55 protein-coding genes, 3 rRNA genes, 1 riboswitch and 1 other annotated feature (1 of these 60 running past the window's edge) are annotated in these 57,671 nt (G+C 33.3%); of the genes, 43 read left to right on the top strand and 15 right to left on the bottom strand.

Annotation, left to right across the window (positions count from 1 at the left end):
• Together B5D14_RS00285 and B5D14_RS00280 are read right to left on the bottom strand one after the other, a co-directional pair.
• Positions 1-638 carry the 5' portion of a LytR/AlgR family response regulator transcription factor gene (locus tag B5D14_RS00285; protein ID WP_078710590.1) on the bottom strand. It extends 64 nt beyond the left edge of the window, so only the first 638 of its 702 coding nucleotides appear in the window; it begins with the start codon at positions 636-638; its stop codon lies off the left edge, out of view.
• A 204-nt stretch (positions 639-842) separates the two neighbouring features.
• Positions 843-1,214 (bottom strand): accessory gene regulator B family protein, encoded by a 372-nt coding sequence (locus B5D14_RS00280; RefSeq protein WP_159443666.1) that lies wholly within the window; start codon positions 1,212-1,214, stop codon positions 843-845.
• Positions 1,215-1,396: 182 nt separating this feature from the next.
• Between B5D14_RS00280 and B5D14_RS00275 the strand changes: the two genes are divergently transcribed.
• The 15 genes from B5D14_RS00275 to pheT all read left to right on the top strand — a co-directional run bounded on the left by B5D14_RS00275 (position 1,397) and on the right by pheT (position 15,938).
• Positions 1,397-2,125, top strand: coding sequence for a TrmH family RNA methyltransferase (locus B5D14_RS00275; RefSeq protein ID WP_078710588.1), 729 nt, complete (start codon positions 1,397-1,399; stop codon positions 2,123-2,125).
• Positions 2,126-2,129: 4 nt separating this feature from the next.
• Positions 2,130-3,026, top strand: a complete 897-nt coding sequence (locus B5D14_RS00270; protein ID WP_078710587.1) for a helix-turn-helix transcriptional regulator — start codon at positions 2,130-2,132, stop codon at positions 3,024-3,026.
• Between the two features lie 54 nt (positions 3,027-3,080).
• A complete protein-coding gene (locus tag B5D14_RS00265) occupies positions 3,081-3,344 on the top strand; it encodes a DUF3795 domain-containing protein (RefSeq protein ID WP_078710586.1) in 264 nt (87 codons plus the stop codon).
• Entirely contained in the window at positions 3,345-3,668 is a 324-nt protein-coding gene (locus B5D14_RS00260; protein ID WP_078710585.1) for a TfoX/Sxy family protein, read from the top strand.
• A gap of 142 nt (positions 3,669-3,810) precedes the next feature.
• The gene (locus B5D14_RS00255; RefSeq protein ID WP_078710584.1) at positions 3,811-5,076 is read left to right on the top strand and encodes an MFS transporter; all 1,266 of its coding nucleotides are present in this window, start codon (positions 3,811-3,813) and stop codon (positions 5,074-5,076) included.
• A 99-nt stretch (positions 5,077-5,175) separates the two neighbouring features.
• Positions 5,176-5,325, top strand: a complete 150-nt coding sequence (locus B5D14_RS12100; protein ID WP_159443665.1) for a hypothetical protein — start codon at positions 5,176-5,178, stop codon at positions 5,323-5,325.
• A gap of 10 nt (positions 5,326-5,335) precedes the next feature.
• Complete coding sequence (locus B5D14_RS00250; RefSeq protein ID WP_078710583.1) at positions 5,336-5,737, top strand: DUF5411 family protein; 402 nt, start codon at positions 5,336-5,338, stop codon at positions 5,735-5,737.
• The gene (locus tag B5D14_RS00245; RefSeq protein WP_078710582.1) at positions 5,734-6,537 is read left to right on the top strand and encodes an RcpC/CpaB family pilus assembly protein; all 804 of its coding nucleotides are present in this window, start codon (positions 5,734-5,736) and stop codon (positions 6,535-6,537) included. Before B5D14_RS00250 ends, B5D14_RS00245 begins: the two co-directional genes overlap by 4 nt.
• Entirely contained in the window at positions 6,530-7,561 is a 1,032-nt protein-coding gene (locus B5D14_RS00240; protein WP_159443664.1) for a CpaF/VirB11 family protein, read from the top strand. The genes B5D14_RS00245 and B5D14_RS00240 overlap by 8 nt, the downstream gene beginning before the upstream one ends.
• 65 nt (positions 7,562-7,626) lie before the next feature.
• Complete coding sequence (locus B5D14_RS00235; protein WP_143254356.1) at positions 7,627-8,421, top strand: hypothetical protein; 795 nt, start codon at positions 7,627-7,629, stop codon at positions 8,419-8,421.
• Positions 8,422-8,430: 9 nt separating this feature from the next.
• Positions 8,431-9,213 (top strand): hypothetical protein, encoded by a 783-nt coding sequence (locus B5D14_RS00230; RefSeq protein WP_078710579.1) that lies wholly within the window; start codon positions 8,431-8,433, stop codon positions 9,211-9,213.
• A complete protein-coding gene (locus B5D14_RS00225; protein ID WP_078710578.1) occupies positions 9,210-9,560 on the top strand; it encodes a hypothetical protein in 351 nt (116 codons plus the stop codon). The genes B5D14_RS00230 and B5D14_RS00225 overlap by 4 nt, the downstream gene beginning before the upstream one ends.
• Positions 9,561-9,603: 43 nt before the next feature.
• Complete coding sequence (locus B5D14_RS00220) at positions 9,604-12,177, top strand: hypothetical protein (RefSeq protein ID WP_078710577.1); 2,574 nt, start codon at positions 9,604-9,606, stop codon at positions 12,175-12,177.
• Between the two features lie 73 nt (positions 12,178-12,250).
• Positions 12,251-12,458: a binding site (T-box leader), on the top strand.
• A gap of 37 nt (positions 12,459-12,495) precedes the next feature.
• Positions 12,496-13,530 carry a phenylalanine--tRNA ligase subunit alpha gene (gene pheS, locus B5D14_RS00215; protein WP_078710576.1) on the top strand — a complete coding sequence of 345 codons (1,035 nt, stop codon included), beginning with the start codon at positions 12,496-12,498 and terminating at the stop codon, positions 13,528-13,530.
• 17 nt (positions 13,531-13,547) lie between these two features.
• On the top strand, positions 13,548-15,938 hold the full coding sequence (gene pheT, locus B5D14_RS00210) for a phenylalanine--tRNA ligase subunit beta (protein WP_078710575.1): 2,391 nt from the start codon (positions 13,548-13,550) through the stop codon (positions 15,936-15,938).
• 255 nt (positions 15,939-16,193) lie between these two features.
• Here pheT and B5D14_RS00205 read toward each other — a convergent pair whose 3' ends face one another.
• From B5D14_RS00205 to B5D14_RS00185, 5 genes are all read right to left on the bottom strand, one after another.
• Positions 16,194-16,583, bottom strand: a complete 390-nt coding sequence (locus B5D14_RS00205) for a hypothetical protein (RefSeq protein ID WP_078710574.1) — start codon at positions 16,581-16,583, stop codon at positions 16,194-16,196.
• A 146-nt stretch (positions 16,584-16,729) separates the two neighbouring features.
• Positions 16,730-17,341 carry a hypothetical protein gene (locus B5D14_RS00200; RefSeq protein WP_078710573.1) on the bottom strand — a complete coding sequence of 204 codons (612 nt, stop codon included), beginning with the start codon at positions 17,339-17,341 and terminating at the stop codon, positions 16,730-16,732.
• 209 nt (positions 17,342-17,550) lie between these two features.
• Positions 17,551-17,787, bottom strand: a complete 237-nt coding sequence (locus tag B5D14_RS00195; RefSeq protein WP_078710572.1) for a hypothetical protein — start codon at positions 17,785-17,787, stop codon at positions 17,551-17,553.
• A gap of 278 nt (positions 17,788-18,065) precedes the next feature.
• Entirely contained in the window at positions 18,066-19,757 is a 1,692-nt protein-coding gene (locus B5D14_RS00190; RefSeq protein ID WP_078710571.1) for a hypothetical protein, read from the bottom strand.
• A 2-nt stretch (positions 19,758-19,759) separates the two neighbouring features.
• Positions 19,760-21,637, bottom strand: coding sequence for a phospholipid carrier-dependent glycosyltransferase (locus tag B5D14_RS00185; RefSeq protein WP_078710570.1), 1,878 nt, complete (start codon positions 21,635-21,637; stop codon positions 19,760-19,762).
• A gap of 132 nt (positions 21,638-21,769) precedes the next feature.
• On the opposite strand from B5D14_RS00185, the gene B5D14_RS00180 reads away from it, so the two are divergent.
• Complete coding sequence (locus tag B5D14_RS00180) at positions 21,770-22,636, top strand: patatin-like phospholipase family protein (RefSeq protein WP_159443663.1); 867 nt, start codon at positions 21,770-21,772, stop codon at positions 22,634-22,636.
• Positions 22,637-22,646: 10 nt separating this feature from the next.
• On the opposite strand, the gene pcp is transcribed toward B5D14_RS00180, so the two are convergent.
• Positions 22,647-23,288, bottom strand: coding sequence for a pyroglutamyl-peptidase I (pcp, locus tag B5D14_RS00175; RefSeq protein WP_078710568.1), 642 nt, complete (start codon positions 23,286-23,288; stop codon positions 22,647-22,649).
• A 281-nt stretch (positions 23,289-23,569) separates the two neighbouring features.
• Between pcp and B5D14_RS00170 the strand changes: the two genes are divergently transcribed.
• The 3 genes from B5D14_RS00170 to B5D14_RS00160 are packed head-to-tail and all read left to right on the top strand — an operon-like array spanning position 23,570 to position 26,218.
• Entirely contained in the window at positions 23,570-24,253 is a 684-nt protein-coding gene (locus B5D14_RS00170) for a 5-oxoproline transporter, DUF969 family subunit (RefSeq protein ID WP_078710567.1), read from the top strand.
• Positions 24,254-24,255: 2 nt separating this feature from the next.
• On the top strand, positions 24,256-25,221 hold the full coding sequence (locus B5D14_RS00165; RefSeq protein ID WP_078710566.1) for a DUF979 domain-containing protein: 966 nt from the start codon (positions 24,256-24,258) through the stop codon (positions 25,219-25,221).
• Between the two features lie 4 nt (positions 25,222-25,225).
• Complete coding sequence (locus tag B5D14_RS00160) at positions 25,226-26,218, top strand: 2,5-dihydroxypyridine 5,6-dioxygenase NicX family protein (RefSeq protein WP_078710565.1); 993 nt, start codon at positions 25,226-25,228, stop codon at positions 26,216-26,218.
• Positions 26,219-26,252: 34 nt separating this feature from the next.
• On the opposite strand, the gene B5D14_RS00155 is transcribed toward B5D14_RS00160, so the two are convergent.
• From B5D14_RS00155 to B5D14_RS00140, 4 genes are all read right to left on the bottom strand, one after another.
• Positions 26,253-27,053: a pseudouridine synthase gene (locus B5D14_RS00155; RefSeq protein ID WP_078710564.1), complete on the bottom strand. Its 801-nt coding sequence runs from the start codon at positions 27,051-27,053 to the stop codon at positions 26,253-26,255.
• Between the two features lie 85 nt (positions 27,054-27,138).
• Complete coding sequence (locus tag B5D14_RS00150) at positions 27,139-28,383, bottom strand: M15 family metallopeptidase (protein ID WP_078710563.1); 1,245 nt, start codon at positions 28,381-28,383, stop codon at positions 27,139-27,141.
• A 2-nt stretch (positions 28,384-28,385) separates the two neighbouring features.
• Positions 28,386-29,075 (bottom strand): RluA family pseudouridine synthase, encoded by a 690-nt coding sequence (locus B5D14_RS00145; protein WP_078710562.1) that lies wholly within the window; start codon positions 29,073-29,075, stop codon positions 28,386-28,388.
• Positions 29,050-29,928: a class I SAM-dependent methyltransferase gene (locus B5D14_RS00140; protein ID WP_078710561.1), complete on the bottom strand. Its 879-nt coding sequence runs from the start codon at positions 29,926-29,928 to the stop codon at positions 29,050-29,052. The genes B5D14_RS00145 and B5D14_RS00140 overlap by 26 nt, the downstream gene beginning before the upstream one ends.
• 77 nt (positions 29,929-30,005) lie before the next feature.
• Between B5D14_RS00140 and B5D14_RS00135 the strand changes: the two genes are divergently transcribed.
• From B5D14_RS00135 to B5D14_RS00125, 3 genes are all read left to right on the top strand, one after another.
• A complete protein-coding gene (locus B5D14_RS00135) occupies positions 30,006-30,761 on the top strand; it encodes a GNAT family N-acetyltransferase (RefSeq protein ID WP_078710560.1) in 756 nt (251 codons plus the stop codon).
• Complete coding sequence (locus B5D14_RS00130; protein WP_078710559.1) at positions 30,761-32,920, top strand: ATP-dependent helicase; 2,160 nt, start codon at positions 30,761-30,763, stop codon at positions 32,918-32,920. Before B5D14_RS00135 ends, B5D14_RS00130 begins: the two co-directional genes overlap by 1 nt.
• Before the next feature lie 62 nt (positions 32,921-32,982).
• Complete coding sequence (locus B5D14_RS00125; RefSeq protein ID WP_078710558.1) at positions 32,983-33,810, top strand: Cof-type HAD-IIB family hydrolase; 828 nt, start codon at positions 32,983-32,985, stop codon at positions 33,808-33,810.
• 46 nt (positions 33,811-33,856) lie between these two features.
• Here B5D14_RS00125 and B5D14_RS00120 read toward each other — a convergent pair whose 3' ends face one another.
• Positions 33,857-34,555 carry an SDR family oxidoreductase gene (locus tag B5D14_RS00120; RefSeq protein WP_078710557.1) on the bottom strand — a complete coding sequence of 233 codons (699 nt, stop codon included), beginning with the start codon at positions 34,553-34,555 and terminating at the stop codon, positions 33,857-33,859.
• A gap of 108 nt (positions 34,556-34,663) precedes the next feature.
• Between B5D14_RS00120 and ligA the strand changes: the two genes are divergently transcribed.
• The 11 genes from ligA to B5D14_RS00065 all read left to right on the top strand — a co-directional run bounded on the left by ligA (position 34,664) and on the right by B5D14_RS00065 (position 45,867).
• Positions 34,664-36,649, top strand: a complete 1,986-nt coding sequence (gene ligA, locus B5D14_RS00115) for an NAD-dependent DNA ligase LigA (protein WP_078710556.1) — start codon at positions 34,664-34,666, stop codon at positions 36,647-36,649.
• A 1-nt stretch (position 36,650) separates the two neighbouring features.
• On the top strand, positions 36,651-36,947 hold the full coding sequence (gatC, locus tag B5D14_RS00110) for an Asp-tRNA(Asn)/Glu-tRNA(Gln) amidotransferase subunit GatC (protein ID WP_078710555.1): 297 nt from the start codon (positions 36,651-36,653) through the stop codon (positions 36,945-36,947).
• Complete coding sequence (locus tag B5D14_RS00105) at positions 36,947-38,365, top strand: amidase family protein (RefSeq protein ID WP_078710554.1); 1,419 nt, start codon at positions 36,947-36,949, stop codon at positions 38,363-38,365. The genes gatC and B5D14_RS00105 overlap by 1 nt, the downstream gene beginning before the upstream one ends.
• A gap of 1 nt (position 38,366) precedes the next feature.
• A complete protein-coding gene (gene gatB, locus B5D14_RS00100; RefSeq protein WP_078710553.1) occupies positions 38,367-39,797 on the top strand; it encodes an Asp-tRNA(Asn)/Glu-tRNA(Gln) amidotransferase subunit GatB in 1,431 nt (476 codons plus the stop codon).
• A 50-nt stretch (positions 39,798-39,847) separates the two neighbouring features.
• Complete coding sequence (locus tag B5D14_RS00095) at positions 39,848-40,531, top strand: hypothetical protein (RefSeq protein ID WP_078710552.1); 684 nt, start codon at positions 39,848-39,850, stop codon at positions 40,529-40,531.
• Between the two features lie 33 nt (positions 40,532-40,564).
• Complete coding sequence (gene rlmD, locus B5D14_RS00090; protein WP_078710551.1) at positions 40,565-41,887, top strand: 23S rRNA (uracil(1939)-C(5))-methyltransferase RlmD; 1,323 nt, start codon at positions 40,565-40,567, stop codon at positions 41,885-41,887.
• Positions 41,884-42,312: a bis(5'-nucleosyl)-tetraphosphatase gene (locus tag B5D14_RS00085; RefSeq protein ID WP_159443662.1), complete on the top strand. Its 429-nt coding sequence runs from the start codon at positions 41,884-41,886 to the stop codon at positions 42,310-42,312. The genes rlmD and B5D14_RS00085 overlap by 4 nt, the downstream gene beginning before the upstream one ends.
• A 149-nt stretch (positions 42,313-42,461) precedes the next feature.
• Positions 42,462-42,887, top strand: a complete 426-nt coding sequence (locus B5D14_RS00080; RefSeq protein WP_078710549.1) for a DUF6323 family protein — start codon at positions 42,462-42,464, stop codon at positions 42,885-42,887.
• Positions 42,868-44,214 (top strand): DUF6179 domain-containing protein, encoded by a 1,347-nt coding sequence (locus B5D14_RS00075; protein ID WP_078710548.1) that lies wholly within the window; start codon positions 42,868-42,870, stop codon positions 44,212-44,214. The genes B5D14_RS00080 and B5D14_RS00075 overlap by 20 nt, the downstream gene beginning before the upstream one ends.
• Positions 44,215-44,295: 81 nt before the next feature.
• Positions 44,296-44,838 carry a DUF3783 domain-containing protein gene (locus B5D14_RS00070; protein WP_078710547.1) on the top strand — a complete coding sequence of 181 codons (543 nt, stop codon included), beginning with the start codon at positions 44,296-44,298 and terminating at the stop codon, positions 44,836-44,838.
• Positions 44,839-44,913: 75 nt separating this feature from the next.
• A complete protein-coding gene (locus tag B5D14_RS00065) occupies positions 44,914-45,867 on the top strand; it encodes an L-lactate dehydrogenase (protein ID WP_078710546.1) in 954 nt (317 codons plus the stop codon).
• A 15-nt stretch (positions 45,868-45,882) separates the two neighbouring features.
• Here B5D14_RS00065 and B5D14_RS00060 read toward each other — a convergent pair whose 3' ends face one another.
• On the bottom strand, positions 45,883-46,776 hold the full coding sequence (locus B5D14_RS00060; RefSeq protein ID WP_078710545.1) for a carbohydrate kinase family protein: 894 nt from the start codon (positions 46,774-46,776) through the stop codon (positions 45,883-45,885).
• A gap of 93 nt (positions 46,777-46,869) precedes the next feature.
• Here B5D14_RS00060 and B5D14_RS00055 point away from each other — a divergent pair, with 93 nt between their 5' ends.
• The 5 genes from B5D14_RS00055 to B5D14_RS00035 are packed head-to-tail and all read left to right on the top strand — an operon-like array spanning position 46,870 to position 50,547.
• Entirely contained in the window at positions 46,870-47,412 is a 543-nt protein-coding gene (locus B5D14_RS00055) for a DUF1836 domain-containing protein (RefSeq protein WP_078710544.1), read from the top strand.
• Complete coding sequence (locus tag B5D14_RS00050) at positions 47,409-48,344, top strand: carbohydrate kinase family protein (RefSeq protein ID WP_078710543.1); 936 nt, start codon at positions 47,409-47,411, stop codon at positions 48,342-48,344. The genes B5D14_RS00055 and B5D14_RS00050 overlap by 4 nt, the downstream gene beginning before the upstream one ends.
• Positions 48,341-49,255: a pseudouridine-5'-phosphate glycosidase gene (locus B5D14_RS00045; protein WP_078710542.1), complete on the top strand. Its 915-nt coding sequence runs from the start codon at positions 48,341-48,343 to the stop codon at positions 49,253-49,255. The genes B5D14_RS00050 and B5D14_RS00045 overlap by 4 nt, the downstream gene beginning before the upstream one ends.
• A 1-nt stretch (position 49,256) precedes the next feature.
• Positions 49,257-49,745, top strand: coding sequence for a phosphatidylglycerophosphatase A family protein (locus B5D14_RS00040; protein WP_078710541.1), 489 nt, complete (start codon positions 49,257-49,259; stop codon positions 49,743-49,745).
• Positions 49,735-50,547, top strand: coding sequence for an AAC(3) family N-acetyltransferase (locus B5D14_RS00035; protein ID WP_200804719.1), 813 nt, complete (start codon positions 49,735-49,737; stop codon positions 50,545-50,547). Before B5D14_RS00040 ends, B5D14_RS00035 begins: the two co-directional genes overlap by 11 nt.
• An 11-nt stretch (positions 50,548-50,558) precedes the next feature.
• On the opposite strand, the gene B5D14_RS00030 is transcribed toward B5D14_RS00035, so the two are convergent.
• Positions 50,559-51,020 (bottom strand): GAF domain-containing protein, encoded by a 462-nt coding sequence (locus B5D14_RS00030; protein ID WP_078710539.1) that lies wholly within the window; start codon positions 51,018-51,020, stop codon positions 50,559-50,561.
• Positions 51,021-51,076: 56 nt separating this feature from the next.
• Positions 51,077-51,167, top strand: a riboswitch (TPP riboswitch).
• A 33-nt stretch (positions 51,168-51,200) separates the two neighbouring features.
• On the opposite strand from B5D14_RS00030, the gene B5D14_RS00025 reads away from it, so the two are divergent.
• From B5D14_RS00025 to rrf, 5 genes are all read left to right on the top strand, one after another.
• A complete protein-coding gene (locus B5D14_RS00025; protein ID WP_078710538.1) occupies positions 51,201-51,761 on the top strand; it encodes an energy-coupled thiamine transporter ThiT in 561 nt (186 codons plus the stop codon).
• Positions 51,762-51,887: 126 nt separating this feature from the next.
• Positions 51,888-52,418 (top strand): DUF402 domain-containing protein, encoded by a 531-nt coding sequence (locus B5D14_RS00020; protein WP_078710537.1) that lies wholly within the window; start codon positions 51,888-51,890, stop codon positions 52,416-52,418.
• A 322-nt stretch (positions 52,419-52,740) separates the two neighbouring features.
• Positions 52,741-54,265 (top strand): 16S ribosomal RNA (locus B5D14_RS00015).
• A gap of 254 nt (positions 54,266-54,519) precedes the next feature.
• Positions 54,520-57,422 (top strand): 23S ribosomal RNA (locus B5D14_RS00010).
• Between the two features lie 91 nt (positions 57,423-57,513).
• Positions 57,514-57,627: ribosomal RNA gene (gene rrf / locus B5D14_RS00005) — 5S ribosomal RNA — on the top strand.
• The 16S, 23S and 5S rRNA genes sit together here, the layout of an rRNA operon.
• The last annotated feature ends 44 nt before the right edge of the window (positions 57,628-57,671 follow it).

Raw genomic sequence — 57,671 nt, 5'->3', positions numbered from 1 at the left:
CTAATAGGAAGTTTAAGATTAGTTAGCAAAGTAACTTCGAGATTTAAATGATCAAGCTTTTTTATTTGGTTCATATTAACCATAATACCATGATAAATCATTATAAAATTATTAGATGCAAAATCATTTCTTACATCTTTGAGAGATGTTCGAAGTGATATTTTCTTGGAATCGCTAGTATGCAATATTAAATAGTTTCCTTGAGATTCAATATATAAAATCTTATTAAATAATACTTCCACTTGACCCATTGTGAATGATTTTGCCAAGAAATGTAATTTTTTTAAAGATTTCTTTAGTGCAATATCTAAATCAGCTTTCAAATGTGATTTGCGAATGAAATAAATAGAGTTCACAATTAGTGAGTCGAAAACTAAGTCTTCTCTATTTGAGTAAAAAACAAATTGTGCATCAGTATTAATTATTTCTATTCTTTGGGCTAATGAAATTCCATTGATTTCAGGCATATCAATATCAAGAATATAAAGATCATAATTACAATTCAATACTTTATTAATGTCATTGCTAGATAAATAAATACATTCAAAAAAAATATTATCAGGATGTTTTACTAATAATTCTTTGATTTTTCTTATATCTTCGATATTGTCATCAACAATTACAAATTTATATTTCATTTATCCTCCGAAAGTAAATACTGTTTTTATGTATGGAAATCAAAAGGGCATTTATGATAAATATATAGGTAAAAACTTCATTAATAGAATATATTTGTATGAAACATCCCAATGTGATTATCATTAAATATAGTGCACATATGATAAAAGTGATTTTTCGATTTGAAACTCGTTCTTCAATAGTTAGTGGATTGTTTATATGCTCTATTGGACTTCTTTAATTATATATGAAATTGAAAGAGTTGATAGTAAAAATAAGCCGAATGGTTTTAAATTTAAATTCAGAAACATCAATAAGCCTACAAACAGTAGAATATAGTATAAGAAACATTTTAAATGCGTTGTGGCATGATATCCCCCGCTATATTCTCTTAGTAAAGAGAAAAATAAGATGTAAATAAGTGATTCAAAAAACAAGTTAAATAAACTACCGATTAGCAAGGTTATTGAAAAAGTTATAAAATCATAAATGATTAATTCAATGGTTAGTTGAAGTGCTAAATCACAAATAACATTATTATCATTGGATAGATATTTCAAAATTTGCTTACTTAAACAAGAGATTAATATGCCCAAAATATATCCTCCTTCAGTGAATATGACAAATTTCTATGAACATTACTAAATATATTATTAATATAACACAGATAATCTTACATATAAAAATAAATATTCAATCTGTATTCAATGTTACAATAATGAGATAAATTGTTTTCGTGAACAAAATAATGTAAAATGACACTAATGGAGATCACAATATGAGTATACAATCTGTTCAAAATGAAAGAGTAAAACAATGGGTAAAACTTCATGGTAAAAAAGGTAGAGATGAGTCTTTACAATTTTTAGTTGAAGGTGAACATTTAATAAAAGAAGCACTTAAAGTGAATTGTGTGGATTTACTTTTGATTGAAGAAGGAATTAATAATCCCTTTGATTTTAGTGTTGTTGAAGAATGTAGTATAAATGTAATGAATAAGGTGAGTCAAAATGTTTCAGGTGCAAAGTATATTGCAGTGTGTCATTACATTGAACACCATATTGTAGATGCAACAAGGGTATTACTTTTGGATAATGTTCAAGACCCGGGAAATATGGGAACAATTATTCGAACTGCTTACTCATTTAATATCGATGGTATTTACTGTTCAAATGATTGTGTAGATGTTTATAATGATAAAACAATACGTTCAACACAAGGTGCCATTTTTCATTTGCCTGTGATTCGATGTGATTTAAACCAAATCTGTAATGAATTAAAAGGTGAAGGATATCAATTATTTGGGACAGCATTAGAAAATGCGATTCCTTTTAGTGAAGCGAAGGATTTTGATAAAGTAGCATTGGTATTTGGTAATGAGGGACAAGGAATTCGAAAAGACTTATTAGGTTTAATGGATCAAAATTTTAAAATTGAAATCAATGAATTTGATTCTTTGAATGTAGCGATTGCAGCAGGTATCTGTATGTATCGCTATAGAAAGTAGTAAAATGAAAATTGAACGACTTATAGCAATGCTACTCATTTTATTACAAAATAAAAAAGTTACCGCAACTACCTTAGCTGAAAGATTTAATGTATCAAAACGTACAATTTATCGTGATATTACAGATTTGTGTTTAGCAGGTGTACCAATTGTTACAAGTACAGGTACTGATGGTGGCATCATGATGGATGAAGGTTATAAGATAGATAAAACATTTTTTAATGAATCTGAATTGCAAGTGATTTTTGCGGGTTTATTAGGATTAAGTAGTGTTACGCTTGATAACAAAATTGAAATGATAATCGATAAGTTTAAAAGTAAGAATACAACATTTATAAATCATCATATAGTAGTGAATCTATCCTCATTTTATAAAGATACACTTGCTCCTAAAATTGAGTTACTTCAACAATGTATTGAACAAAATCAATCTGTTGAATTTAGCTATTATTCCAAAGCAAAAGAAATGGAAGTAGTTTTAAATCCATATTTAATCGTTTATCAATGGTCAAGTTGGTATGTGTATGGATGTGAGAAAAATACGGAACACTTTAAACTTTATAAACTAAATCGAATTTTAAACCTTAAATCAATTGAGGAATATTTTGAGATAGTCAATTTTCCAAAAGAAGATTTAGATTTTAATCAATTTTATACAGATGAAATTAAATCAGTAATTTTATTTGATGCAAGTGTTAAGTATCGCTTAATTGATGAGTATGGAATCGACTCTTTTCAAATACAAGGAGATAAGCTTCGATTTGAATTTCCCTTTACTAATGATGATTACTTGATATCCTGGGTACTTGGTTTTGGTGAAAATGCGGAGCTAATTGAACCAGTAGAAGTACGTAATAAGATTCAAAAAATGATAACGAAAATGTCAAAAAAATATGAATGATGACATACGGATGTCAATAAACCTCAAGTATGATATGTGCATGGAGGAAGAAAAATGATAGAGTCTAGATGTGGTATACAGTGCAGCAAATGTGAATTCAAGGTAAAGGTTAATTGTCCAGGATGTACTAAAATTGCAAAACCATTTTGGGCAGATAAGTGCCCTGTGAAGAGTTGTTGTGAGGATAAAGGATTAGAAAATTGTGGAAAGTGTGATCAATTTCCATGTAAACGATTAAATGATTTTGCTTATGATGAAAAACAAGGCGATAATGGACAAAGAATAGAGACATGTAGAAAGTGGTGTGAGGTAAAGTAAATGGCAACATCAGTTGATTTTATTGAATATGTCTGTGATCAAATAAAAGGTACAGGTGATATTCGATACAAGAAAATGTTTGGTGAGTATATGGTTTACGTAAATAATAAACCAGTTTTGCTTGTTTGTGATAATACTGTTTATGTAAAGAAACTGGAATGTATTGAAAAGTTAATGTCAGATGCAACTTGTGGAAATCCTTATCAAGGTGCCAAGGAACATTACATATTAAATATTGATAATGGAGACTTTAGTAAAGAAATCATAGATTTAATTGAACCAATAACTCCAATTCCAAAACCGAAAGTAAAGAAAGCGAAGTAATCAATCGCTTTTTTCTTTATTTAGTCATTATTTATTGATAGAATGAGCACATGAAACTAGAAGTTGCGTCATTCAAAGTAGAAATGCTAGAAGTAACTGACTTACTACCGTATGATACAGAGTATAAAAGGAGCTGAATATTATGGAAAAAAAGGGTTATAAAAAAATATTCAAAGAAAAATCCTTTGTTGCTTATATGGTAGCGAATATTATTAATCGATTTGGAGATTCATTGGATAGTATCGCATTTACATGGATTGTCTATGCAATAACGGGAAATGCATTTTGGTCAGCGTTAATATTTGGGGTTAATCGTTTGCCGACAATCTTCCTTCAACCCTTTGTTGGGGTTCTCGCTGATCGATTTAACAAAAAGGCAATATTAATCATAACAGATTGCTTTCGAGGATTCTGTGTGTTATTCATCGCTTTAGGTGTTTTAGGAGGTTGGCTCAATGAATGGCATTTGTTGATTGCGACATTAATCATTTCATCAGCAGAAGCATTTAGATTGCCTGCAGCTGCAACAATGATACCCCAACTAATCGATTCTGAAGATTATGAATATGGTGTTTCATTAAGTCAAGGATTAGGAAGTACAGTTGAACTAATTGGATTAGCAAGTTCAGGATTAATCATAGGTTTATTTGGTGTTGTGAGTGCAGTATTTATTGATATGGTTACTTTCTTTCTATGTGCTTTCATCATTGCTTTTGTTAAATTGAAACCACTGGATAATAAAGTAGAAAAAGAAGAGTCTTACCTAACACAATTGAAGGATGGGTTTAAGTTTGTAAAGAGTCATTCAATTATTATCTATTTTATTATCTTGGCATTATTTTTAAATGGATTAACATCTCCCTTCAATTCCTTACAAGCTCCACTTGTTAGTGAAGTATTAAAATCAAATGAAGTTATGTTATCAGTAATTGGTGCTAGTTTTGCATTTGGAGGTATCTTTGGTTCGCTCATGTTTCCACTTGCGAATAAATATTTAAATGGTCCTCAATTTGTAAAACAGGCAGGTATATCACTAATTATTATGTATATGGCACCTGTACTTATTGGTCAGTTTATTAATGTTGAATGGATGAAATATGTTTTGGTGGCAGTATCGGGAACCGTTGCTGGTGTTGAAATTGGATTAATTAACACATATATAGGCGTAACTGTGATGCAAAAAATAAAACGTGAATATTTAGGACGTGTTAATTCAATCACGATGGCTGTTTCTATGGCGGCGATGCCAGTATCTGCTTTTATTACTAGTGTATTGGTATTGTATTTATCAACACAAATGATATTTATCATATCAGGGTGTTTAGCAATACTAGCATTATTTACGATATGTACAAAAAAATACTACAATAAAATGGTAACTGAAAGAGATTTAAAATCATTAGAATAGTAAAAGATATCTTCTACAAAAAATGTAGAGGATATTTTTTTAGGTGAAATAAAAAAATAAACATATTAATAAATGAGAAATCTAGAAGGGAAGGTAAATATGAAAGAAATATTACAAGAATATGGAGGATTTATATTATCTATTGTTTTAATTGGTGCTCTCATTTTAAATCTAAAGAATGGATTTATCGGTAAAATAAATGAAAACATTACAGCACAACTAGATAAAATAGCAGAAATAGGAGATTAAGTGATAAGCAATGGGTGGAGTAATCAAAATATATGGAATTATCATAACAGGTAGTATTGCTTTATTTCTATTAATGAATTTTAACCAACGTATTTTCTTAGAAGATGACATTTTTGAGAGTACAAGAACAACGCAGTTATCTGTAATTCAGGATAATTTAAATCTAGGTGAGTTATTTGTCAATGGTGATTATTCGATTTCTAGTGAAGAAACAATGCGTAGTTGGATGAAAAAATTCGAAGAAAATAAAAACGATAAATATCATTATGTAATCGATTTTGTTGGTATTCATGAAACTCCACCTGCAATTGCGATTCGAATTCGAGGTTATTCATCTTTGAATATGATGGAGGATGAATTGGAACTTGACTATACCAACCTCGTTTTAATTGAAGAAAGGAGTACTTCATGAAATTTAAGAGCAACAAAAATACTCTATATAAGCATAAAACAACGATTACACTACTTTTAACTATCGTCGTAGGTGTCTTGTGTATGGCTTCTTACCAAAGCGCTATCAATGAAATAAGTGATCTGGTGTTAGTACCTGTAGCAGCAAAGTCAATGGGGTCTAGAACAATTGTAATGGAAGAGGATATCAAATATATTGAAGTACCAAAATGCATTACCTTAGAAAATGTTTCACTAGATAAAGAAGACATTATTGGAAAGTATGTAAAGCCATATCAGTCAATTGCACAGAACTCATTGTTTTATCATGATTTAATAGCAGACAAAGAAAATATGAATGATGCAAACCTATTCTTCTTACAAGAAGGCGAGGTAGCGATATCAATTGATGTCGATATGAAAACATCCTATGCGAATTCCATTTTGGTAGGTCATTTAATTGATTTGTATTTTTTAGGTAAAGTCAATATGAATCAAGGCGCTGCAAATCAAGCAATTGTTCATGGTGAAATTGTAAAGAATGCAAGAGTTATTGCAGTTAAAGATAAAGAGGGAAATTCGATTGAAAGTGATACTGAGCTAGAATCAAATGTATTGGTTGTTGCGTTATCTAAAGAAGATGCTCATCTAGTTGGTGTAGCAAAAGCGATGGGAAGTGTCACCCCTGTAATTTCATATGACAACATTAGTCAAAGTGAGGCAACAGATTACTATGACTATTACAAGATCAGAAATATTATTCTTGGTAATTCACTTGATGTAACTTTAATATCAATGAATGAGGAAGAACAAAATGAGTGATGGAAACTTCAATGAAATCGATTTTGGTTTACTTCAAAATTTACTTGAACAAGAAGATATAACGGATGTTGCCTGCAAGAATGGAAATGAAATTTGGATAACATCAAATGATAAGGGACACTATAAATCACAGATGTTCATTAGTGAATCTGAAGTGGAAAGAATTGCGAATCAAATCGCAAACAAAATGCAAAAAGAATTTAATCCCGCTAATCCGAGTTTGGAAGGTGATATTCAAAAAGATAAGTTAGATTATCGAGTGGGATGTGTACATTCTTATTTGTCTCAAGAAGGCACAACTCTTGTGATTCGAAAGGTAAGAAAAAAACAATTTCTAACTTATGATCGATTAATACAAGATAAAACAATAAGCAAAAAAGCACTGGATGTATTAATTTATGCAGTTAAAGGAAGAGCTAATTTATTATTTATTGGTGAAACTGGGTCTGGAAAGACAGAATTATTAAAGTTTTTAATTCCCTATATTCCAAAAAATGAAGTAATTGTAACAATTGAGGATTCGATGGAGTTTAATGTTAAGTCAATAGCTCCTGAACTATCTTGTACAGCTTTTAGAATAAGAAAGAACTACACCTATTCAACAATCATATCCATGGCATTGCGACTTAATGTTCAACGTATTTTATTACAAGAAGCTAGAGGTGAAGAAGTAAGGGATTTGATTGATGCAATATCAACAGGACACACTGTCATGACAACAATGCATGCTAAATCAGCAGAAAATGTACCCTCACGAATTAGACAAATGATTCGTGATGAAAATGAGAATTATGATTCATTGAAGAAAAGGATTTATGCACTATTTGACTTAGTTGTACATATGGAAAAAATTGAAACAAAAGTGGGTATAAAAAGAACTGTAAAATCAATACATGAATTTTATTATGATGCTTCAAATGATGAATGTCATTTAATTGAAATCTATTCAAACGGAAGACTAATCAATCAATTATCCAATGGATTAATGACTCAAATCATGAAGTGCATTGAGGAGTTAAGATGATACTACTATGTCTTTATTTTATCTTACTCTTTCTTTTAAACAATAGTTTTAAAGAGAACAAAGAAGTGAAAACAATAAAAAAACAGTTCGTTGAAAGCTTAAACAGCTATACATATAGTGGAATAAATAAAAAACTAAATGAATTCAATATGAATTACTCTTTATCCAATTACATGAAACATTCCAGTTTATTATTTATAACGCTAGGGTTATTGTGTTATTCCACAACAAAGAGCTTAAGGATAACTTTGTTGATAACATTGCTTTATCTAGTTGCCATACCATTTGTTGTATATCAAAAAAAGAGACAATTATTTAAGATAAATCTAATAACTTCTATTTTTATCTACACACAATCCATTCTAATGTATTTGCGTGAAGATAAGACAGTGGTGGACATACTAAGAGAATGTGAGGAAAGCAATAACAACTTTCTTAGAAGAGATTTGAAAGAAGTAAATCAATACATCCTAAAAACAACAGATGTTCTGACTGGATTAGAATCTCTAGAAAATAAATACACTTATTCAATCGTGATTAATGCACATATCATACTAAAGCATAAGTTGATTGATGGTATCGTAAATCAAAATCTGATTGATTATTTATATACAAACATAGAAAATTACGAGATAGCGTTTAATGAATACATAAACAAGAGAAGATCAAATAATTATCTTTTCTACTTAATACTTGGATTAAATGCATTTGGTGTATATAGTCTTACTAACTTTATAACTTTACAATCCAATAATCAAAATAGTGTGATGCAAGCAGTTTTAACTCTATATTACATATTGAACTTAATTACAATTATTATTTATGAGAACTGGTGTACAAATACATTGGTACTAGAATAAGGGGGTTTTATGAATAACTTTTTACTTTTGTTTTTACTATTTTATACATATATGATTTATCTTTGGTTCTTTAGGAATAGAAATGCTACTCATCATATGGAAAATTTCTTTGATTTTTTCGTTGAAAAGGACTTTAAGTTTATTTTAGAGCATCTTGGAGAAGATAATATTAAAAAAGTGATACATAAAAGAATTAAAAAAAGTATTGGTGCAACTTTTATTATTTGTTTAGTTTTAAATAAAGATATTAGTATTAATTATTTGATATTCTATTTTATTTTAGGAATTCTTTTCTATAAACTACAATATTATTTAATAAAGAAAAAATATGAGAAAAAGTTATTAGAAGCAGATGAAAGATTTCCTTATTATCTAAACAATCTATGTATCCTTATACAGAATAATTCAGTCCCAGTCGCTTTAAATAAATCAATTGATGTCGCTCCCAGGTTATTTAAAAAAGATTTAGAAATCTTAGTTTCAGATATTCATATTGGACATAAAAAAGGATTGATTCCTTACTTGGAGTTCAATAATAAATTTAAACAAGTTAAGGATTTAAATAGAGTAGTAAAGACTTTATTTAATATTTCTAATGCATCAACGAGTAAAGAGAAAATGGTTATGTCTTTGGCAAAGATAACAAATGAGAGAGTTTTTAACGCAAGAAAAGATTATTTTAATAAGATTTTAGATAAACAGGCATTAATACCGTGGATTAGTTTTTTATGGGTAGGGATTGTACTTATCGCATCCTTTTCAGGAATTAGTTTTGGAGAGTTTTTATCATGAAGGCATCAATACAAATGTATGGGATAATTATAACCTTTGCCTTATTTTTATTTCTAATTCCTCAACTGCTTGGTATCGCAATGTTGTATCGAGAGATAAATTCAGTTGCTTCTTATATTACGGAGGTAATTGAAGTTCATGAAGGAATTAGTAATCACAATGAAGCGGAAGAAATAATACAAGATACGTTAAACAAACATCCTAAATTGATGTGCACTTTTAGTAAAGAAGAAATGAATAAGTTCTACACTTACAATGTTAAATGTTCAAAGGAAACATGGATTTCAATATTAAATATTCCATTTGAACTGAGTGTTAAGAAAGTAACAAGGAGGGTAATTTATTAAAAAAAGAATCATAATTTTGATTGTTTTATTGAGTGGATTTTTTATGAGTTATGCAAATTCAGAAGAATGTACAGAAATAACATACTATGCTAGAAAAGAGTGGGTATCCTATTTTGATTTCTTTGATACTAATTTTGATGAAAATCAAGCAATGAATATCAATTCAAAGTCTGTTTCTTTTAGTCAAAATATATTTGGGACCCATTCAGAACCCAAAAGTGTAGACTCCAGTATATTTAATGGTACCGCTAGTTATAAAAAGATTTCAGATGGAACAAAAAAGAATCCAAACTATTTCAGTATTGCATTTGGTAAACCGATTAGAATTGGTAAAGTAGTATTCAAGATTGAAGCAAATGATAATAAAACAAAAAGATCAGTTAATAAATACATTTATGCAAATGCTTATCCAGAGTTTGTAAATAATGGTGTAATGGTAGTAAAAGGAAATCCTATATTTACCACAAGCGAAAATGATTATGTCACACTCGATTTTGAGATGAAAGAAATGAGTGATCTTGTAATTCTTTTTGAAGGTGATGATAATGAATATATTTTATCTTTTTTTCAAGTTTTAGAGTATCAGATTAATGAAACAGTTGAATGGACACAAGATGTCATTGAAAATGCAGAAACTAAAAAAGTAAATGCATGCTTGGGAAGAGGAAATTTTAATAGAAATGGTACAGGAAATTGGGTAAAAGAAGCAAATACAATCTTTACTCCATCCGCTTCATTAGTTAGTAATTATGTACCCATTCAAAATTCTCAATCATTCTATTATGATTGGGGAAGAGGAAAGAATAATTCGGCTTATGAAGAACCATTTCATATTCGTGATATTGGGGAAAATGCAAAACAAATACAAGGTTGGAAAATCACAGGAGATAAGCCTTATCTAGAATATGCATCGCTGGCAAATAAAGAAACGGAATTTGAATATATAATGACTGATAAAACAAAGGGCATTCAATATATTGCAATACCAATGTATTGGGCTAGTTCTATACAAGCAGACTATGCTTGGTCATCTTCAAATGATATTGGCTGGTGTAATAATGTATTGGGTATGGCAATTAAGCCATGTTATAAGCATTATGGACATAGCACAAATCCCAGAGTAAATGTGATGGATGTAAAGGTTATTGAATATAATGATGTTATACCACTAGAATTAAGAGTGATTGATTATGTTAAATATTATTTAATAAATGATTACAACAATGAAGTAAAATTTATTAGAAAAGGCAAAGAAGAAATACAAGAATTTGAATTTAATAAAACAGGGAAATGGCGAATCAAAGTGAAATTATTTGATTTGTTTGGTAATAGTGGTGAAGTAATTTCCAATGCCTTTATGATTGATCAAGATAAACCCAACGCTGATTACCATATTCAATATCATTCAGACTCAAATGTTGATGTTACAATTAAACCTCATGATTTGCATTCGGGCGTATTAAGATGGAAATATGAAATATCAAGTGATGGTGGAGAGACTTACATTCAGGAAAGTGATTGGTTAAGTAGTGATGAAGAAACAATAGCATTTATGCAAAATGGTAATTACATCATTCGCACCGTAGTTGAAGATCGAGTTGGAAATAGAAATGATATCATGTCAGAAGTAATTTCAATTACAAACAATCAAGCAAATATAAATCATATAATCGTGCCTAGTTATTCAATTGATAAGGCAACACCAATTCACATGATAGTTGAATGCAGTGGTTGTAAAGAAAAACCAAAAGAACTTTTCATCTATGATGATAACTTAAAAGTAATGTCTCTAACATTGAATCAAGATAAGAATGAAATCCAAACCAATTTCACTCCCAATAAAAAGAAAGAAACGAAGTTGAGATTTCAGTTAGACAAACAAGAAATAGAATTAACTGTTTTTGAAAAGAGCTATGAATATCGGGAGAGTAATGATTCACTACTAGAATTTGAAGGAGTAGTCGCAAGTGCTATTGATCAAAATAAAATGGAGAAGTTCTACAAAGAAAATTTAATTGTGGAGCTAGAACAAGATCAACATAAAGTTTTTACAGGAAAAGGAATAAAAATAAATGTCCGCACACAATATCAAAATGAGTGTAGAGTAATTGAAGAATTTCAATGTAAAAGTGGTATCATGCAAGAAAATGGTGTTTTAGATCCATCACTAGAAAGTGGAGAATCATTTGGTATATTCAATGAAGGAGCTTTACCATTTATTGGAAAATATAAATTAAATGGTACGATTCGAGTTCCACTTACTAGAAATGAAGTGATGTTAAATTTACCATGGGTTTTTGTGGATAAACGCGATGGTTTGGTATATGAAGAGAGTACTATTGAGCGAATAGATGGAAAAATGAAATGGTATACCAACCCAAGAAGTGAACTTAAAACCTATGAATTTTCGATGAATGGATTAAATTATGGTCACAATCAATTCTCTTGGAAATTAATTGGTAACTATGAGTTATCACATTATTATTATGACGATTTTAGAATTCACTTTGCAGATCCAAAAGATCCATTTAAAAATGAAATGTCAACAAAATGGGCAGGGAAAACGAGTTGGTTTAAGGACTTAAATTTAGAAAATCCTATCCAACAATTCAAGTAGAAATTAATAGGTAAAGTTAATCATATTTTTAAAAAGCATTGCAAAAAATTTGGTTATTGATATAATTACAGTTATTAAAGCGTACTAAAGGATTAGTAATAAGATGCGAATTGCGTAGAGAGAGTGATGATTGGTGAAATTCACTTGCAACAAGACTTATGAATTCACCTTTATAGTGAGACTAATCATCTCCGGGGGTTCCCGTTATCAAGGATTAAGGTGTATCTCAATTTTTTGTTTGAGGTAAATCAGGATGGTACCGCGATTCAATCGTTCCTGTTACAGGAGCGATTTTTTTATTGTAAAGGAGAAAACAGTATGGAAAAAGTACAACTTGTGCAACAAGAAGCATTACAAAAGATTGAAGCTTGTACAACGATGGATGAATTACAACAAGCAAAAGTTACTTATTTAGGGAAAAAAGGACCAGTTCAAGAATTAATGACATTAATGAAGGATTTGAGTCCAGAAGAAAAGCCAGCATTTGGGCAAGAAGTGAATGTTTGTAAACAAGCAATTGCAAAAGCAATTGAGGATAAGCAACAAATTCTAGAAGTAAGTGCTATGGCTAGCAAGCTAGAAAAAGAAAAAATAGATATTACATTACCAGGATATGAACCAGTGTTAGGTACATTACACCCACTATCAGTTATTTCTCAAGAAATTGAAGATTTATTTGTTGGTATGGGATATGACGTTTCTGAGGGACCTGAAGTTGAATTGGATTTATACAATTTTGAACGTGCTAATATTCCTGCAGATCATCCTGCTCGCGATATGCAAGATACATTCTTTATCAATGCTGAAGAATTGCTTCGTACACATACTACAGCTATTCAAACAAGAGAACTTGAAAAAGCACAGGGCAAAATGCCTATTAAAGTTATTTGCCCAGGGAAAGTGTATCGTAGAGATGATGACGATGCGACTCACTCTCATCAATTTACTCAAGTTGAAGGACTTGTGGTTGGTGAAGGAATTACACTTGCGGATTTAAAAGGAACACTAAAATTCATGGCTGATAGAATGTTTGGAGAAGGAAGAGAAATACGTTTTAGACCTTCTTATTTCCAATTCACTGAACCTTCAGTTGAAGTTGATGTTACTTGTCATATTTGTGGTGGTAAAGGATGTTCAGTATGTAAAGGTACTGGGTGGATTGAAATTCTTGGTGCTGGCATGGTGCATCCAAATGTACTTGAAATGGCTGGATTTGATAGTAAAAAATGTAGTGGCTTTGCATTTGGTGCAGGGATTGAACGTATTGCAATGTTAAAGTATGGCATTGATGATATTCGTAATTTCTATATTAACGATGTTCGTTTCTTAAAAACGTTCAACCGTTTTGATTAATAAGGGAGGAAAAGAAAATGAAAGTAAGTATTAATTGGTTAAAAGAATATATCTCCCTGGATGGAGTAAGCGCAAATGAACTTGCGAATGCACTAACGACTGCAGGTTTAGAAATTGAAGGTGTTGAACCAGTTGCAAAGGGGACAAATCTTGTCATTGGTGAAGTGCTGAGTTGTGTTCCACATCCCGATTCAGATCACTTAAATGTATGTATGGTTGAATACGGAGAAGGTCCAACACAAATTGTCTGTGGTGCTCCAAATTGCACTTCAGGAATAAAAGTTATTGTTGCAAAAGTAGGTGCAGAATTACCTGCAATTACAATTAAAGCTGCAAAAGTTAGAGGACAAGAATCTAATGGAATGCTATGTAGTTTAAGAGAACTAGGTGTTAATGAGAAGTATTTAACAGAAGCACAAATTAACGGAATTGAAATTCTTCCAAATGATGCACCTGTAGGAAATACAGAGGTATTAAAATATCTTGGTTATGATGATGTTGTATTAGATGCATCGCAAACACCAAATCGTGCAGATTGCATGGCAATGTGGAGTGTTGCAAAAGAAGTAGGAGCAGTATTAAGAAGAGAAGCTAAACTTCCAAGTTATGAAGGAGCATCTAAGATTGGAAATCCAACAACATTAAAAATAATTTCAAAATCTGAGAAATGTCCACATTTCTTAGGAAAAATTGTTGGGAAAGTTATTGTAAAAGAATCACCAAAATGGATGCAAGACTATTTGCATGCTGCAGGTATTCGTGCAATCAATAATGTAGTTGATATTTCAAACTATGTTATGTTAGAAACAGGACAACCATTACACTTTTATGACTTAGCTAAAATGCCACATAAAGAAATAACTGTTATTGATGATGTTGATATGAAATTAACTGCATTGGATGGCATTGAGTATGAAGTACAAAAAGGTGATTTATTAATCACAACTGGTGGAAAAGCTACTGGTATTGCAGGTATTATGGGTGGTGATGATAGTAAGATTGATGAAACTACAACAGGTATTATCATTGAGGCAGCACATTTCAACCATGTTTCTATTCGTAATACTGCAAAACGTTTAGGATTAATGACAGAAGCAGCATCTCGTTATATTAAAGGATTAGAACCACTAGCTCAAAATAAAGCGGTGGATCGTGCTGTTCAATTATTAATTGAATATGCAGATGCAAGTGAACTTGAAGAAACAGTTGAAGCAGGATGTGTAAATTATAGTCCTATTCAAGTAACAGAAACATTGGAACATTGTAATGAATTATTAGGTACTACATTTAAAATGGATGAGGTAACTGAAGTCTTAAAAGCATTGGATTTCAATCCAGTAGTAAATGGAACTTCATTTACATGTACAATTCCAAGTTATCGTACTGATATCTTTATTAGAGAAGATATTGATGAAGAAATCATTCGTTTAATTGGATTCGATAGTTTAAATAAAACATTACCAAAAATGGAAGCAACAGCTGGTAAACTAACTCATCGCCAAGCATTAAGAAGAGAAACTAAACAAGTGTTTACGGGTCTTGGAATGCGTGAAGTTATAACTTATACGCTTGTAAAAGAGCAGTACATGAATGATGCAGTTTTACCTTTTGGCCAACATATTCAATTGGCTTCCCCAATGAGTGAAGACCGCAAATACATTCGAAATAGTATGATGCCTTCAATGTTAGAATGTCTAGCATATAATCAAGCAAGAAAGGCAGATAATGTAAACTTGTTTGAAATATCAAATGTTTATGAAAAAGATAAAGTCCAAGAAAGAGTTGGAATCTTATTATCAGATTCTTTACAAGAAAATAGACTTCAAAAAGTAGATATCAAGAGTGACTTCTTTACATTAAAGGGTATTGTCATGTCATGGTTGGCTAAATTAGGATTTGCATCAGAGCGTATTGTAATTAAGGAAAATACATTAGATACAATTCACTTCCATCCATATCGTAGTGCTGAAGTTTATCTTCAAAATGATTTAATTGGTATTATCGGTGAAGTTCATCCAACTTATGCTAAAGCGATGGATGTAGCACCTTGTGTTTACGCAGAACTTAATTTTGATTTGTTAGTAAATGCGAAAGGAACAAAAGTACGTTTTGTACCATTAGATCGTTATCCATCAGTATCGCGTGATATTGCGTTAGTTGTAACTGTTGATACAACAGCACAATCTATTTTAGATATTATTAAAAAAGTTGGTAAACGATTAATTCAATCAACTGAAGTATTTGATGTTTATCAAGGTGAACACGTTGAAAAAGGATGCAAGTCAATTGCATTGAACATTGTTTATCAAGCTACTGATCATACATTAACAGATGATGAAGTAGTTCCATTGCATCAAGAAATATTAAGTGAACTTGAAAGTAAACTTAACGCTAAACTTAGAGGATAGAAAAAAGAAGCTATTACAAGAAAGATGATTGTTACTAATCATTTTGATTGAAATAGCTTTTTTATAATGTTTTATTTTGTATTTGAATTAAAGTGAACTTATTGCAGAAATCTAAAATTGTAAATATGAATAGTTACAATCTTATATATCATTTTTATCTCTTAAATGTTTAATTTATTTCGTAAGACATCAATAGATAATTTAGATAAAATAACATGATCTAGTTATTAATGAGGATATAACACTATATGATATCTAGTTCATTTTTTCTAAGTTTTCAAGATTAATCTCACCTTGTATTTCTGTATCACCATCAAGTATACCTAATCCATATTTAACAATATCATTTTTACGATTGCATATAGCAAAAACAGCATATTTATCGATTGTGTAACCCTCTATCTCTTTGCCAATAAGACTTTCACCACGATCAATTGCTTCATTTATATTATCGAATGTATCGTAATATAAATTTAAAATATATCGCATATCACAATACTCATCTTCACCACCATCATTACACTCACAATCTCTAACAATAAAATAATGATCACCTTCACCATCCAAATGATCATAGTTCTTAATTTGTTTTTCGTTGCATCCAGTAAGTAAGAATATCAGTACAATTATTAGTATTTTTCTCATTTTCTTTTCTCCGTTTATAAGGGGTATACAAGTAGTTTTATCTAAATTGCATTAATAGTTTCCGTTCGTAGATTATTTATATTTCTAATCCAGTATGATTATTTTATAAACTTATCCCAACAATAAAGATTTTTCTTGTTGCTTTTTCATTTGAATGGTTCATAAGATTTTGTATATAACTTATTTATGAATTCTCGAATCTGTTGTTTATTATTTTCTGATTCTCCATTAAGAATAAATCTAAATTTTAAGTCAACTAAATCGTCACATTTTATCTCACTGGTTAAATCATCTCTAAGATGATCATAATATTCAGGATCCAAATTAACGGTAATTTTTATATTGTCAATATTCAAAACTTGATTGATTTGCTGAGTCATTTCTATAGAGTAAAGATACCCATAATATACAATTTTTAATTTACTTAGATTTATTGTATTATCAAGATAAAAATAATCAGGATAAAGTGCATAAAACGAAAACTCAGAATATCGTTGACTATATAATTCTAAATCACATTTATTTGTAGAATTTGGGAAGCAATCTATTTTCTTAATAAGAAATTCTTTCCCTGTATTGTTATAAAGTATATCTTGAACAATATTTTCTACATCTTTTGGATTACTAATATCATGCGCAGTATTCCTGTATAAATATTCACCGTTATCATTATTTAGTTTGTTTATTTTAACTATAAAAACAAGTATAATTACAATCCAAATACTAATAGCTAAGATTATCAATTTCTTAAATTTCATATTATTAATTCCTTATTCAATATTTTCAAAATGTAATATATTTTTAAACAAGCTATAAAACAAATAATTTCTATATAGGAGAATCATCTTTATTATCTGGAAAAAAATTTTACATATTCGTTTGATGCTCTCGATTAGAAAAGTAATATTGGGTAAATTATTTGATTATTAGATGTAATATCTTTAATTATATCTTCAAGCTAAAGATATTATAAATAATAATCAAATGTACAATAAGGCTTTGACATATAATCACCAATTTCATCTTCACTACTAATATTAGGTAAATAATAAAACTTCTCATCTTCTACGATAAAATACCCATCAATCGTCTTATCTCCACTTTCTTCTGGATATCCTTCCTCTGGAGTTCCTTGAACATTGTGTTTGTCACTGCATCCACTAATAAGAAGTAATAGTATCATAAAAGCACAAATTCTTTTCATATTCATCCACCACGAGTCTACTTGTGTAGTCCTTAAGTATACTTTACTAAGTATGAAAGGGATAGTCAAGACTTTCATTTTGTATTGCAGTGAAATTATTATAACAATTGGTTGTTCATTCAATAGTTGTTTCTTCTTTGTTTGCTAGTGATTTGCCTTAATTCTATACATAGTTGATACGATTTTAATGCTTATTCAACATGTTAATTACATTTCTTTAAGAAAATAATTGCTAAAGATAAAAAAAGAACTGTTACGCTTATAATGATTAATTTTAATCATTTTTTTGTAACAGTTCTTTTTAGTTTGAATAAAATAATTCCAAGTAATGTTATGCATGAAATGAATAAACTACTATATTGAATAAATGTAGGAACATATTTTAGAACATAGGATGAGCTATCATTTGCATCGAATGCTACAAAAGAGTTATCTGCTTGATAGGTCGGTACTTTTGTTAATGTATCATTCTCTGGGTCAATTGAATATACTTGGTAACCTTTATAAGAAGTTACTGGAAGAATATAGGTTTGATTTGGAGTTAAATAATTAAATGAGAGTGTTGTACCTTTGCGAGAAGAACTAGCACTAACAGGATTTGAATTAATATCTGTAATAACAGCTTGTATTTGTCTGAAATCAGGAGAATTTACTGGTAAATAATCAGCACCAGCAAGTTCAACACGAACATAATGAGCTGAGTAGAAAGGATCAACAATAGAACCATCTAGAAGTTCACTATACTGTGTTTTTGATGTAATACCAAAATCTCGATTAAGTACAGGTTGAATGTGCCATAAACCTTCAAATAATAACAAGGTGATTACAGTAATTGCCGTTATTTGCTTGTTGAATTTAAATTCAAAAGGTATGAGTGATGCTGGTATCATAAGACATAATGAACTGATCATTAATAGTCGCCAAGGAAATTGGATTAAGCTAAACATATAGAAATACTTCCAAGGTAATAAATCGATAGGAAGTAACAGAAGAAGATAGCCAATGAATGTACAATGCATGATAAATGGATTATCTTTCTTTTTCTTGAATAAATAATATAAAGGTACAATCATTAGGAAATAACCAACATTAAGTAACATTGATAATTCTTTGGACATATCATTTGATCCAAAACCAAAAACTGTAGTATTTACAAAGTATTTCCAAATAGGAAGAGTAGAAGCTGTAAGACTAGAGGATGAAGTGTAATAATTTAAATACATTTCCTGTGATTTTAATTGTTCCAACATAGGTAAGGTAAAGAAGGCAGTCAATAAGAAGGTAATTGTTGCAGCTTTTAGAATAGAAATAAATCGATTTTTATTTTGTAATAGAAATTTTAATCTAAATAGAATGAAAAAGATAAATAAGATGCATGCAAGAACAAAGGTAATATTATGAGTTAATGCTAAGCCACCAAATCCAATAACTAAATATTTCCAGTGTTTGTGATTGTCATAAAGTACATAATATATTCCTAACAAGACAATGGGTAAGAAGATGAACCCCATAACTTCACCAAGAGCACCTCGAACATAAACATCAGATATGCGATAATTGTTAAATAAGTACAATACACCTGCGATGTAGGGAGCGTAATGATGGTTAGTGATTTTGAAGACAAGACGCATAGCAAAATAACAAGACAAGAATGTACTAACAAGAATAACAAGTTTATAACACGATGCAATTCCTAATCCTAAATTATAGAGTATTGCAGGAATGATCAAAAAGAAATCACTGTAAAATAATGGGCTTGCATAACCGAAAGATAAATTTTTATAAGGATAAATTCTTGCGATCAATTCGCCATCTTTAAATGATTGAGCTAGACCTTCGATTCTACTCAAATGAAATAATGTGTCATGTTCAAGCGGTAGAAAATCTTTTATTAAATATGGATATGCAAATGCAAGTGTGCATAATAAACTGAAACCTATAAATAAATAAGTTTGTTTTTTATTGGTCATATTCATCCACCAAAATACCAGCTAGGCAACCACTGTAAAGCTCTAACATATTCTTGTGTTGTCGTAAATCCAGTAATAACTGGTAAGAAAACAATAAATAGGATAAGGGTTAGAATGATATAGGCGATAATTATTTTCTTTCCATTTTTGAATTTATTTAAAATAAGTTTCATGACATATACAATTGACATAATTAAGAATGGAAGAGAAGGATAATAGTGATATGAGAAAACACAACGAGTTACCAATACCCATGGTAAAAGTGCTGCTAGATAACATATTACAATGATGAATCCTTCTTTTGATTTGGTCTTAATTGTATGATAGAAAGTATAAACCATTGTAAAGAATCCAGTAACTGTTACAAGAGGGTTATTGAAACAAGAAATAGTTTTGATAAAACCATTACCTAAATTTCCAAAGTAATACCAAATTGGTCTAATATCAAATAGCCATTGATACCACATACTTTGATATGGATGTGTTGCTTGTAAGTTTGCGTGATAATCATACATATAGATTGAATGTTTTATCACATTTGAAATACTCCAAGTATCATTTTTCCAAACTTTTGTTGGTATATAGTGGCATACATAGATAACCAAAGGTATAATCACAAAGAACAAACAGCACCATAGAATGATTTTGACTGCACGTTCTTTAAATGCTTTTGTGAATTCAATTGACTCAGCATCAGTAAGTGATTTAGATTTGTTGTACTTGATGAAATTAATTATAAAATGGGTAAAGAAAATAATTGCGAGTGCTACAGCACTATAACATCCTGTCCATTTCACGGAACAGGCTAGTCCCATGGAAATACCAGATAAGGCTAACCACAATAGTTGTTTCTTGAATGACGTTTTGGTAAAACTTGTATAAAAATACTGAATCATAAAGTAGGTCATCAATAAAATAAAGAAAACACTAAATGGTTCTAGGGTACCAATTCTAGAGGTTGTTATCAACATGAAATCGGCTGCAAATAAAGTTGTTCCTGCAGTAGATAAAAAACGACTTTTAAATAACTTCTTTAACATTAAATAAAATAATGGAAGAATCATGATACCAAATAATGCTCCCATAATACGCCAACCGAAAGGATTCATCCCGAATAATTTAATACCGATTGCGATGATTGATGTGCCAAGTAATGGATGGACAGATGCATACATATATTGACCATTTGCTATTTCCCAGGCATTACGTGGATGATAGATTTCATCAAAATAAGATGAATCATAATAAGAAGGATGAAGTGGGACAATAGCTTGCTCATCAATGATGTTTTCAGCAGAGTAAGGATTTTCTGTATTTGATATTGTGATTGGTTTTAAGCCTAATAACTCCTCAGAATCTGTTTTCTTAAATGCAATCTCATTGATTACGGAATTTTGATTTTGCATTACTAAAGAAATATAACGGTAATTCCAATCACCTTCTGTTATATTCCATCCCATATAAGAACTTTGATTATTTAATACAGTTATGGTTTCCCAATTGATGTTGTCATTACTCCCTAAAACTTGAAGGTCATTAAACCAAACTTGATAACCACTTTCCAAAGCGTTATTATCACCTTCGCCACCGATTGCTAGAACGGTATCAAAAGATGGGGTTTCATCCAACACTTCAAAAGTAATAAATTCATTTGTTGCTTCAGGTTGCCACCATGTTTGGGGAATCTTAGTTGAACCAAGTTGCCATAATGAGATAATGGCATACATGCTTGTAATTAAAAGAATAGAAAAAGCATCCGATTTAATATTCTTCTTCAATAATTTAAAAAGTATAAAAATCATGATAGCAACTATTCCACATGTTATCATAATTGAAATTAATTCTTCATTTCCAAATAAACTTAAACTTAAATTTTCCATATTTTCACCGCTATTATTATACTTGGTTATACAAGAAAAGACAAAAATATGTTAAGAACACCGAATTTAGTATATAACTTTTGATTTTAATGGCAATTTGAAGTAAAATTATTTATGTTTGAGGTGAAACTAATGAGTAAATATGGATTGGTACTAGAAGGCGGAGGAATGCGTGGGGCATATACTGCTGGCGCACTTGCTTGGTTAGTTGATAATAATATTGAATTTGATTATGGAGTGGGGATATCAGCAGGAGCTGTAAATTTATGTAGTTATCTTTTAAAAAGTAAAGAATATCTACATGATATTACTGTAAAGTATACTTCTGATAAAAAAAATGTGGGACTTATTCCATTATTAAAAGAACATCGTTATGTTGGTTATGATTACATGTTTGATCATCTATTAAGAGATGAAGTTAAATATGACACATCACCAATAAAAGACAAGAATATGCCCATGGAGTTTGGGGTATATGATATGAATCAAGAAAAAACCATTTTCTTTAATGCACAAGATTTAGATCCTGATTTAAGAATGTTAAAAGCATCTTGTTCATTACCCATAGCAGGTAGAATTGTTGATTACAATGGATATCGATTTTTAGATGGTGGAATATCAATTATGATTCCAATTGAAAGAAGTATTGAAGCAGGATGTGATAAAAATATGGTTATTATTACAAAACCTGAAGGATATAGACGCAAAGCGGCAGGCCCTTTTATGCAAAAGTTAATGACTTTTAATTATCGCAAATACAAAAAAATGGTCTATGATTATACACATCGTCATGAATCTTATAATCGACAAATGGAATTAATTGAAAAAGAAGTCAAGGATGGTAATTGTATCTTGATACGACCAAGTGAAACAATTCCTGTAAAACGTTTTAGTGGTGACCCAGAGAACTTAAAGAAATTATATGAATTAGGTTATAAAGATATGGAAACAAGAAAAGAAGAGATACTAAAATTTATGCAAAATAAAAATCACATGTAAATGTGATTTTTTAGTGTGTTGCGCCACCTTCGATTTTTACATCAGTTTCATTTTGGATAATAGCTTCAATTGCGTATTCAAGTCCTTTTGCAATCATTCCTAAGTCCATTGAAGGCATGTTTCTTTTGTTTGTACATTGCGAAGGCATAAATGGAATATGGATAAATCCACTCTTTTTACCTGGATATTTTGTTTCGGTTAAGTAACGTACGCCATAGCATACATGATTACAAATAAATGTACCTGCTGTATTTGATACAGATGCAGGAATACCATTTTCTTTCATCTTTTCAACCATAGCTTTAATTGGGATATTTACAAAATAAGCATCAGGTCCATCTGCGTAGATAGGTTCATCACAAGGTTGGTTGCCTTCATTGTCAGGGATACTGCAGTCGTTGATATTTACTCCTACTCTTTCAACAGTGATGTCTGGTCTGCCACCAGCTTGTCCAATTGATAAAATGACATCTGGATTATGTTTGGCAATTGCCTCATCGATTTTTGTAAGTGATTTTCCACAAACTGTGGGAATTTCTGATTTAATGATTTCTGCGTTTAAAATTGTATCTGGTAATAATTTTACAGATTCAATAGCAGGATTAATTGACTCTCCTCCAAAGGGATCAAATCCGGTTACTAGTATTTTCATTTTAAATTTTCTCCTTTATAGCAATATAATAACATAAAATGACGTAGTATATGAAAAAATGTACATAGCGATGAAAAACTTTACAAAAACATGAAAGAAATGTTGAAAGTAACAATTTAATCATTTATAATTAACAAAACTAGAAATGAAGTCTTGAAACTAATTGATAAATAAAGAAAATATGTATAAATATCAAATAATTTCATAAAAAAAGTTGGGGAAATCTAGTTTGTATAAGACTTAAAGAAACATTTCTTTAAGTAGAAAAAGAGGAGGATAGTATGCAGTATTTAAATTTATTAGGTATTTTAGTTGTTATTGTCGGCTTTGCGCTAAAACTAGATTCATTCTTAATTATTATCGTCGCAACTGCAGTTACAGCAGTAATCGCAAATATTGATATTGTGACATTGCTTGAAACATGTGGGTCAGTATTTGTGGCAAACCGTAGTATGTTGATTTTTATCATTGTTATGCTTGCAACAGGAACACTTGAAAGAAATGGTCTTAAACAAGCAGCGGCAAATTTAATTTCAAAAATTAAAGGTGCTACACCAGGAGCTCTTATTGGTGCTTATGGTGTTATCCGTGCAATTTTTGGTGCATTCAACGTAGGTATTGGTGGTATTGCTGGGTTTGTACGTCCAGTATTAATTCCAATGACAGAAGGTGCAATCGAATCAAAAGGTGATGAAGTGAATGAAGAACACCTTGAACAAGTTAAAGGTATGGCATCTGGTATCGAAAATATTTCTTGGTTCTTTTGCCAAGTATTAGTAGTAGGTGGATCAGGAGCATTGTTAGTTCAATCAACATTAAAAGGATTAGGCTATGAAGTTGCATTAATCGATTTAGCATTAGTTGAAATCCCTGTTGCAATCGTTGCAGTTGGATTTGCATGTGCTTATTATTTCTTAAAGGACAAGAAACTTATTAAGAAATATTATAATAAAGGGGGTAAATAAGTATGGATTTCTTTTTATCAGCTGATGTTACAACAAGTACAAAATTATTAGAAGTTTTATATATTGTTATTGGTTTAGTTGCCGTTTACGCAGGAGTTAAAAACTTATTTGACAAAGGTAATCCTGCACGTTTTGGAACTGCTGTATTCTGGGTTTGCTTAGGTGTAGCTTGTTCACTAGGACGCTTCTTACCTCCAGCAGCAATTGGAGTACTAGTGTTTGTTATGTGTATTCCTGCAGTACTTCAACGTGTTAAACCAGGTTCTACAAAAGCTCCAACAACTGATGAAATGGTTGGAAACTATGAAAAGATTGGTTCAAAAATCTTTATTCCAGCTTTATCTATGGGTGTCTTTGCGTTGGTTTTCGGTATTTGTGGATTATTATTCCCAAAATCATTTACTCTTAGCGCTCTAATCGGTACAGGACTTGGGGTATTATTCTCTATTATCTTCTTAATGCTTAAAAACAAACAAAACAAACCTCTTACATTCTTAAATGATGCAGAGCGTTTCTTATCAATCACTGGACCATTGTGTATGCTTCCAACATTATTATCAATTCTTGGATCAGTATTTACCACAGCTGGGGTTGGAGAAACAATTGCATCAATCGTAGGAAATTTCATTCCTGAAGGAAATTTAGTAATTGCAGTTATTATTTACTGTATTGGTATGATGCTATTCACAATGATTATGGGTAATGCATTTGCTGCGATTACTGTATTAACAGTAGGAATTGGGGCACCATTCATTCTTGCATATGGTGCAAATCCAGTAGCGGTAGGTATGCTTGCACTTACTTGTGGATTCTGTGGTACTTTATGTACACCAATGGCAGCGAACTTTAATATTATTCCGGTAGCCATACTGGAAATGAAAGATAAATTTGGTGTTATTAAGAATCAAATTATACCTGCATTATTTATGATCGTATTCCAAATCATTATGATGTTAATTTTAATGTAGATAAATGAATTACCAAGAAAAAATTGAACGAGGGTCATCGATTATCATTAAGGAATGGATGAAACTAAAGTCAAATGAAAAGTTATGTATCGTCACAAGTAGTAAACACTATTCTGAAGCTGAGGAATTGAAAAAAGTTGCAGAACAAATTACTGAAAATGTAGCTATTATGCTTGTGAAGGATGAAGGAAAGTATGTCGGTGTTTTCTTCGATGAAAATGAGAAAATATTCGATGTATATGATTCAATTATTGGTGCTACAGATTATTCAATTGTCACAACGAAATCAGCAGATCGAGCGATAAAAAAAGGTAAGAAATTTTTATCACTCCCTTTATCTACAAATAATGGAGTATCCATGCTTGCTTATGACTTTCTTACGATAGATACAGAATTGAGTCGTATAAAAGCGCAAATCTTATTAAAGTATATTGAAAAATCATCGAAGATTGTAGTTACTACAGCATTAGGGACTAACCTTGAGTTTTCTATGAAAAGAAGAAAACCAGGTTTCTTTAATGGAACTGTCAAAGATGGTAAAGGATATGCAAGTGCTAGTGTTGAGGTATACATTCCAATTGTAGAGACCAAAACAAATGGTATATTGGTTTTAGATGGATCTTTTGGCTACATAGGTAAAGTTAATCAACCAGTTAAAGTTGAATTTAAAGATGGAAGAATTGTGAATATTGAAGATAATGAAAGTGGTAGAATATTAAATCAGCATTTGATTGATTATGAAGATGAAAATATGTATGTTGCTGCTGAGTTTGGTATTGGATTAAATCCTTTATCACATTGCGATGGTAATTGTTATATTGAAGATGAATCAGTCTATGGAACATTTCATATTGGATTTGGTAGAAATCATGCTCTTGGTGGTAAACATGAAGCAAAAAGTCATTTTGATTTAGTTACATGTAAACCAAATATTTATTTTGACAATCGTTTGATTATGGAAGAGGGAGAAATTACAATTCCTGAATTTCAAGTCTAATTAAAATGGGAAAGAATATAATTCTCTCCCATTTTTATATTGTAGTGCTTTTTTGTAGAAGTTCATTGAGTGTTGTTATTTCCTCGCTACTGAGATATCGCCACTCACCAGCCTTTAATCCATCAAGATGAATGTTCATAATACGAATTCTTTGAAGAGATGTAACCTTACAATGAAGTGCTGTACACATACGTCGTATTTGTCGATTGAGTCCTTCACTTAGAATGATTCGAAATGATGTTGGTGTTTCTTGATATACTTTGCATGGTTTCGTTGTTTGATAGGAATTTTTAACAGGGTTATAGATTTCAACTCCTTTACTTAATTGTTCAATAAATGATGGAATAACATATCGATTTATTTCTACTAGATATTCTTTCTCATGCTCATAATTAGAACGAAGAATTTTATTAACGACATTTCCATCATTAGTTAAAATAATTAATCCTGATGATTCCCTATCTAAACGTCCTACAGGGAAGATACGTTCGGGGTAATTCATATAAGTTATAATGTTATCTTCTATTTCGGTATCACCAGTACAAATGATGCCACAAGGTTTATTTAGAATGATATAGATTGGTTTTTGATTCGATTGGATTGGTTGATCATCTAAACAAACGATTTGGTTACTAAATACTTTTGTACCTACCTCAGCTATTTTTCCATCAATTGTTACACGACCTTCTTGGATAAATTTATCTGCATCTCTACGTGAACAAATACCAGAATCACTCATGTACTTGTTTAAACGGATTGATTCTTTATGTTCGTGCTCAATGGAATCTTTTGTGTGTTGAAATTCTTTTAAATGTACTTGTTTTGCTGTTTTCATATAAATCACCTATTGTTTAATGTTTCTATCATACCATAAAGAGAAGAATTAAAAAAAGCAGGAAATATTTTCCTGCTTTTGAAATTTATGAGGCTGGTGTTTCTGATGGAGCAGGGCTCTCTTCAGGTTTAGCAGTTGTAGGATTCTTAGATGCTTTGTTGTTTTCTTCGTTGTTCCAAGGAGCCATATACAACATGTAGTATTCATCATAAGTAAGTTTTGAATTTACAATTTTCTTTGCTAAGTCAACACCGACAAAACGATAATGCCATGGCTCATATTGATAACCAATAATTTGTTCTTTGCCTGATGGGAATCTTAGTATCCAGCCATATTCTTGGCAATTTTCACTAGCCCAAGTAAATTCATCAGTTTCTTCAAATTTAGAAATAGATGGATCATCTGTTAAGGCTGACATATCAACTGTTAATCCTGTTTGGTGTTCAGAGAAACCAGGACGAGCACTGAAAGTATCTGCATCTTCTTGGCCATTTGCTTTTACATAACGATCATAAAGTGCTTGTTGATGTTCATAAGAGCGATAAGCACTAGAGGCATACATTCTTAAACCTAAATCACGAGCTCCTTCACAGAATAATTTTAATGCTTCAGCAGCAGGTGCATCAAGTTGTAAACCTTCAGATGCATATCGAATTGATAAATCTTGAAGTTGACCTGGAACAAAGGCACTATCCAAGTAATAGGTTTTATTTACTAACATATCATAACTACCAGGATTAATTACTGGTAATGTGGTTGCATAATTCTCGCGATATGAATTTGATAGAGCAAAATTAGTTGCACTATTTGTCCCACTATTCGCAATTGCATCGTCAAGATATGGTTTAACATCAGTTTGGAAATCAAATACAAGTAAAGGTGTAATTTCAAAGAAAGTTAATGAATCAAATAGACTTAAGGCTTGCTCTTCTGTATAACCTTTATCAATTAATCGGTCATATAAGACGAATTCACGTTGATCACAGCTATCTGATACAACATATAACTTGATGTAATCTTTGTTTAATGTTTTATCATTAATTGCACCAGCAAGATTTTCTGAATAGTAATCATTCTTGATAATTAGATTCACTAATTTTTGCTTTCTTATCTCAGAGATTGTAGTTTTGTTGTATCCAAGTTCTTTCAATTTATTGTTTTCAAGTGTCTTGGGAATTGTCAATAAACCGACAATTAAAACAACGATTGCAATAAATCCATAAAGTACAGGTTTCTTAATGCGTCTGACTTTACGCTTTACTTTACGTGTTCCATTTGTTGGATGATTCACTTTTTTTACTACTTTTTTACGTTTTACTTGTTGTGTCATACTTACACCTCCTCAAGAATAGTCCATGGAAACTCTTTAGGTGGCTTACTCACAATAGTAATTTCTTCCTTTGATACAGGGTGGAAGAAAGTAAGTGAGGTAGCCCATAATGCTATTTGTGAATGTTCTTTTGCATTTGGATTGTATCTTTGATCTGCCCATAAAGGAGCATTTCTACTTGCGAACTGTACTCGAATTTGATGAGAACGACCCGTTTCAAGTTCGATTTCTACATAACTTAAATCATTTTTTTGTTTTAAGATGTGATAGTGTAATATCGCTTTTTTTGCTTTTGAATCTTTTTCGTTACTGACTTTAACCATATTGCGTTTCTCATCTTTTACAAGATAATCAACCAAGGTTCCACTTTCTTTAAAGTGACCATTGCAAATGACAGCGTGATAAATCTTTTTGAATTGATGTGTTCTTACTTGTTCAGATAATCTTGATGCAGCTTTAGATGTTTTTGCAAATACAACAACCCCACCAACTGGGCGATCAAGACGGTGAACAAGTCCTAGATAAACATTACCAGGTTTATCATATCTCTTCTTTAAGTCTTCTTTACACAAGGTAAGTAAATCGATATCTTTTGATTCATCTTCTTGGATAGGGATATTGACAGGTTTTTCAACAACGAGCAGATGATTGTCTTCATATAGAATATTAATCATTTTTAATCCATCTACCATAGATACCACAAGGGAGAGTTAAATTTTCACGAGTGATAGGTAATCCTACTTCTCCTGCTTCAACTTTTCCATTTGGGAATCGTTTTAATACAGTGGTTGATAAAATATTTTCTAATACTGTGCTTGAAAAACCAGTAGTATATGAATTAACTAAGAAGAAGAGAGGTTCATCATCTAATATTTCTAAACATGCACTAACAAGTTCAGTAATTTGTTCCTCTAATTTCCACATTTCTCCATTTGGTCCTCTACCATATGAAGGAGGATCCATTAAGATACCATGATAAGTATGACCTCTTCTTTTTTCGCGTTGCACAAATTTTAAGACATCATCTACAATAAAGCGAATTGTATTGTTTTCTAAATGTGAAAGAGCCATATTTTCTTTCGCCCATTGTACCATGCCTTTTGAGGCATCAACATGTACGACTTCACTTGCACCAGCACTGCTACATGCCATTGTAGCTCCACCCGTGTAAGCAAATAGATTTAAAACTCTAACTTCAGAATGGCTATTACGAATAGCTTCTTGCATCCAATCCCAGTTGACTGCTTGTTCAGGGAATAAGCCAGTATGTTTAAAACCTGTTGGTGATACTTTAAATGTTAATTCTTTATAATCAATTGTCCAATACTCAGGTAAGTCTTTTTTAAAGTCCCAACTTCCCCCACCTTGTTTTGAACGATGATAGATTGCATGTGTGTTTTTCCACTCTTTTGATGAAGTGTCAGCAAGCCATACAGCTTGAGGATCAGGGCGTCTTAAAATGATGTTTTTCCATCTTTCTAATTTTTCGCCATTACCTGCATCAATGCATTCATAGTCTTTCCAATGCGTAGCACATTTTTTCATCGAGATACTCCTTAATTTATGGTATCATTATACCATTAATAAATTTGTAAATAAACAAATGGTGTGGAGGTATTTGTATGATTCGTTTATGTAAAGAGAGTGATCGCGGTAAAGTATTAGAATATTTAAATAAAGATAGAGTTTTAAATCTATTTTTCGTTGGTGATATTGATAATTATGGATTCGATAATGACTTTCAAAAAATTTTCATTGATGAAGATAGCAAGGGAATCCATGCGGCTTATTTAGTGTATTATGAGAACTTATTGTTATGCAGTTATACAAAAGAGTTAGATAAGGATTTTGTATACAAGTTAATTGAAGATTATAAAATTGAAAATATATCTGGTGAACAAGGTGTTGTAGATACGATGAAACTTGACGGATATAAGAATGATGACTGTTATTTTTGCAAAATGGTGAAGCGACCATCTATTCAAGATGAAACAGTGGAAGTGGCTAAAACTAGTGATGTTGAAGAAATTGCAAAGATTATTAAAATTGTATTTGATCAAGATTCCCCTCACATGGCGAGCAATATTGAAGATAAAACAGGAAGAACTTATTTTATTAAAGTAGACGGTAAAGTTGTATCAGCAGCATCAACTACGGCAGAAACAGAAGGTCTTGCGATGGTTGTAGGCGTTGCGACATTACCTGAGTATCGTGGTTGTGGGTATGCGAGTAAAGTTGTAGAAAAGCTATGCTCTGATTTATTAAATGAAGACAAAATTCCTTGTTTGTTTTATAATAATCCAGCAGCCGGTAAGATATATCATCGAATCGGGTTTGAAGACATAGGCCAATGGGCACTAAGAAGGAACCAAAAATAATGAATTTATTAGACAATTTAAATCCAGCTCAAAAAGAAGCTGTTATTTCAAATGACCAATATATCAGAATCATTGCAGGTGCAGGATCTGGAAAAACACGTGTTTTAATTACGCGTATTGCGTATCTAGTTCAAGAAAGAAATGTTTACCCAAGTAAAATACTGGCGATTACATTTACTAACAAAGCAGCTAATGAAATGAAAGAAAGAATTAAAAATATTTTAGGAGATCCAAGTGGTGCAGTTTGGATAAGTACGATCCATTCCCTTTGTGTTCGTATTTTAAGAGAAGATATTCAATCCATGGGAATGCCTCGTAACTTTACTGTTATGGATCAAGATGATCAAAAAACAATTCTTAAAGAAGCATATAAGGAACATGGTATTGATAAATCAGCAATTTCGTTTGGATCGATGTTAGATTACATTGGTAACAACAAAGGTGCTGAAATTACAGTTGATCGTGCTTATGTTTTAGCGGGTAGTTTTAGTGGTGAAAAATCAAAAGCGAAAGTATATGAATATTATTGCAATCGTCAAAAAGAATTGTATGCTTTGGATTTTGATGATTTGTTGCTAGTGACTGTAAAGATGTTTAAGATGTTTCCTGAAGTTCGTGCAAAATGGGCAAGACGATTTAGTCATATTCATGTAGATGAATTTCAAGATATTGATAAAGTTCAATATGAACTTATATCTCAACTTGCAGGTACTGAGAATAATGTTTGTGTTGTAGGAGATCCTGACCAAACAATTTATACATGGCGTGGTGCTGATGTAAATATTATTATGAATTTTGAGAAAGATTATAAACCATGTAAAACAGTTGTTTTAAATGAGAACTATCGTTCGACTGAAAATATTTTAAATGGTGCCAACAGTGTAATACGACGTAATAAAAACCGTATTGAAAAAGATTTGTATACCAATCGTAGTAACGATGATAAAATCTCTCACTACATTAGTGCAGGTGAAGAATATGAAGCGTCCTGGATTGCGAATAAAATTGCCGAAGGACACAAATTAGGAAAGAAGTATCGTGATTTTGCAATACTTTATCGTAGTAACTATTTATCACGTGCTATAGAAAAAGGATTGTTGGATGAACATATTCCATATATTATTTATGGCGGTGTAAAATTCTATGAACGTGCTGAAATTAAAGATGCACTGTGTTATTTGCGAATGGTATCTGGAAGTGATGATTTGGCACTGCAACGAGTAATCAATAAACCAAAACGTGGTTTAGGGAATAAAACAATGGATACTATTTTTGAGCGTTCAAGAGAAAAAGGATGTTCAATGTATGAAGTAATTCGTGATGAAGAATTGTTCTCTGGTAAAGTCCAAGAAACCATTTCGAAATTTGTGACGATGGTAGAGCGATGGAAGACGGTGGCTTCTACGAAAGCGGTTTTCGAATTACTTGAAATGGTAATTGATGAAAGTGGTTATCGCAGAATGTTGGAAGATGAAAAAGAAACTGAGAGATTAGAGAACTTAAAGGAATTGATCAATGATGTTCAATCCTTTACAATCAACTATCCTGAGAGTACTTTGGATGAATATCTTCAACTTGTATCGTTATATGGAGATAAAGAAGAATCACTGGATGGTGATTTTGTGCAATTAATGACTGTCCATGCAGCAAAAGGATTAGAATTTGATACTGTCTTTGTTTGTGGTTTATCCGATGGTATCTTTCCAAATGAGCGTGCAATGGCTGAAGGAAATCGTGGCGTTGAAGAAGAAAGACGTTTGGCATATGTTGCCTTTACACGTGCAAGAAACAAACTTTATTTAACAGAATCATCAGGGTTTAGTTACATCTTATCAAAAGCGAGAGTTAGATCTCGATTCATTGATGAAATAGAAGAAGATTATGTTGAGCATTTAGGTGCAACATTTGATTATGGAAAACCAAAAGACTTTGTGGTTTCTCCAAATAGTCCAACCAATAAACCAATGCCTCAAATGATACCAAAATCAACGGAACCAGCAGCACGTTGGCGAAAAGGTGAACAAGTGATTCATGGAAAATTTGGTGATGGTATTGTATTGAAATATGAAAATGGGTTTTTGGAAATTGCATTTCCATATCCTCATGGTGTTAAAAAGATTATGGCAACACATCCATCAATTAAGAAGAAGACAGCATAATGTCTTTTTCTCTTTCTCCTAGGTACAAAAAAGTGTATAATGAATACCAATGAGGTGGGAATATGACAAATATTAAGTTAATTGCGAGTGATTTAGATCATACTTTACTAAATGAACAAAGTGGAGTGAATGAATTTACAAAAGAAGTTCTTAATGAAGCAATGGATACAGGGATTCTATTTGTACCATGTAGTGCAAGAACTGCGAACTTACTACCAAAATGGTTTCTTGAAAATAAAAAAATAAAGTATTTGGTAACTTCTAATGGCGCAGTTGTAATGGATAATATCACAAATGAACAAATACTAATTCGTGCAATTCATGCAGAGGATGCCATTAAAATGTTAGATGCAGCCAAAGAAATCAATCCATATTGGACAATTGACTGTAAGGGATATTTATACTCTAATCGTAAGATCTTGGTAGACCATGAAAAAATTGGTGTAACAGGTGATTATTATACAGATATTCAAAAAACTAGAATTTTTATTGATGATTGTCGTGAAGTATTAGAAGGTGAAGGGAATATCGTAAGAAAAATTCACTTTGTAACTCATAACCAAGATGAAAAAAATAAGTTGCGTGAAGTCTTAGAACAATTTAATTTCTTGCGTATCACATCTTCGCATCAATTCAATTTTGAAATTACAGATCCGCATGCAACTAAAGGTGATGCGATTGCATTCATCTTAGAGCGTGAAGGAATTAGTAAAGAGGATAGTATTGCTTTTGGTGATAATGATAATGATATCGAAATGTTTAAAACAGTGGGTAATGGCTATGCGGTTGAGGTATCTACACCAGGTCTTCAAGAAGTTGCGACAAAAGTTATTGGATCATACAAGGATGAAGCACTTGCTCATTTTGTAAAAGAGAATGTTCTTAAATAAAAATGAATATAAAAATGCACTTATTGAATTAAGTGCATTTTTTGTTTTAGAAATTACTTTCGGAGAAAGGGCGAATCACAATGTCATGCATTACACCATCATCTGGTAATTCAATGCAATCGACAATCGTTTGTGCAACCGTTTCAGGGCGCATATAGGTATGGTTTGGTATTTCTCTAAAATTTGTATCAATGCCACCTGGGTAAACAGAGGTAACTTTGATATTGTCTTTTCTTGCCTCTTTTACTAATACTTTGCTGATACCTTCCATAGCATCTTTACTTGCTGTATAGGCAGCCATTGTTTCATTGTTGAATAAGCAACATGAACTTAAGACATTGATGATATGTCCGTTTTTTCGTGCTTTCATGTTCGAGTAAAATTCCTGAATCATCATTAAATGACTAACACAGTTGAGTTGAAGCATATCTCTTAATTCTTGGATTTCGATTGATTCTACAGGTGCTTTTTTGTAATTTGCACCAGCGTTATTAATAAGAACATGAATGTCGTTGACTTTATCTTTTACATTTTTGGTAAAAGTAAGAATTTCTTGGTCATTTAGTAGGTTAAAACATTCAGAATAAAGCACTTTTTCACTAGGGATAGAATTAAGAAGTTCATTCATTTTATCTACATTTCTACCACATAATACGAGTTGATAATCATTTCTTTTCACAAATTCATACACAAGTGCTTTGCCTAAGCCATCTGTAGCACCTGTAATGAGAACAGTTTTTGTCATAATAAATCCTCCTAGTATTCATTATAAAGATTATTATAGCTTGTGCAATAAGACTGCATGAAAGGGTATCATTTGTGGTATAATAATGAAGATTTCGGAGGCATTTTTATGAAAGAAAGAATTGAAGAACTTAGAAGGTTATTAAATCAATATAATATCGAATATCACGTACAAGATAAACCAACGGTAAGTGATGCTGAATATGACCGATTAATGAGAGAATTAATCGATTTAGAAACAAAATTTCCTGAAGCCATGGATCCATTATCACCAAGTCAAAGAATTGGTGGACCAGTGCTTGATGAATTTACTAAAATTCAACATAAACGCAAGATGATGTCATTGGGCAATGTATTTAATCAAGAAGAACTTAAAGCATGGGCTAAGCGAATTGAGGATGAAGTAGGTAAAGTTGAATATTGCGCAGAATGTAAAATTGATGGCTTGGCTATGTCAATTGAATACCAAGATGGTCAATTTGTTCAAGCAGTAACTCGTGGTGATGGCGAGGTAGGAGAAGATGTAACATTAAATGTAAAAACAATTAAATCAATTCCCATGAATGTATCATACAAAGAAGAGTTTGAGATACGTGGTGAAGTTTATATGCCTAAATCCAGTTTCGAAGCTCTAAATGAAGTAAAAAGACAACAAGGTGAACAAGAATTTGCGAATCCTCGTAATGCAGCAGCGGGTTCAATTAGACAACTTGATTCTAAAGTAGCTGCATCACGAAAGTTGGATGCATTTTGGTACCATGTTCCAGATGGCGAAACATATGGATTGAAAACACATTATGAATCTCTTGAGTGGATAAAGAAAATGGGATTTCGAGTAAATGAAAATACAACACTTTTTCAGAATATTGATGATGTATGGGAATTCATTGAAAAGATGACCATTGAAAGAAATAACTTACCTTATGAAATTGATGGCATTGTCATTAAAGTAAATGATTATGAGATTCAAAGCCAATTGGGATATACAGTAAAAGTTCCTAAATGGGCGATTGCTTATAAGTTTCCCGCTGAGGAAGCAATAACAAAACTAGAAGATATTTTCATTACAGTTGGTAGAACTGGAAAAGCAACCCCCAATGCAAAATTAACACCTGTACGTTTAGCAGGAACGACAGTTAGCGCTGCAACATTACATAATGAAGACATGATTAATCAAAAAGATGTACGAATTGGTGATATGGTCGTTGTTAGAAAAGCGGGAGATATCATTCCTGAGGTTGTGCGTAGTATAGAAGAAAAACGTGATGGAACACAAATGCCTTATCGTTTTCCAACCATTTGTCCTGATTGTGGTATGCCACTTCATCGCTTTGCGGATGAGGCAGCACATTATTGCGTAAATAGTGATTGCCCTGCAAGAATAGTGAATTCGATTGCTCATTTTGCGTCACGTGATGCAATGAACATTGATGGACTAGGTGAGAAAAAGGTAGAACAATTCCACAAAGCAGGATGGTTAAATAAAGTAGATGATATTTTCAAATTGAAAGATCATCGTGAAGAAATAATTGAACTAGATAAATTTGGAGTAAAATCATATGAGAATCTTGTGGCAGCAATTGAACAGTGCAAAAGCAATCCTCTGGATAAATTGTTGTTTGGATTGGGTATACGACAAGTTGGTTCAAAAGCAGCTCGTATTCTAGCAAATCGCTACAAAACCATGGATGCACTTATGAATGCTACAGTTGAAGATTTAGTGACAGTTGATGATATTGGTGAAATTACATCAGATGCAATTGTGACTTACTTTAATGAAGAAGCAACCAAACGGTTAATTGATAGTTTAAAACTTTCTGGTGTTAATATGAAACAAGAAACAGAAGAAACGATTCACTCTTCATTTACTGGGAAAACAATCGTATTAACAGGATCACTTCAACAATTTAGTCGAAATGAGGCACAAGAGTATTTAGAAAAACGAGGGGCTGTAGTCACTGGCAGTGTTTCTAAAAAAACAGATTTAGTTATTTATGGTGAAGCAGCAGGATCGAAATTAGAAAAAGCACAAGCTTTAGAAATAGAGACCATGACAGAAGAAGAATTTATGAAAATCGTAGAAAGGGAAGCGTAACATGACAGAAATAAAGAGCAAAGAATACTTACGTCATTTGGCTCATCAATGTATGTTTGATTGCAGTGATGATGAATTGGATGAAATCCAAGAAGAGTTTATGATTCTTGAAAAACAAATGGAATTATTAAATCAAGTGGATACAGAAGGTGTAGAACCAATGGTATATCCATTTGAGATGGAGACGACTTTTTTAAGAATGGATGAAGTTGTTAATGTATTGAGTGAAGAAGAAGCATTAGCAAATGCAGCGAAAACAAAAAATGGACATATACTAGTTCCAAAGGTGGTACGCTAATGATAGAAAAGTTAAGAAATGATGTTGCACATGCAAAAGAAAATGTACAACAAGCAATTGATTTAGCACATAAAATTCAACCTAAGATTAACGCGGTGGTTACATTTGTGGATCCAAGTGAACAATTAGCTCATTTAGATGAAGTGAAAAATGGTTTGATGGCAGGAGTACCCATTGCATTAAAAGACAATGTAAATACAAAAGGAATTCGTACAACAGCATCGAGCAAAATTTTAGATAATTATGTTCCTGTTTACAATGCACACATTGTTGATCTACTAAAGAAACAAGGTGCGATCTATATTGCAAAGGCATCCATGGATGAACTAGCAATGGGTGGTTCAAATTTAACTGCTTATACTGGCCCTGTAGCAAACCCTTGGGATACAACTCGTATGTCAGGAGGTAGTTCAGGAGGAAGTGCAGCACTTGTAGCTAGTGGTGTTGTTCCTTTTGCGATTGGCTCAGATACCGGTGACTCAGTAAGAAAACCAGCAGCATTTTGTGGCGTTGTAGGTGTAAAACCAACATATGGTCGCATATCTCGTTATGGAATTATCCCTTATGCATCAAGTTTAGATCATGTAGGCTATTTTACACGTAATGTAAAGGATGCATGCATTGGACTTGAGGTCTTAGCTGGAAGAGATGATCGTGATATGACATCTTCTAATAAAGAAGTACCTGCTTTCTCTTCTTTATTAAATGCCTCTTTAAAAGGAAAGAAAATTGGAATTATTAAGAATGTAACGGATGCGATTAAAAATGAAGCAACTTCAAAAGCATTTAATGAATTAATTACAAAGATGAAAAATGAAGGTGCAGAAATACAAGAAATTGAATTTGATAATGCCTTACTACGTGCAATTCTTCCTACTTATTATATGATTGCGAATTGCGAAGCAACTGCAAATCACTCGAATTTAGATGGAATCCGCTTTGGTGAACAAGAAATGGGTGATAGTACAGAAGAAGTTATGATTAACTCTCGTACAAAAGGATTTGGACTTCAAGTCAGAAAACGATTTATTACAGGAAGCTATGGTTTATTTGTAGAGAACCAAGAAAAATTATTTAGAAAAGCACAACGAGTACGTCGATTAATTGTAGAAGCAATGCAAAAAGCATTACAGGATGTTGATTGTTTAATTGCACCTGCAAGTTCTACAATTGCACCTAAAATCAAAGGTGAGAAAATTGATGAACTAATGGATGAATATTTAGTTGCAGAAAACTTTATGGTCATGGGTAACTTTTCTGGATATCCAAGCATGACACTTCCAATGGGATTTGATCAAGGATGTCCTTTGGGTGTTAATATCACATGCAAAGCATTTGATGAAGAAACAATGTTTAATCTTGGAGCAGGAATTGAAAACTGCACAGGATTACATGATTTAGTAGCGGAGGTAGAATAACATGGAATATGATGTAGTCATTGGAATAGAAATCCATTGTGAATTAAATACAAATTCTAAAATGTTTTCAAGTTCTCCTACAACATTTGGTAAACTTGCGAATAGTTGTGTAAATGAAATTGATCTTGCTCATCCAGGAACACTTCCTTGTGTAAATAAGGGAGCAGTTGAACAAGCGATTAAAGCATGTACTGCATTGCATTTGGAAATTGATCCTGTCGTTAAATTTGATCGTAAGAATTATTACTACTCTGATTTACCAAAAGGATTTCAAATTACTCAACAATTCTTTCCCATTGGGAAAGAGGGTCATATTGAAATAGAAACATCTCTAGGTAAAAAGAAAATTAGAATCAATCGTATCCATATGGAAGAAGATACAGCAAAACAATTCCATTTAACAGAAGGAACATTAATTGATTTTAATCGAGCTGGGACACCACTTATTGAAATTGTATCAGAACCTGATATGACAAATGGTGAAGAAGCTGCAGCCTATGTTGAAGCACTTCGTCAAACTTTATACTATTTGGGTGTATCTGATGTAAAGATGGAAGAAGGTTCAATGCGTTGTGATGTAAATATTTCATTAATGCCAAAAGGTTCAACTGTGTATGGTGTTAAGAATGAAATTAAGAATTTAAATTCAATTAGTAATGTACAAAAAGCAATTGATTATGAAATTGAGCGTCAAGCAAAGATATTGGATGAAGGTGGAATCATTGAACAAGCGACTCGTCGTTTTGATGAAGCAACTAAATCAACCATATTAATGCGATTAAAAGAAGGAAATGTAGATTATAAGTTCTTTCCAGAACCAAACATTGTTCCTATTCGATTAGAAGATGCATGGATCAAATCAATTCAAGCTAATCTACCAGAATTACCTGAACAAAGAAGAGCACGTTACCAAAGAGATTATCAATTAAGTGCATATGATATTAATGTTTTCTTAGCAAACAAAGAATTAGCGGAAATTTATGAAGAAGTCATGAAAACATGTAAAAACGCTAAATTAGCATGCAACTGGATGATTACTGATGTACTTGCTTGGTTAGGTAAAAATAATGTTCAAATCCCAGATTTAAAAATGAAACCAGAAGATTTAGCAACCATGGTCAATATGATTGAAAATGGTGATATTTCAGGGAAACAAGCTAAAGAAGTATTTGAAGATGTAATGCTTGGTAAAAATCCAAATCAAATTGTTGAAGAAAAAGGGTTAAAACAAGTAAGTGATACCTCAATGCTAGAGAGCTTAATTAACGAAGTTCTAGATGAGCAACCACAATCAATTGAAGACTATAGAAACGGTAAAGATCGTGCTGTAGGCTTCCTTGTGGGTCAAGTTATGAAGAAATCAAAAGGTCAAGCAAATCCAGCAATGACCAACAAAATGATAGTTGAAGAATTGAATAAACGCATAAAATAGTGGTAAAACTCTTCAATTTTATGTACAATATCCATGTTAGGAGTGAAGAAATGTCACAAAATAGAAAAAAAGTAAAAAACCAATCGAAGCGTAAATTAGATCGTACGAGCAAAATCATTTTAATTGGTGGGGCACTTATTGTCGTTCCATTCATTATTTTTGGATTTATTCTATTATCTGCTTCTTTCAATACGGGAAAACCAATCTTTGGAGATCGCTTTAAAGGTGATTTAGATCCAGCTATTACTAGTTCAAATATTTCGGAAATAGAATCGAAAGTAAAATCACAAAGCGGAGTTGAAAAAGTTAGTGTAGAATTATCTTCGGCAACACTTCGTGTTTATGTTGATATCACAGATTCAGCATCAAGCGCAGAAGCAACAAGTATTGCGGATGCAGTTTACAATGATGTAGTTAGTGTTTTACCAGAAGGAACTTATTTCAAACTTCAAGATGGTAAGAAAATGTATGATATTGAAGTTCATGTATACAATCTTGCAAAAGATCGTGATTCTGAGAACTTTGTTTATGTAATTAAAAATAAATCTTCAAATATGGAAACAGCACGTAGTCAAGTAGTCTCTGATCCATTGGATGCAGAACTTGCACAACAATTAAGAGATGATGTAGAAAATAGAAATAATCCTACACCAACTCCAAATGATGATGAAATGACAGTCGGTGGTGCTGATGATGGAACTGAAGCACAACCAGATGAAGGTAAAACAGAATAAAGGAGCATAGCTCCTTTTCTTTTAGGAGGATTCATGAATAAAAACGATAAATTTATAAGCACATGTATTGGATACAATACAGATGGGTTAGGAATTGTGAAGTACAATGGCATTGTATTCTTTGTCAAAAATATGTTGAGAGATGAAGAAGGTGAAATTGTAGTCACTTCGATGAAGAAAAATTATGGATTTGGAAAATGTGTTCAACTTTTAAAACCCTCAATTCATAGAGTAGAACCAATCTGTACAATTTATAAAAATTGTGGTGGTTGCCAACTCCAACATATGGATAGAGATGAACAACGTTATTTTAAGCATGAGAAAGTAAAAGACTGTTTTAAATCAATAGCACACAGTGAACCTCTCGTTCATGATGTACTTGATATGGAAAACCCTTATCGCTATCGCAACAAAGTACAAGTACCTGTTCAATTTGAAGAGAATCAACTTAAAATGGGATTTTATCGCAATCATACCCATGAGATTATTGAATTCGATGATTGTTTAGTTCAAACAGAGGAATCAAATCAAATTGTAAAGCGATTAAAAGAATTGATTGTAAAATACAATTGTGAAAAAATATTTAAACATGTTTTGATTAAACATGCCCATAAAACAAATGAAGTCATGGTTGTATTTGTAGTAAATAAGTATCCAGTTAATGGCATAGAAGAGTTAAAAAGAGAATTAATGAATGAATTTGAAAATATTCAAAGCATCATTGTAAATATTAATACTAGAAATGATAATGTAGTTTTATCAAATGAAGAAATAGCGTTAACATCCAAAACAATGATTCAAGAAAAACTCCATGATCTAAAGTTTAATATATCAAGTAAATCATTTTATCAAATTAATCCTGATCAAACTCAAGTTTTATATGATAAAGCAATTGAATATGCTCAAATTACAAATGAAGATACAGTTGTTGATCTATATTGTGGAACTGGAACAATTGGTATCATTGCATCCAAATATGCAAAAAAAGTAATTGGTATTGAAATTGTTGCGGAAGCAATTGAGGATGCAAAGAAGAATGCATTCATCAATGATGTGTCTAATGTTGAATTTATTTGTGCTGATGCAAAAGATGGTGCAATGAAATTATTAGAACGTAATGAAACAATTGATGTAGTCATAGTTGATCCACCAAGAAAAGGATGTGATCAAATTACATTAGAATCAATTGCAAAGATGAATCCAAAGAGAATTATCTATGTATCGTGTGATCCTTCAACATTAGCAAGAGATAGTGTGACTCTTAAAGAGTTAGGATATCAGATTCAAGAAGTACAACCTGTTGATATGTTTCCATTAACACATCATGTGGAAAATATAAGTGTGTACACGCGGTGATTGAAAAATATATTTATGAATATTCAGCAGGAGCTATCTTGTATACTAGAATTGAGGAAGAACTGTATTTTGTATTAGTTCAAGAATTAGATGGGCACATTGGATTTCCTAAAGGACATCTTGAAAAGGGTGAAACCGAAATTGGAGCTGCAAAAAGAGAAATCAAGGAAGAAACTGATATTGATGCAACTTTCGTTGAAGGGTTCATGGAGGATGTTGAGTATGAAAAAGAAATGCACATCATGAAACATGTAACTTACTTTCTTGCGACTTATGATAACCAAGAAGTCAGTGGTAAAGAAAACGAGATTATGAAGTTGTTTTTATTACCTTATAAACAAGCATTGAGTAAAGTGACTTATAATAATTCAAAAGAACTATTACAAAAAGCGATGGATTATATAGGAAAGAATAACACCAAGTAAAATAAAAAAAGAAGAGAACACTTACATAATGTAAGATTTCTCTTCTTTTTACGTGTTAACTATATCACAAAATCGCTGATTTTTCAAGAGTTGTAAGGGGTGGTGGGTGGTGGTATAACTAGTGGACACTGTAAGCAGAGGAGGATTTTATGGAACTTCAAAAACAAGATGAGTTAAAAAATTCAATTTCAGTCATTAATGAATATTTAATGATAAGAGGATTTGAACTAAGTGATGAAGAAGTTGAAGAATTATTCCAATATCAAAAATATGTGCTAGAGCGAGAAGAAGGTATCGAATTTGATGACCAGATGCTATTCAAGATTATTCAACCCTATACAAACTCTCCTTACTTAAGTTATGAAAATAAAATGGGTATTTTAAAGAGTGCAATTTATCTATATTACAAAATAAGAATGAGATTTGATTGGCATTTAGATGACTTAGATTTAATAGATATTTGTTATAAGTGTTATATTGAATCCTTTGGAATACTAGAAAAAGATTTAATTCAAACCATCATTGCAAAACTAAAGAAAGAAGGGTATTCAAATCGTGACAACATTGTTGAGTAAAGCGAGTAGTCAGTTATCAATTCTTGAAACATTGAATGTATGTAGAGAAAATCATTTGATAACATCCAATCGATATCAGGAATTATTAATAGAACTTAAACTACTTTCAAAAGAATTTGTGTTGAAATTTAATCACAAAAAAAGTTCAGCAATAAGTAAGAAAAATTACCAAAGAATATTAGATACAATTAGTTATCATGTTAATCATAGTATGATGGAAATATCAAAATTTAAAAGTGAGAGTATACGGACTTTTTATTCCCAGGGAAATTTAGAAATAGAAAAAGACATTCATGAAATCAAAGAAATTTATAAACAATTGGTTATATCAAGATTACGAGTAGAGAATGATCGATATAACAGTATAATTGATGAACAAATACCACGATTCTTAAAATCCTTAGATGAATACCGTGGAGAATTTAATCATTGTCATACAGATGAAGATTTAGATTATCCATTAATTGATGGAATTCCGCTAGATCATGATATGTATAAGGTAGATGGAACGGATTTGGTTTTATATTATCTAAATCGATTTAAAATTGAAAATGATTTTTGTAACCTATTTAAACTACGTATCTATGATTTAGTAAAGCAATATGAGGTATGCAAAGATATTGAAATCAATTTATTGAATATTAATCTGTGTGAGTTGTTTTTAATACAATATGTTGCTAATCGCATGATACAGAAAATCGATTTAGTATTAGAAGAGAATGAAGTTCAAAATATACGTTTATTAAGTCATCGATATAGGCAAAGAATTAATGAGGTGTATGAAGAAATGAAGATGCAATTTGGAAAAGATATCGTAGCTTATTTGGAGTTATTCAAAGAGAACATAATGAGACAGTTTGATTTGTTTTATAGAGATGAAATAGAACTTTTGGTATATAACAAAATTCTAGATGATAAATACTGTGTATATTTAACGGATACGAAAGATAGTGTTCATTTTGAATTGTTGTTTAATGCGATTCAAAGTATTAACACAACTAAAGGTAAAGTGGAATACATGCAAACAAAACAAATTGGATTATTTGATATTTTGGATTTATTTGATCATGAAATATTTTATGGTGATGAATTTTCGGCATATTTCTTGTCATGTACAAATCAACAATTAGCACTATTTGTAAAGATTGCATGTCCAGATGCAGGTAAGTTTAATATGAAAGTTGAATTTAATAAGAGTTTCTATGATGATTTTAATTTGTCGGTAGCTTGGCAAATGTATTTAGCAAAAACCCTTCAATCAATTCATGAGAGTGATCGAATGGAAATTGAAGAGTTGGTAAGAAAAATTAGAATTGTCATGAATTAATGAAATTATGGAAAAGAGTTTTTAATGAAATGTGGAATCCCTTCATGGTAAAATGATGATAAATAAAAAGTAGGTGGAATAATGAAGAAAATCAGATTGTATGGATGTCCTAAAGAAATGGTGGATACCTATAAAGAATTGTCAAAAATAACAGGTGTGGAAGTATCTTCTTTATGTGATTGTGATTTAGATAAAACATTAGAAGAAGCATTTGTGATTGATTCAACATTTGAAGAAAATAAAGTATTTGATGAAATGTTCATGATGATGCAAGGTTTTACTACAGAAGACATGCTTGAATTTCTAAATAAGTTAAAAGAGTTAGAAGTTCCTTATGGTGGAATTAAAATCATGCAGACAGAGCATAACAAAACATGGAGACTCCATGATTTGTTTGAAGAAGTAAAAAAAGAACATGAATTATTTCAAAAGAGTGAGGTTTTAAAACAAGTAATTATATCGACTAGTAAGGTTGATTTACATTCATTAGATGAAAAGAAGCAAACTGTATTTAAGGAACAAATCATGAAATCTTATATGATACTTCAATCGCCTGAAAGAACATTGGAGCAGGTTGAGGAGAATATTCATGCTTGTTTAAGTTTATTAAAAGAAATTCAATAGATTCACTATTTTGTAGTCTAGTTCCTAGTTGTGAAATAGTGTATACTTATTAACAAGTACATAGGGGGTAAAAATATGAATGAGAAAAGAAAAATAGTACTCGTAGGAACAGGTTCTGTTGGTATGAGTATGGCGTATAGTTTTATGACAACGGGTGGATTGGATGAACTCGTATTAATCGATGTCAACAAAGAAAAAGCAATTGGTGAGGCAATGGATTTACAACATGGCTTACCATATGCTCGTCACAATATGGTGATTAAAGCTGGTGAGTATTCAGATTGTAAAGGTGCACAAATTGTAGTTATTACAGCGGGTGTAACACAACGTCCTGATGAAACAAGATTAGATTTGACAGCACGTGATACAGTGATATTGAAAGATGTAACTGAAAATGTGATGAAGAGTGGTTTTGATGGTATCATTGTCGTTGCGAGTAATCCTGTTGATGGTATGGCTTATGTTGCTCAAAAAGTAAGTGGCTTACCAAGTCATCGTGTTATTGGTACAGGTACTTTATTAGATACTGCAAGACTTAGATTTATGATGAGTGAATATTTAACGGTATCTACAAGTAATATTCACGCTTATATTATGGGTGAGCATGGTGATACAAGTTTTGTGCCTTGGAATAATGCCTATATTGGTTGTAAGCCACTTCTTGAATTGCTCGATGAAAAGAAGAGAGATTTAAGTGATCTTCATGATATTTATACGCAGGTTCAACAAGCAGGGTATGAAATTGTAAAACGTAAGCACTCGACCTACTATGGAATAGGGTTATCACTCAACCGCTTAGTTCAAGCTATTTTAAATGATGACAACATTATCTTAACTGTATCAGCTTATCAAAATGGTGAGTATGGTCATGAAGGATTATACATTGGAGTACCGGCAGTCATTAATCGTGAAGGTGTTCGAGAGATTATTAAAATTGATTTAAATGAAGTTGATCAAGCAAAGTTTGATAAGAGTTGTGAAACATTAAAAGAGATCAATCAAAATGCAATTGATCCTCTCCTAAAATAAAAATAAGGAAATTCCTTATTTTTTTTCGTTTAGTTTTATTCTTCCGCCAGCATGTGTTGTCGCAATTGCCCCAAACTTGGAAGCAATTTCTAAGCATTCTTGTGTTGATAAGTTATCTAATAAACTCGCTATGAATGCACCCACAAAGCTATCGCCAGAACCTGTTGTATCAATTGGTTCAACCTCAACACTTGGGGTAGATAAACTATTCTTTTCTAAATATGTAAGTGATCCTTGCGCTCCACAAGTTTTAATAATAATTCTCAAGTTTGTATTTAGAATTTCAGTGATATGACCAAGATGTAAACGATTCACTAATATATCGATCTCAGATTCATTTCCTTTTATAATGGATGATAACTCAATACATTCTTTTAGTAGGTTAATTTCGATTTGATCTACAAGTGACCCTAAGTCAAAAAAGATATGTTTTCCTTGATGAATCATTCGCATTAGAAATGGAACGATTTTTTGTGATTCATCTTTGTAGGTTAAAAAGATACCAGATAAATAAATCCATTCGATTTGATCGATAACAGTAAGAGGAATTTTATCTTCGTTGAATTGTCCTTCAATTCCATTGTAGGTAAGAAAAGTTCTTTCTTTTGAACTATCAATCAAGATGGTACAAGTTCCAGTTTGTCCCTCAACTTCATAGATGCAGCTACAATCAAAACCTTCTTCGATTAAATCAGCTTTATATTGTGAAAAGATAGAATGACCTAAAGCGGAATAAAGAATGGGTTCTTTGCCCAAACGTTTTAAAACGGTTGCGACGTTTAAACATGAACCACCTAGCATTACTTTTTTTGATTTAATTAAAATATCATCACCAGCTTTGGGTAAGTGGTCACATTCTAATATTTCATCAATGCAACATCCACCTAATAAGAGTACTTTTTGTTTCATTGTTAATCCTACTTTCTTCAATTATTATAACGAAAAATAAGGAAATTTGTTATAGAAGTATGATAAAATAGAATAAATTAGTGAGGACTTACAATGGATAAAGAATTAGAAATATGGAGTGAACAAGTAAATAATGTCCATTTACCACGTTGGGAAGAGCTTCCTGATATGGACTTATATAAAGATCAAGTAATTACTTTGATTGAAAAGTATGTAGGCACTTTAATAGAAGATGAAAAAATTTTGACACCATCAATGATAAATAATTATGTGAAGTGGAAAATGATACCTGCACCAAATCGTAAAAAACAATATAATCGTGTTCATTTTGGTTATTTGATTGCGATTACCATTCTTAAACAAGTGATGACAATTAAAGAGGTAAAGGATGGTATTCTTTTCCAAGCAAATTTATCGGGGACACATGAAGCATACAACTTTTTTTGTGAAGAACAAGAAAAGGCATTGAAACAGGCAATGGCGATGATCAATGCCAAGATAAAAAATGATACACGGGTAACAGTTATCCAAGAAGATGAAATAGCACTTAAGATGGCGGCACTTGCTTTTGCGAATAAAATTGTTGCGTCGAAGAAAGTAAAACTTCAACAAGAAAGTTTTCGAGGAGAATTATGAATAGAGTATTTGTGATTGGCGGAGCCAATGTTGATATTTGCGGGGCTAGCTTTAAACCTTTGCAGATGTTTGATTCAAATCCAGGAATAATCACAACTTCCTTTGGTGGAGTTGGTCGAAATATTGCAGAGAATTTATCACGACTGGGTAAAGAGGTTTATTTTGTTACAATCTTTGCAGATGATTTGTATGGAATACAATTGAAGAAGTATTGTGAAGATGTGGGGATGAATTGTTCGTTATCTAAAGTAATTCATGATGCAAGATCTTCGATTTATCTTGCGATATTGGATGAGAAGCATGATATGCACTTAGCAATGAGTGATATGGATATTCTAAATCATATGGATGAAATCATGTTGGCGGATATCTTGAGTAAGATAGAAGAAGATGATTTATTGGTTATTGATACAAATTTGAAGAAGGATTTAATTGATTATATTACATCAAATACGCGTGCTAAGATTGCGATTGATCCAATCTCTACCGCAAAGGCAGATAAAGTAAAGGGGATATTGAATCGTTTTTCAATCTTTAAACCAAATAAATATGAATCAGAGATTTTTACAAATATAAAAATTGAAGATGAAGCATCAGCGATTAGAACACTAGAAAATTACATAGAGCAAGGTGTTGAAGAGCCTATTATTAGTCTGGGTGAACAAGGTGTTCTTGCGGGAAACAAGGATCATAAAATTTGGGTTAAACATAAAATGGTGGAAGTTGCGAATGCGACAGGTGGAGGAGATGCTTTTTTGGCATCGTATATCTATGCTAGAATGAATGGGAAATCCATTGATGATGCCGTTGAGTTTGCGATAGCAGCAGCAGTATGTACAATTACATGCATTCATACTGTGAATCCTGAATTATGTGTTAAACTAATAGAAGAAACAATTAAAACATTAGAAATTGAGAGGAAAATATTATGATGATTAGAGTAAACCCAGAAGTACAAAAAGCATTAGATAACAATCAACCCGTTGTTGCATTAGAATCTACAATTATATCTCACGGAATGCCTTATCCACAAAATGTGAAAACAGCATTAGAAGTAGAAGCAATTATTCGTGAAAAAGGTGCAGTGCCTGCAACGATTGGGATTATAGATGGTGTTGGTGTTGTTGGTATGACACCAGAGGAAATTGAAGAGTTTGGAAAACGCGAAGGAATCATTAAAGTTTCTCGCCGTGATTTACCAGTTATTATGTCAAAGAAATTATGGGGTGCAACAACAGTAGCAACAACTATGATTTTTGCGGCAAAAGCAGGCATTGAAGTATTTGTAACTGGAGGTGTTGGTGGTGTTCATCGTGGAGCACAAGAAACATTTGATATCTCAGCTGACTTACAAGAATTAGCACATACAAATGTAACTGTTATTTGTGCTGGAGCAAAAGCAATTTTAGATTTACCACTTACACTTGAATACCTTGAAACATTTGGAGTTCCAGTGTTAGGATATAAGACAAAAGAATTGGCTGCATTCTATACAAGAACATCAGGTTTAATGGTGGACTATGAAATGGATAGCGAAAAAGAAATCGCTGAAGCAATTTTAGCAAAACGCGAAATGGGACTTGATGGAGGCGTACTTGTAACAAATCCAATTCCTGAGGAATATGCAATGAACAAAGATGAAATGGATGTTGCGATTAATTCAGCAATTAAAGAAATGGATGCTCAAGGTGTTCATGGAAAAGATTCAACACCTTTCTTACTTGCAAAAATTAAAGAATTAACTGGTGGTAAGAGTTTAGATTCAAATATTCAACTTGTGTTTAATAATGCACGTGTTGGAACGGAAATTGCAAAAGAACTTTGTCAATTAAGAGGTGAATAATATGTATGATGTTTGTGTTCAGTTATTACATGATAGAGGGGTAGAACTTGAAGACATTGCAGAATGCGCTAAATTATTACAAAAGGATTACTACCCAGATTTAACACTAGAAGAAGTATTGGATGGAGTAAAACAAGTTATTTCAAAACGTGAAGTACAACATGCTATTGTTACGGGTATTAATTTAGATATGATGGCTGAAGAGGGAAAACTTGCTACAAAGGAATTGGAAACAATTTTAATGCAAGATTATTCACTTTATGGTGTCGATGAAGTATTAGCGTATGGAATATGTAATATCTATGGTTCAATTGCTTTAACAAATTATGGATATATTGATAGAGTGAAACCAGGAATTATTGCGAAATTGAATAATCATGAAGGTCCACAATGCAATACGTTCTTGGATGATATTGTTGGAGCTATTGCAGCTAGTGCTGCTAGTAAAATTGCGCATGGTAAGGAAAAAGGGGATAGTAGTGAAAAATAGAAAGATGATTACAACAGTATTAACCAAAAAGGACTTGATGAAGAATTTTATCGAACTTGGAGTAAAACCAGGGATGATATTGGAGGTTCATGCATCATTGTCTAGTTTTGGTTATGTAATTGGAGGAGCACAAACAGTAGTTGATGCGCTCATTGATGTCGTTGGTTATAGTGGAACTATTCTTATGCCGATGCATTGTAGTAACAACACAGAGCCCACATTTTGGGTCAATCCACCTGTTGAAATGGGTCTTGCTGAAACAATAAGAGAAAATACCCCAGCTTTTCATAAGAAAGAATCGGAAAGTGTTTGTATGGGAGACATTGCGGAGAATTTAAGAAGACGTGATGGTGCAGTCATATCTAATCATCCCAACAGTGCCTATGTAGCTTGGGGAAAATATGCGAAGTTATTGTGTAATCGTCACTCGCTTCATTTTTCATTATCAGAAGAATCACCAACTGCTAGATTATATGAGTTAAAAGGATATGTTTTACTACTTGGTGTTGGGTTTGATAATTGCACAGCACTGCATTTAGCGGAATATCGATCTGATTGTAGACCGATTTTACTTCAAGGTGCTGCAGTAGAAATTGAAGGAAGAAGAGTTTGGAAGAAATATTTGGATATTGACGTCAATAGTGATGAATTTGTTTTGGTTGAATTAGAACTAAAAGAAAAAGGTGCTATTCGCGATATGAAGATAGGTAATTCAGATGTAAAACTATTTAGAGCAGATGTAGCAATTGATGAAATGGTACGTTGCTTTGAAGCGAGAAGTAAATACGAAATCTATAGATAAAAAAGTGAAGCTTATTTCCAGTTATGGAGTAAATAAGCTTCACTTATTAATTTGCAAATCATTTCAAATTCAACTGCATCCCTTTCACTAAATCGGTTGAGTGAAGGAGAATCGATATCAAGAAGTCCTACAACATCATCATTTACAAGGATTGGAATGACAAGCTCACTCTCTGAGGCACTATCACATGCAATATGACCTTTGAATTCATGAACGTTTTTAATAATTTGAATTGTCTTTGTGGATGCGGCTTTACCACACACACCACGATCTAACGAAATATGTGTACAAGCTACTTTGCCTTGAAAGGGTCCAAGTACCAATTCGTTATTTGTTAGAAAATAGAATCCAACCCAATTGATGTTGTCGAGGGATTCATTGATGCAAGCGGTAAGATTTGCGAGTGCTGCAATTTTATCTGTTTCTTCAAGTAGTGCTTCAACTTGACTGTTTAATAATGGATAATCAATCATAAGGTCTCCTTTTTTTCTATTGTATTGTATCACACATGTATCGATGTTATAATAAAGACCGTGAACAGGGGTGCACATTGTGCTGAGAGTTAACCCTTATCACCTGATCTAGTTAATACTAGCGTAGGGAGTTCTTAGTTTTTATCCTTACGCCTTTGAACAAATCGGAGGTGTTTTTTTATGAAAATTAACGTGAAAGATCTTAGTTACATGGCTTTGTATGTGGCATTGGCAGTGGTGTTGGATTATGTTAGTAAGTTTATTCCAATCTTGCAAATGCCAAGTGGGGGAAGTATTACATTGGGACTTCTTCCTGTATTTATGGCTTCTTATCATTTAGGATGGAAAAAAGGATTTAGTGTGGGACTATTGTGGTGGTTAGTGACTTCAATGATGGGATTGAATGAATGGTATTTAAATCCGATTCAATATTCATTGGATTACATTATTCCTTCAGCTATCTGTGGTATGGCAAGTGCTTTCCCTAAAATGGGGAAAATCTCTAATCTATATATAGGGATGGCAATAACGATGTTTGTGCGATTTGCAGGTCAAGTTGTCTCTGGTGTTTATTATTGGCCAGCAAATGAAGTTGCGGGTAGTGCGGGAGCTTGGATTTATTCTATGGGGTATAATTTTGGGTTCAATTTTGTAACACTAATTATTGCGGCAATTTTAGTACCACTAATTATTCATCGTCTAAGTACAACAAAGCGTTTTGAATTTGTAGGTTTAAAATAAAATAGGTAGATAAGAATAAGGTACAACTCAACCTTATTTTTATTTTAAAGACTAAAGGAAAGGATATTTGTGTTATAATAAACAAGGTTTTATTTGGACAATATGATTTTGAAAGGAGAATAGTACATGTTACCTACTATCGGGTCAATGGTATATATTCAAAGTTTCAAACATGATGGGTCCTTGCATCGCACATGGGCTAAGGGGTTCGTGATAGAAGCGAATGAATCACAAATTGTTGCGGTTACTAACAAAACATGGGTAACAGAAGCTGATGGACGCAAATGGTTTACAAGAGAACCGGCTATCTGTTTCTTTTATCCAGATAAATGGTTTAATATTATAACAATGATTCGAAAGACAGGAATTTATTATTATTGTAATTTAGCTTCACCTAGTTTATATGATGGAGAAGCAATTAAAAACATTGACTATGATTTAGATATAAAATTATATCCAAATGGTTTGTTTGAAATCTTGGATGAAGATGAATATGAAGATCATGGGAAAAAGATGAATTATTCAAATGATATTAAAATGATTGTTGAAGGACAAATGCAAGATTTAATTCGCAGAATAAAAGAGATGGAAGATCCCTTTAATGATGAAACAATTAATCGGTATTACAAACTGTATCAAAAGATGCAAAAACAATAGCACAAAGATTTGTGCTTTTTGTTTGTCAAAATCAAGAAGAGAAAAGAAAAAATGAAGGTGAAAACGACTATAAATAAGGGGTTTTTACAACGAAGTAAAAAAATAATAAAAAAGTTTAAAAAAAGTTCAAAAAGTTGTTGACAGTAAAGGAGTCGTTTGATATTATAGTTAAGCACCTCACCGGTGCAACAAACCGCTAAACACGAAGGTGTTAGCGAACGATCTTTGAAAACTGAATAGGAAATTAAACAACGAACGTCAATTAAAAAGGAAACAAAAAGGATAAAACTGACAAAGAAGTCAGTGTCATAAATGAGCAATTCAAACGGAGAGTTTGATCCTGGCTCAGGATGAACGCTGGCGGCGTGCCTAATACATGCAAGTCGAACGAACGGAAGAGAGCTTGCTCTTGGAAGTTAGTGGCGAACGGGTGAGTAATACATAACCAACCTACCTATAAGGACTGGGATAACGTTTGGAAACGGACGCTAAAACCGGATAGGTCATTGGAAGGCATCTTCTGATGATTAAAGGTGAGAAACACAAATAGATGGGGTTATGTCGCATTAGTTAGTTGGTGAGGTAATGGCTCACCAAGACGATGATGCGTAGCCGGCCTGAGAGGGTGAACGGCCACATTGGGACTGAGACACGGCCCAAACTCCTACGGGAGGCAGCAGTAGGGAATTTTCGGCAATGGGCGAAAGCCTGACCGAGCAACGCCGCGTGAGTGAAGACGGCCTTCGGGTTGTAAAGCTCTGTTGTAAAGGAAGAACGGCCTGGATAGGATCTAGGAGTGACGGTACTTTACCAGAAAGCCACGGCTAACTACGTGCCAGCAGCCGCGGTAATACGTAGGTGGCAAGCGTTATCCGGAATTATTGGGCGTAAAGGGTGCGTAGGCGGTTGATTAAGTTTTAGGTGAAAGCGTGGGGCTCAACCCCATATAGCCTAAGAAACTGGTCGACTAGAGTACAGGAGAGGGCAATGGAATTCCATGTGTAGCGGTAAAATGCGTAGATATATGGAGGAACACCAGTGGCGAAGGCGGTTGCCTGGCCTGTAACTGACGCTGAAGCACGAAAGCGTGGGGAGCAAATAGGATTAGATACCCTAGTAGTCCACGCCGTAAACGATGAATACTAAGTGTTGGGGAAACTCAGTGCTGCAGTTAACGCAATAAGTATTCCGCCTGGGGAGTATGCACGCAAGTGTGAAACTCAAAGGAATTGACGGGGGCCCGCACAAGCGGTGGAGTATGTGGTTTAATTCGACGCAACGCGAAGAACCTTACCAGGTCTTGACATACCGGACAAGCCTATAGAGATATAGGGGAGGATGAAGGATACAGGTGGTGCATGGTTGTCGTCAGCTCGTGTCGTGAGATGTTGGGTTAAGTCCCGCAACGAGCGCAACCCTTGTCTTCAGTTACCATCATTAAGTTGGGGACTCTGGAGAGACTGCCGGTGATAAACCGGAGGAAGGTGGGGATGACGTCAAATCATCATGCCCTTTATGACCTGGGCTACACACGTACTACAATGGCAACTACAGCGTGAAGCCAGCTAGTGATAGCGAGCAAAACACACAAAGGTTGTCTCAGTTCGGATTGAAGTCTGCAATTCGACTTCATGAAGTCGGAATCGCTAGTAATCGCGGATCAGCATGCCGCGGTGAATACGTTCTCGGGCCTTGTACACACCGCCCGTCAAACCATGAGAGTTGGTAATACCCGAAGCCGGTGGCCTAACCTGTAAAGGAGGGAGCCGTCGAAGGTAGGACTGATGATTGGGGTTAAGTCGTAACAAGGTATCCCTACGGGAACGTGGGGATGGATCACCTCCTTTCTAAGGAGAAAGAAGTACAGTAATTGAGTTAAGCGTTTATTTCCTATTTAGTTTTGAGAGATCGGTGATTTCTCAGAAGTTCTTTGAAAACTGAATAACAGAGAAAGACAGATATTAAGGTCTTTCCGAAAAGTTGAAAAACTAGATTTCAAAAATCAGAACAGCAATGAAATGATTTTAGGAAAAACATAGTAAAAACAGTTCAATCTAAAAAAAGAAGTCCACGAGAAGAAATCTCAGTCTTGTGGCGAAGTGATTAAATGAAAAAGGGCGTACGGTGAATGCCTTGGCATAATGAGCAGAAGAAGGACGCAGCGAACGGCGAAACGCCTCGGGGAGTGGTAAGCACACAGAGATCCGGGGGTATCCGAATGGGGGAACCCAGCACTGGTAATGCAGTGTTATCCACAAGTGAATACATAGCTTGTGAGAAGAGAACGCAGGGAATTGAAACATCTTAGTACCTGTAGGAGAAGAAAATAAAAATGATTCCCTAAGTAGTGGCGAGCGAAAGGGGAAGAGCCCAAACCAGTCTAAGGACTGGGGTTGTAGGACCACAACGTGGTACTCAAACGGTTAGTCGAACGGCATTGAAAGGTCGGTCAAAGAAGGTGCAAACCCTGTAGACGAAAATCGAATGAGACCTAGTGGAATCCTGAGTACGGCGAGGCACGTGAAACCTTGTCGGAATTAGCCGGGACCATCCGGTAAGGCTAAATACTCCATTATGACCGATAGTGAACCAGTACCGTGAGGGAAAGGTGAAAAGAACCGCGGGAGCGGAGTGAAATAGAACCTGAAACCGTATGCTTACAAGAAGTCAGAGCCCGTTAATGGGTGATGGCGTGCCTTTTGTAGAATGAACCGGCGAGTTACCAATACGTGCGAGGTTAAGTTGAAGAAACGGAGCCGAAGCGAAAGCGAGTCTGAATAGGGCGACATAGTACGTGATGGTAGACCCGAAGCCGTGTGATCTAGCCATGATCAGGTTGAAGGTTGGGTGATACCAACTGGAGGACCGAACCGACCACCGTTGAAAAGTTGGCGGATGAATTGTGGCTAGCGGAGAAATTCCAATCGAACACGGCGATAGCTGGTTCTCCCCGAAATAGCTTTAGGGCTAGCGTCGAGGTAAGCAACCTGGAGGTAGAGCACTGAAATCATGATGGCCCCATCTAGGGGTACTGAATGGTATCAAACTCCGAATGCCAGAATTGTATACTCGGCAGTCAGACTGTGGGTGATAAGGTCCATGGTCAAAAGGGAAACAGCCCAGATCATCAGTTAAGGTCCCAAAATTTCTGCTAAGTGGAAAAGGATGTGGGGATGCACAGACAACTAGGAGGTTGGCTCAGAAGCAGCCATCCTTTAAAGAGTGCGTAACAGCTCACTAGTCGAGTGACCCTGCGCCGAAAATGTACCGGGGCTAAGCAGAATACCGAAACTATGGCAATGTCGTAAGATATTGGGTAGGGGAGCGTTCCAATCAGCGTTGAAGCCATACCGTAAGGAGTGGTGGAGCGTTTGGAAGTGAGAATGCCGGTGTGAGTAGCGAGATGTAGGTGAGAATCCTACACACCGATTGACTAAGGTTTCCAGGGGAAGGTTCGTCCTCCCTGGGTAAGTCGGGACCTAAGGCGAGGCTGACAAGCGTAGTCGATGGACAACGGGTTGATATTCCCGTACCCGCACTTGAGTGAAGGAATGACAAAGAAGGTTAGCAATACCCCTTAATGGATTGGGGATTAAGCGAAGTAGGAGACATGTAGGCAAATCCGCATGTCAATCCAAAAGCGTGACGACGAGTGAACGGGCGACCAAGTAGCGAAGTTTGTGATACCAGCTTTCAAGAAAAGTTTCTAGCGTTAATCAAGATGCGGCCCGTACCAAAACCGACACAGGTGGTCAAGGCGAGAAGCCTAAGGTGAGCGAGAGAACTGTTGCCAAGGAACTCGGCAAAATTGCCCCGTACGTTCGCAAGAAGGGGCGCTCTTGTAAAAGAGAGCCGCAGTGAAGAGGCCCAAGCAACTGTTTAACTAAAACACAGCTCTCTGCAAAGTCGCAAGACGAAGTATAGGGGGTGACGCCTGCCCGGTGCTGGAAGGTTAAGAGGATGAGTTAGTCGCAAGGCGAAGCTTTGAATTGAAGCCCCAGTGAACGGCGGCCGTAACTATAACGGTCCTAAGGTAGCGAAATTCCTTGTCAGGTAAGTTCTGACCCGCACGAAAGGCGTAATGATTTGGGCGCTGTCTCGGCAGCAGACTCGGTGAAATCTTAGTACCTGTGAAAATGCAGGTTACCCGCAACTAGACGGAAAGACCCCATGGAGCTTTACTGTAGCTTGATATTGAGTTTTGATTAACTATGTACAGAATAGGTGGGAGGCTAAGAAGTTGGGACGCTAGTTTCAATGGAGCCATCGTTGGGATACCACTCTTAGTTACTTGAAATTCTAACTTATGGCCCTGATCGGGTCAAAGGACAGTGTCAGGTGGGCAGTTTGACTGGGGCGGTCGCCTCCTAAAGAGTAACGGAGGCGCCCAAAGGTACCCTCAGATTGGTTGGAAATCAATCGTTGAGTGCAAATGCAGAAGGGTGCTTGACTGCGAGACTTACAAGTCGAGCAGGGACGAAAGTCGGGATTAGTGATCCGGCGGTGCAGTATGGAATGGCCGTCGCTTAACGGATAAAAGCTACCCTGGGGATAACAGGCTGATCTCGCCCAAGAGTTCACATCGACGGCGAGGTTTGGCACCTCGATGTCGGCTCATCGCATCCTGGAGCTGAATTCGGTTCCAAGGGTTGGGCTGTCCGCCCATTAAAGCGGTACGCGAGCTGGGTTCAGAACGTCGTGAGACAGTTCGGTCCCTATCTGTTGTGGGCGTAGGAAATTTGAGGAACGCTGTCCCTAGTACGAGAGGACCGGGATGGACGTACCGATGGTGTACCAGTTGTCACGCCAGTGGCATGGCTGGGTAGCTAAGTACGGACTGGATAAACGCTGAAGGCATCTAAGCGTGAAACCAATTCCAAGATGAGATTTCCCATTTCCTTGAGAAAGTAAGACCCCTTGAAGACGACGAGGTTGATAGGTCAGAGATGGAAGTACAGTGATGTATGGAGTTGACTGATACTAATAGGTCGAGGATTTAATCACGTCAAGAGTAAAACAAACACAACAACAATTCGGAAAGATACAAAAAATGTCTTAAACTGTTATTTAGTTTTGAGAGAATTTCTCTCACAAATCTGGTAATGATGGCGAAATGGTCACACCTGTTCCCATACCGAACACAGAAGTTAAGCATTTCAGCGGCGATTATAGCTATGCACGCCATAGTGAAACTAGCTCGTTGCCAGGTAACCTTGGATATCCCTTGCGGATATCCTTTTTTCTTGCGTTTTT

The sequence above is a fragment of the Anaerorhabdus furcosa genome, assembly GCF_900167375.1.
In the GTDB taxonomy this organism is placed as follows: Bacteria; Bacillota_I; Bacilli_A; order Erysipelotrichales; family Erysipelotrichaceae; genus Anaerorhabdus; species Anaerorhabdus furcosa.
The sequence above is the reverse complement of the archived record's forward strand: the minus strand, read 5'-3'. Positions and strand labels throughout refer to the sequence as shown.

Bases quoted from the DNA above. Each gene is read 5' to 3' on its own strand.
- B5D14_RS00200 (WP_078710573.1), bottom strand. From the start codon at position 17,341: ATGAAATTTAAGAAATTGATAATCTTAGCTATTAGTATTTGGATTGTA.
- B5D14_RS00230 (WP_078710579.1), top strand. From the start codon at position 8,431: ATGAATAACTTTTTACTTTTGTTTTTACTATTTTATACATATATGATT.
- B5D14_RS00205 (WP_078710574.1), bottom strand. From the start codon at position 16,583: ATGAGAAAAATACTAATAATTGTACTGATATTCTTACTTACTGGATGC.
- B5D14_RS00060 (WP_078710545.1), bottom strand. From the start codon at position 46,776: ATGAAACAAAAAGTACTCTTATTAGGTGGATGTTGCATTGATGAAATA.
- B5D14_RS00180 (WP_159443663.1), top strand. From the start codon at position 21,770: ATGAGTAAATATGGATTGGTACTAGAAGGCGGAGGAATGCGTGGGGCA.
- B5D14_RS00250 (WP_078710583.1), top strand. From the start codon at position 5,336: ATGGGTGGAGTAATCAAAATATATGGAATTATCATAACAGGTAGTATT.
- B5D14_RS00025 (WP_078710538.1), top strand. From the start codon at position 51,201: ATGAAAATTAACGTGAAAGATCTTAGTTACATGGCTTTGTATGTGGCA.
- B5D14_RS00050 (WP_078710543.1), top strand. From the start codon at position 47,409: ATGAATAGAGTATTTGTGATTGGCGGAGCCAATGTTGATATTTGCGGG.
- pheS (WP_078710576.1), top strand. From the start codon at position 12,496: ATGGAAAAAGTACAACTTGTGCAACAAGAAGCATTACAAAAGATTGAA.
- B5D14_RS00145 (WP_078710562.1), bottom strand. From the start codon at position 29,075: ATGGTAGATGGATTAAAAATGATTAATATTCTATATGAAGACAATCAT.
- B5D14_RS00120 (WP_078710557.1), bottom strand. From the start codon at position 34,555: ATGACAAAAACTGTTCTCATTACAGGTGCTACAGATGGCTTAGGCAAA.
- pheT (WP_078710575.1), top strand. From the start codon at position 13,548: ATGAAAGTAAGTATTAATTGGTTAAAAGAATATATCTCCCTGGATGGA.
- B5D14_RS00270 (WP_078710587.1), top strand. From the start codon at position 2,130: ATGAAAATTGAACGACTTATAGCAATGCTACTCATTTTATTACAAAAT.
- B5D14_RS00265 (WP_078710586.1), top strand. From the start codon at position 3,081: ATGATAGAGTCTAGATGTGGTATACAGTGCAGCAAATGTGAATTCAAG.
- B5D14_RS00020 (WP_078710537.1), top strand. From the start codon at position 51,888: ATGTTACCTACTATCGGGTCAATGGTATATATTCAAAGTTTCAAACAT.
- gatC (WP_078710555.1), top strand. From the start codon at position 36,651: ATGACAGAAATAAAGAGCAAAGAATACTTACGTCATTTGGCTCATCAA.
- B5D14_RS00165 (WP_078710566.1), top strand. From the start codon at position 24,256: ATGGATTTCTTTTTATCAGCTGATGTTACAACAAGTACAAAATTATTA.
- B5D14_RS00225 (WP_078710578.1), top strand. From the start codon at position 9,210: ATGAAGGCATCAATACAAATGTATGGGATAATTATAACCTTTGCCTTA.
- B5D14_RS00065 (WP_078710546.1), top strand. From the start codon at position 44,914: ATGAATGAGAAAAGAAAAATAGTACTCGTAGGAACAGGTTCTGTTGGT.
- B5D14_RS00070 (WP_078710547.1), top strand. From the start codon at position 44,296: ATGAAGAAAATCAGATTGTATGGATGTCCTAAAGAAATGGTGGATACC.
- B5D14_RS00190 (WP_078710571.1), bottom strand. From the start codon at position 19,757: ATGACCAATAAAAAACAAACTTATTTATTTATAGGTTTCAGTTTATTA.
- B5D14_RS00095 (WP_078710552.1), top strand. From the start codon at position 39,848: ATGTCACAAAATAGAAAAAAAGTAAAAAACCAATCGAAGCGTAAATTA.
- B5D14_RS00150 (WP_078710563.1), bottom strand. From the start codon at position 28,383: ATGACACAACAAGTAAAACGTAAAAAAGTAGTAAAAAAAGTGAATCAT.
- B5D14_RS00105 (WP_078710554.1), top strand. From the start codon at position 36,947: ATGATAGAAAAGTTAAGAAATGATGTTGCACATGCAAAAGAAAATGTA.
- B5D14_RS00135 (WP_078710560.1), top strand. From the start codon at position 30,006: ATGATTCGTTTATGTAAAGAGAGTGATCGCGGTAAAGTATTAGAATAT.
- gatB (WP_078710553.1), top strand. From the start codon at position 38,367: ATGGAATATGATGTAGTCATTGGAATAGAAATCCATTGTGAATTAAAT.
- B5D14_RS00125 (WP_078710558.1), top strand. From the start codon at position 32,983: ATGACAAATATTAAGTTAATTGCGAGTGATTTAGATCATACTTTACTA.
- B5D14_RS00255 (WP_078710584.1), top strand. From the start codon at position 3,811: ATGGAAAAAAAGGGTTATAAAAAAATATTCAAAGAAAAATCCTTTGTT.
- B5D14_RS00170 (WP_078710567.1), top strand. From the start codon at position 23,570: ATGCAGTATTTAAATTTATTAGGTATTTTAGTTGTTATTGTCGGCTTT.
- ligA (WP_078710556.1), top strand. From the start codon at position 34,664: ATGAAAGAAAGAATTGAAGAACTTAGAAGGTTATTAAATCAATATAAT.
- B5D14_RS00160 (WP_078710565.1), top strand. From the start codon at position 25,226: ATGAATTACCAAGAAAAAATTGAACGAGGGTCATCGATTATCATTAAG.
- B5D14_RS00195 (WP_078710572.1), bottom strand. From the start codon at position 17,787: ATGAAAAGAATTTGTGCTTTTATGATACTATTACTTCTTATTAGTGGA.
- B5D14_RS00080 (WP_078710549.1), top strand. From the start codon at position 42,462: ATGGAACTTCAAAAACAAGATGAGTTAAAAAATTCAATTTCAGTCATT.
- pcp (WP_078710568.1), bottom strand. From the start codon at position 23,288: ATGAAAATACTAGTAACCGGATTTGATCCCTTTGGAGGAGAGTCAATT.
- B5D14_RS00275 (WP_078710588.1), top strand. From the start codon at position 1,397: ATGAGTATACAATCTGTTCAAAATGAAAGAGTAAAACAATGGGTAAAA.
- B5D14_RS00130 (WP_078710559.1), top strand. From the start codon at position 30,761: ATGAATTTATTAGACAATTTAAATCCAGCTCAAAAAGAAGCTGTTATT.
- B5D14_RS00045 (WP_078710542.1), top strand. From the start codon at position 48,341: ATGATGATTAGAGTAAACCCAGAAGTACAAAAAGCATTAGATAACAAT.
- B5D14_RS00155 (WP_078710564.1), bottom strand. From the start codon at position 27,053: ATGAAAACAGCAAAACAAGTACATTTAAAAGAATTTCAACACACAAAA.
- B5D14_RS00140 (WP_078710561.1), bottom strand. From the start codon at position 29,928: ATGAAAAAATGTGCTACGCATTGGAAAGACTATGAATGCATTGATGCA.
- B5D14_RS00220 (WP_078710577.1), top strand. From the start codon at position 9,604: ATGAGTTATGCAAATTCAGAAGAATGTACAGAAATAACATACTATGCT.
- B5D14_RS00240 (WP_159443664.1), top strand. From the start codon at position 6,530: ATGAGTGATGGAAACTTCAATGAAATCGATTTTGGTTTACTTCAAAAT.
- B5D14_RS00055 (WP_078710544.1), top strand. From the start codon at position 46,870: ATGGATAAAGAATTAGAAATATGGAGTGAACAAGTAAATAATGTCCAT.
- B5D14_RS00030 (WP_078710539.1), bottom strand. From the start codon at position 51,020: ATGATTGATTATCCATTATTAAACAGTCAAGTTGAAGCACTACTTGAA.
- B5D14_RS00245 (WP_078710582.1), top strand. From the start codon at position 5,734: ATGAAATTTAAGAGCAACAAAAATACTCTATATAAGCATAAAACAACG.
- B5D14_RS00260 (WP_078710585.1), top strand. From the start codon at position 3,345: ATGGCAACATCAGTTGATTTTATTGAATATGTCTGTGATCAAATAAAA.
- B5D14_RS00185 (WP_078710570.1), bottom strand. From the start codon at position 21,637: ATGGAAAATTTAAGTTTAAGTTTATTTGGAAATGAAGAATTAATTTCA.
- B5D14_RS00040 (WP_078710541.1), top strand. From the start codon at position 49,257: ATGTATGATGTTTGTGTTCAGTTATTACATGATAGAGGGGTAGAACTT.
- B5D14_RS12100 (WP_159443665.1), top strand. From the start codon at position 5,176: ATGAAAGAAATATTACAAGAATATGGAGGATTTATATTATCTATTGTT.
- rlmD (WP_078710551.1), top strand. From the start codon at position 40,565: ATGAATAAAAACGATAAATTTATAAGCACATGTATTGGATACAATACA.